This is a genomic window from Bordetella sp. H567, assembly GCF_001704295.1.
Taxonomy (GTDB): domain Bacteria; phylum Pseudomonadota; class Gammaproteobacteria; order Burkholderiales; family Burkholderiaceae_B; genus Bordetella_C.
The window spans coordinates 2,731,960-2,788,337 of the sequence record NZ_CP012334.1; the positions used below are offsets into that span (position 1 = coordinate 2,731,960).

Annotated in this window: 55 protein-coding genes (2 of these 55 only partly in view); 38 read left to right on the forward strand and 17 right to left on the reverse strand. The window is 66.2% G+C overall.

Features of this window, described 5'->3' with window-relative positions; genetic code table 11:
• Positions 1–42, reverse strand: the 5' end (the start) of a protein-coding gene (locus tag AKI39_RS12260; RefSeq protein WP_066636179.1) for a hypothetical protein. Its footprint begins 699 nt before the window's first position; 42 of the gene's 741 nt are visible here — the first part of the coding sequence; it begins with the start codon at positions 40–42; its stop codon lies off the left edge, out of view.
• Between the two features lie 390 nt (positions 43–432).
• Between AKI39_RS12260 and AKI39_RS12265 the strand changes: the two genes are divergently transcribed.
• Entirely contained in the window at positions 433–1,593 is a 1,161-nt protein-coding gene (locus AKI39_RS12265; RefSeq protein WP_235610800.1) for a glycosyltransferase, read from the forward strand.
• Positions 1,594–1,729: 136 nt separating this feature from the next.
• Here AKI39_RS12265 and AKI39_RS12270 read toward each other — a convergent pair whose 3' ends face one another.
• Both AKI39_RS12270 and AKI39_RS12275 read right to left on the reverse strand, forming a co-directional pair.
• A complete protein-coding gene (locus AKI39_RS12270) occupies positions 1,730–2,638 on the reverse strand; it encodes a hypothetical protein (RefSeq protein ID WP_066636182.1) in 909 nt (302 codons plus the stop codon).
• Positions 2,639–2,818: 180 nt separating this feature from the next.
• A complete protein-coding gene (locus AKI39_RS12275; protein ID WP_066636185.1) occupies positions 2,819–3,604 on the reverse strand; it encodes an SDR family oxidoreductase in 786 nt (261 codons plus the stop codon).
• A 116-nt stretch (positions 3,605–3,720) separates the two neighbouring features.
• Here AKI39_RS12275 and AKI39_RS12280 point away from each other — a divergent pair, with 116 nt between their 5' ends.
• Positions 3,721–4,644, forward strand: coding sequence for a LysR family transcriptional regulator (locus AKI39_RS12280; protein WP_066636188.1), 924 nt, complete (start codon positions 3,721–3,723; stop codon positions 4,642–4,644).
• Here AKI39_RS12280 and AKI39_RS12285 read toward each other — a convergent pair whose 3' ends face one another.
• A complete protein-coding gene (locus tag AKI39_RS12285) occupies positions 4,645–5,754 on the reverse strand; it encodes an amidohydrolase family protein (protein WP_066636191.1) in 1,110 nt (369 codons plus the stop codon). It lies immediately after the preceding gene.
• Between the two features lie 334 nt (positions 5,755–6,088).
• On the opposite strand from AKI39_RS12285, the gene AKI39_RS12290 reads away from it, so the two are divergent.
• The 7 genes from AKI39_RS12290 (at position 6,089) to AKI39_RS12320 (ending at position 12,110) form a co-directional block, all read left to right on the forward strand.
• Positions 6,089–6,814, forward strand: a complete 726-nt coding sequence (locus AKI39_RS12290) for an MgtC/SapB family protein (protein ID WP_066636194.1) — start codon at positions 6,089–6,091, stop codon at positions 6,812–6,814.
• Between the two features lie 141 nt (positions 6,815–6,955).
• Entirely contained in the window at positions 6,956–7,729 is a 774-nt protein-coding gene (locus tag AKI39_RS12295) for an ABC transporter ATP-binding protein (RefSeq protein ID WP_201258569.1), read from the forward strand.
• Positions 7,726–8,460 carry an ABC transporter ATP-binding protein gene (locus AKI39_RS12300; protein WP_066636198.1) on the forward strand — a complete coding sequence of 245 codons (735 nt, stop codon included), beginning with the start codon at positions 7,726–7,728 and terminating at the stop codon, positions 8,458–8,460. The genes AKI39_RS12295 and AKI39_RS12300 overlap by 4 nt, the downstream gene beginning before the upstream one ends.
• 119 nt (positions 8,461–8,579) lie before the next feature.
• Positions 8,580–9,791, forward strand: coding sequence for an ABC transporter substrate-binding protein (locus AKI39_RS12305; protein WP_066636200.1), 1,212 nt, complete (start codon positions 8,580–8,582; stop codon positions 9,789–9,791).
• A gap of 10 nt (positions 9,792–9,801) precedes the next feature.
• Positions 9,802–10,680 carry a branched-chain amino acid ABC transporter permease gene (locus tag AKI39_RS12310; protein WP_201258570.1) on the forward strand — a complete coding sequence of 293 codons (879 nt, stop codon included), beginning with the start codon at positions 9,802–9,804 and terminating at the stop codon, positions 10,678–10,680.
• Positions 10,681–10,682: 2 nt separating this feature from the next.
• Positions 10,683–11,597, forward strand: coding sequence for a branched-chain amino acid ABC transporter permease (locus AKI39_RS12315; RefSeq protein ID WP_066636204.1), 915 nt, complete (start codon positions 10,683–10,685; stop codon positions 11,595–11,597).
• Between the two features lie 9 nt (positions 11,598–11,606).
• Positions 11,607–12,110: a GAF domain-containing protein gene (locus AKI39_RS12320; RefSeq protein WP_145925259.1), complete on the forward strand. Its 504-nt coding sequence runs from the start codon at positions 11,607–11,609 to the stop codon at positions 12,108–12,110.
• Between the two features lie 56 nt (positions 12,111–12,166).
• Here AKI39_RS12320 and AKI39_RS12325 read toward each other — a convergent pair whose 3' ends face one another.
• Both AKI39_RS12325 and AKI39_RS12330 read right to left on the reverse strand, forming a co-directional pair.
• A complete protein-coding gene (locus AKI39_RS12325) occupies positions 12,167–12,643 on the reverse strand; it encodes a DUF2269 family protein (RefSeq protein WP_066636205.1) in 477 nt (158 codons plus the stop codon).
• Positions 12,631–13,929, reverse strand: coding sequence for an NAD(P)H-binding protein (locus tag AKI39_RS12330; RefSeq protein WP_066636207.1), 1,299 nt, complete (start codon positions 13,927–13,929; stop codon positions 12,631–12,633). The genes AKI39_RS12325 and AKI39_RS12330 overlap by 13 nt, the downstream gene beginning before the upstream one ends.
• Before the next feature lie 154 nt (positions 13,930–14,083).
• Between AKI39_RS12330 and AKI39_RS25895 the strand changes: the two genes are divergently transcribed.
• The 3 genes from AKI39_RS25895 to AKI39_RS12340 all read left to right on the forward strand — a co-directional run bounded on the left by AKI39_RS25895 (position 14,084) and on the right by AKI39_RS12340 (position 15,470).
• Complete coding sequence (locus tag AKI39_RS25895) at positions 14,084–14,257, forward strand: hypothetical protein (protein ID WP_201258571.1); 174 nt, start codon at positions 14,084–14,086, stop codon at positions 14,255–14,257.
• Positions 14,254–14,778 (forward strand): hypothetical protein, encoded by a 525-nt coding sequence (locus tag AKI39_RS12335; protein ID WP_066636210.1) that lies wholly within the window; start codon positions 14,254–14,256, stop codon positions 14,776–14,778. The genes AKI39_RS25895 and AKI39_RS12335 overlap by 4 nt, the downstream gene beginning before the upstream one ends.
• Before the next feature lie 101 nt (positions 14,779–14,879).
• Entirely contained in the window at positions 14,880–15,470 is a 591-nt protein-coding gene (locus AKI39_RS12340) for a BON domain-containing protein (RefSeq protein WP_066636213.1), read from the forward strand.
• Positions 15,471–15,507: 37 nt separating this feature from the next.
• Here the strand turns inward: AKI39_RS12340 and AKI39_RS12345 are convergent, their stop codons facing one another.
• The 4 genes from AKI39_RS12345 to AKI39_RS12360 form a co-directional block, all read right to left on the reverse strand.
• A complete protein-coding gene (locus AKI39_RS12345) occupies positions 15,508–17,283 on the reverse strand; it encodes an ABC transporter ATP-binding protein (RefSeq protein ID WP_066636216.1) in 1,776 nt (591 codons plus the stop codon).
• Positions 17,284–17,341: 58 nt separating this feature from the next.
• Entirely contained in the window at positions 17,342–18,490 is a 1,149-nt protein-coding gene (locus AKI39_RS12350) for a beta-glucosidase (protein WP_066636217.1), read from the reverse strand.
• Positions 18,491–18,502: 12 nt separating this feature from the next.
• On the reverse strand, positions 18,503–20,932 hold the full coding sequence (gene glf, locus AKI39_RS26235; RefSeq protein WP_066636219.1) for a UDP-galactopyranose mutase: 2,430 nt from the start codon (positions 20,930–20,932) through the stop codon (positions 18,503–18,505).
• Between the two features lie 326 nt (positions 20,933–21,258).
• Entirely contained in the window at positions 21,259–22,062 is an 804-nt protein-coding gene (locus tag AKI39_RS12360; protein ID WP_066636221.1) for a L,D-transpeptidase, read from the reverse strand.
• Between the two features lie 230 nt (positions 22,063–22,292).
• Between AKI39_RS12360 and AKI39_RS12365 the strand changes: the two genes are divergently transcribed.
• The 8 genes from AKI39_RS12365 to AKI39_RS12400 all read left to right on the forward strand — a co-directional run bounded on the left by AKI39_RS12365 (position 22,293) and on the right by AKI39_RS12400 (position 29,573).
• On the forward strand, positions 22,293–22,748 hold the full coding sequence (locus tag AKI39_RS12365) for a universal stress protein (protein ID WP_066636224.1): 456 nt from the start codon (positions 22,293–22,295) through the stop codon (positions 22,746–22,748).
• 279 nt (positions 22,749–23,027) lie between these two features.
• Entirely contained in the window at positions 23,028–23,807 is a 780-nt protein-coding gene (locus AKI39_RS12370) for an SDR family oxidoreductase (protein WP_066636226.1), read from the forward strand.
• A 119-nt stretch (positions 23,808–23,926) separates the two neighbouring features.
• The gene (locus AKI39_RS12375) at positions 23,927–24,931 is read left to right on the forward strand and encodes a LacI family DNA-binding transcriptional regulator (protein WP_066636228.1); all 1,005 of its coding nucleotides are present in this window, start codon (positions 23,927–23,929) and stop codon (positions 24,929–24,931) included.
• A gap of 37 nt (positions 24,932–24,968) precedes the next feature.
• Complete coding sequence (locus tag AKI39_RS12380) at positions 24,969–26,000, forward strand: ABC transporter substrate-binding protein (RefSeq protein WP_066636231.1); 1,032 nt, start codon at positions 24,969–24,971, stop codon at positions 25,998–26,000.
• 28 nt (positions 26,001–26,028) lie between these two features.
• Positions 26,029–26,853, forward strand: coding sequence for an ABC transporter permease (locus AKI39_RS12385; RefSeq protein ID WP_066636234.1), 825 nt, complete (start codon positions 26,029–26,031; stop codon positions 26,851–26,853).
• A gap of 28 nt (positions 26,854–26,881) precedes the next feature.
• Positions 26,882–27,673, forward strand: a complete 792-nt coding sequence (locus AKI39_RS12390; RefSeq protein WP_066636237.1) for an ABC transporter permease — start codon at positions 26,882–26,884, stop codon at positions 27,671–27,673.
• A gap of 25 nt (positions 27,674–27,698) precedes the next feature.
• The gene (locus AKI39_RS12395) at positions 27,699–28,742 is read left to right on the forward strand and encodes an ABC transporter ATP-binding protein (RefSeq protein WP_066636240.1); all 1,044 of its coding nucleotides are present in this window, start codon (positions 27,699–27,701) and stop codon (positions 28,740–28,742) included.
• A gap of 3 nt (positions 28,743–28,745) precedes the next feature.
• Positions 28,746–29,573, forward strand: coding sequence for a phosphodiesterase (locus AKI39_RS12400; RefSeq protein WP_066636241.1), 828 nt, complete (start codon positions 28,746–28,748; stop codon positions 29,571–29,573).
• A gap of 26 nt (positions 29,574–29,599) precedes the next feature.
• Here AKI39_RS12400 and AKI39_RS12405 read toward each other — a convergent pair whose 3' ends face one another.
• Entirely contained in the window at positions 29,600–30,475 is an 876-nt protein-coding gene (locus AKI39_RS12405; RefSeq protein ID WP_066636243.1) for a helix-turn-helix domain-containing protein, read from the reverse strand.
• A gap of 269 nt (positions 30,476–30,744) precedes the next feature.
• On the opposite strand from AKI39_RS12405, the gene AKI39_RS12410 reads away from it, so the two are divergent.
• Both AKI39_RS12410 and AKI39_RS12415 read left to right on the forward strand, forming a co-directional pair.
• A complete protein-coding gene (locus tag AKI39_RS12410) occupies positions 30,745–31,425 on the forward strand; it encodes an isochorismatase family protein (RefSeq protein ID WP_066636245.1) in 681 nt (226 codons plus the stop codon).
• A 248-nt stretch (positions 31,426–31,673) separates the two neighbouring features.
• On the forward strand, positions 31,674–31,889 hold the full coding sequence (locus tag AKI39_RS12415) for a hypothetical protein (protein ID WP_145925262.1): 216 nt from the start codon (positions 31,674–31,676) through the stop codon (positions 31,887–31,889).
• A 262-nt stretch (positions 31,890–32,151) separates the two neighbouring features.
• On the opposite strand, the gene AKI39_RS12420 is transcribed toward AKI39_RS12415, so the two are convergent.
• Positions 32,152–33,201, reverse strand: coding sequence for a LacI family DNA-binding transcriptional regulator (locus AKI39_RS12420; RefSeq protein WP_066636249.1), 1,050 nt, complete (start codon positions 33,199–33,201; stop codon positions 32,152–32,154).
• 220 nt (positions 33,202–33,421) lie between these two features.
• Here AKI39_RS12420 and AKI39_RS12425 point away from each other — a divergent pair, with 220 nt between their 5' ends.
• The 8 genes from AKI39_RS12425 to AKI39_RS12460 all read left to right on the forward strand — a co-directional run bounded on the left by AKI39_RS12425 (position 33,422) and on the right by AKI39_RS12460 (position 42,855).
• Positions 33,422–34,861, forward strand: a complete 1,440-nt coding sequence (locus AKI39_RS12425) for an ABC transporter substrate-binding protein (RefSeq protein WP_066636251.1) — start codon at positions 33,422–33,424, stop codon at positions 34,859–34,861.
• A 7-nt stretch (positions 34,862–34,868) separates the two neighbouring features.
• A complete protein-coding gene (locus AKI39_RS12430) occupies positions 34,869–35,807 on the forward strand; it encodes a carbohydrate ABC transporter permease (protein ID WP_083228802.1) in 939 nt (312 codons plus the stop codon).
• The gene (locus AKI39_RS12435) at positions 35,804–36,658 is read left to right on the forward strand and encodes a carbohydrate ABC transporter permease (RefSeq protein WP_083228803.1); all 855 of its coding nucleotides are present in this window, start codon (positions 35,804–35,806) and stop codon (positions 36,656–36,658) included. The genes AKI39_RS12430 and AKI39_RS12435 overlap by 4 nt, the downstream gene beginning before the upstream one ends.
• Positions 36,655–37,725: an ABC transporter ATP-binding protein gene (locus tag AKI39_RS12440; RefSeq protein ID WP_066636255.1), complete on the forward strand. Its 1,071-nt coding sequence runs from the start codon at positions 36,655–36,657 to the stop codon at positions 37,723–37,725. Before AKI39_RS12435 ends, AKI39_RS12440 begins: the two co-directional genes overlap by 4 nt.
• A 56-nt stretch (positions 37,726–37,781) precedes the next feature.
• The gene (locus AKI39_RS12445; protein ID WP_066636258.1) at positions 37,782–39,440 is read left to right on the forward strand and encodes an arylsulfatase; all 1,659 of its coding nucleotides are present in this window, start codon (positions 37,782–37,784) and stop codon (positions 39,438–39,440) included.
• Positions 39,441–39,636: 196 nt separating this feature from the next.
• Positions 39,637–40,473 (forward strand): formylglycine-generating enzyme family protein, encoded by an 837-nt coding sequence (locus tag AKI39_RS12450; protein WP_076879694.1) that lies wholly within the window; start codon positions 39,637–39,639, stop codon positions 40,471–40,473.
• A 237-nt stretch (positions 40,474–40,710) separates the two neighbouring features.
• Positions 40,711–41,853: an esterase gene (locus AKI39_RS12455; protein ID WP_201258501.1), complete on the forward strand. Its 1,143-nt coding sequence runs from the start codon at positions 40,711–40,713 to the stop codon at positions 41,851–41,853.
• A 66-nt stretch (positions 41,854–41,919) separates the two neighbouring features.
• Positions 41,920–42,855: an alpha/beta fold hydrolase gene (locus AKI39_RS12460; RefSeq protein ID WP_235610615.1), complete on the forward strand. Its 936-nt coding sequence runs from the start codon at positions 41,920–41,922 to the stop codon at positions 42,853–42,855.
• A gap of 327 nt (positions 42,856–43,182) precedes the next feature.
• On the opposite strand, the gene AKI39_RS25265 is transcribed toward AKI39_RS12460, so the two are convergent.
• On the reverse strand, positions 43,183–43,863 hold the full coding sequence (locus AKI39_RS25265) for an FAD-dependent oxidoreductase (protein ID WP_235610617.1): 681 nt from the start codon (positions 43,861–43,863) through the stop codon (positions 43,183–43,185).
• 64 nt (positions 43,864–43,927) lie between these two features.
• The gene (locus AKI39_RS12475; RefSeq protein ID WP_145925263.1) at positions 43,928–44,434 is read right to left on the reverse strand and encodes a DoxX family protein; all 507 of its coding nucleotides are present in this window, start codon (positions 44,432–44,434) and stop codon (positions 43,928–43,930) included.
• A gap of 259 nt (positions 44,435–44,693) precedes the next feature.
• Between AKI39_RS12475 and AKI39_RS12480 the strand changes: the two genes are divergently transcribed.
• The 7 genes from AKI39_RS12480 to AKI39_RS12510 all read left to right on the forward strand — a co-directional run bounded on the left by AKI39_RS12480 (position 44,694) and on the right by AKI39_RS12510 (position 51,018).
• A complete protein-coding gene (locus AKI39_RS12480; protein WP_066636265.1) occupies positions 44,694–45,929 on the forward strand; it encodes an NAD(P)/FAD-dependent oxidoreductase in 1,236 nt (411 codons plus the stop codon).
• Positions 45,926–46,180, forward strand: coding sequence for a 2Fe-2S iron-sulfur cluster-binding protein (locus AKI39_RS12485; protein WP_066636266.1), 255 nt, complete (start codon positions 45,926–45,928; stop codon positions 46,178–46,180). Before AKI39_RS12480 ends, AKI39_RS12485 begins: the two co-directional genes overlap by 4 nt.
• 32 nt (positions 46,181–46,212) lie before the next feature.
• A complete protein-coding gene (locus AKI39_RS12490; RefSeq protein ID WP_066636267.1) occupies positions 46,213–47,595 on the forward strand; it encodes an FAD-dependent oxidoreductase in 1,383 nt (460 codons plus the stop codon).
• A gap of 88 nt (positions 47,596–47,683) precedes the next feature.
• Complete coding sequence (locus AKI39_RS12495; protein ID WP_066636268.1) at positions 47,684–48,421, forward strand: aspartate/glutamate racemase family protein; 738 nt, start codon at positions 47,684–47,686, stop codon at positions 48,419–48,421.
• A gap of 231 nt (positions 48,422–48,652) precedes the next feature.
• Positions 48,653–49,489, forward strand: coding sequence for a transporter substrate-binding domain-containing protein (locus tag AKI39_RS12500; RefSeq protein ID WP_235610619.1), 837 nt, complete (start codon positions 48,653–48,655; stop codon positions 49,487–49,489).
• Between the two features lie 93 nt (positions 49,490–49,582).
• The gene (locus AKI39_RS12505; RefSeq protein WP_066636270.1) at positions 49,583–50,257 is read left to right on the forward strand and encodes an amino acid ABC transporter permease; all 675 of its coding nucleotides are present in this window, start codon (positions 49,583–49,585) and stop codon (positions 50,255–50,257) included.
• Positions 50,254–51,018 (forward strand): amino acid ABC transporter ATP-binding protein, encoded by a 765-nt coding sequence (locus AKI39_RS12510; RefSeq protein ID WP_066636272.1) that lies wholly within the window; start codon positions 50,254–50,256, stop codon positions 51,016–51,018. Before AKI39_RS12505 ends, AKI39_RS12510 begins: the two co-directional genes overlap by 4 nt.
• A gap of 117 nt (positions 51,019–51,135) precedes the next feature.
• Here AKI39_RS12510 and AKI39_RS12515 read toward each other — a convergent pair whose 3' ends face one another.
• A complete protein-coding gene (locus tag AKI39_RS12515) occupies positions 51,136–52,104 on the reverse strand; it encodes a Bug family tripartite tricarboxylate transporter substrate binding protein (RefSeq protein WP_066636276.1) in 969 nt (322 codons plus the stop codon).
• Positions 52,105–52,139: 35 nt separating this feature from the next.
• Entirely contained in the window at positions 52,140–54,785 is a 2,646-nt protein-coding gene (gene acnA / locus AKI39_RS12520) for an aconitate hydratase AcnA (protein WP_066636278.1), read from the reverse strand.
• A 155-nt stretch (positions 54,786–54,940) separates the two neighbouring features.
• On the opposite strand from acnA, the gene AKI39_RS12525 reads away from it, so the two are divergent.
• Positions 54,941–55,858, forward strand: coding sequence for a LysR family transcriptional regulator (locus AKI39_RS12525; RefSeq protein ID WP_066636280.1), 918 nt, complete (start codon positions 54,941–54,943; stop codon positions 55,856–55,858).
• A gap of 48 nt (positions 55,859–55,906) precedes the next feature.
• Here AKI39_RS12525 and AKI39_RS12530 read toward each other — a convergent pair whose 3' ends face one another.
• Positions 55,907–56,378 carry the end of an ATP-grasp domain-containing protein gene (locus tag AKI39_RS12530; protein WP_066636282.1) on the reverse strand. The gene runs 494 nt beyond the window's last position, so the window shows 472 of its 966 coding nt (coding positions 495–966); its start codon lies beyond the right edge, outside the window — the gene reads right to left on this strand; the stop codon is at positions 55,907–55,909.

The window sequence follows — 56,378 nt, forward strand, 5'->3', positions numbered from 1 at the left end:
GCCCGGCACCGGGCTGGGCGCCGGGTCTACCGCGTTCAGCAAAGTCCCGATTTCCTTGGCGGTGCCATTGGCAGTACCGAATGACGCGGTAGTGCAGGTGCCGGCGAGCCCAGGCGGTTCGAGGGGGGCGACTGAGAATGAATAGGACAGCGTAGTAGCAGTGGTCATGGATGGAACGATAGGTAACGGTGAAGTAGGGTCATGGAGCGCGAAGGCGGTTCGTTACGTCCATGATTACCGGGGTTCCGTGCGAATTCCGATCTTTCACTACGCCATTACGCGCAAGCGCCGGGCATCATTCCTACACGATACGAAACGGGCGGACATGCCACGGCACGTCCACGGCACACGCGGCCTTTAACATAAGCGTCATCCAAACGGACTAGGATCAAAGCACGGTGGCGCGTAAGGCGTCGCGGCAGCGACAGGCCCATGACGATGAAAATCCTCTATACGAATTTCCATTGCGCAAACGGGGTAGGCGGTCATACCTCGTATATTGCGCGCCTGGCCACCGCACTGGCACAACGCCATTGCGTCCACATCGCGGCGCCGGCCTCCAGCGCGCTGCGGCGCATAGGTAGCGAGCTGCCGGGCGTGCGGACACACGCACAGGAATTTCCCAGTCGTCTCTACCGGCTGCCTGCCGCGGTCCGGCAGTTGAACCATTTGCTCAGCACGCAGCGGTACGACATCGTGCACGTCAACGGCTCCAGCGATCACCGTCTCGTGCTGCTCGCTTCCCTGACGCTGCGCAAGCGGCCGAAGATCGTCCTGACCAAGCACAACGATCATCGCATCAAGGGGACCAGCGCGTGGTTGCGCATCCTGGCGGGCACCGACCATGTGATCGCCGTATGCGATCACGTCAAGCGCAAACTTGCCAGGAGTCCCTATGCCAGGAAAGGCGTGACGCGGGTCTTCAACGGGATCGACACGCGCCGGTTCACGCCGGCCGCCCAAGCGTCGCGGGCGGCCATGCGAGAGAAGTATTTCCAGACCGCTATGCCGGATCGCATCGTGCTGGGCAGCAACGCCGGCACATCGGACTACAAAGGCTGGATGTACATGGTCAGGGCGGTGGCCGAACTGCCTCGTCCGCTGCGCGACAGGTTCCACGTTGCCGTGGCGGGCGGCCCTCCCTCGGCGGCCGACCTGGAAGAGGTGCGCGCATTGAGCATGCACGAGCATTTCACCTATGTCGGGGACCTGGACGACGTGCGGCCTTTTCTGGCGGCCATCGACGTGGGCTTCGTGCTGTCGCATCGCACGGAGACCATTTCGTTTGCCTGCCGCGAGATGATGGCCACCGGCAAGCCGGTGATCGTCACCGCGCATTCCGGCCTGCCGGAAAATATCACCCCCGGCATCGACGGCTGGATCGTGCCGCCGTGCTCGGCGACCGCGCTCTCTGCGCTGCTGAAGGCGCTGGAGTCCGGCGCGCATGACATCGCACGCATGGGGGCGGCCGCGCGCACGAAGGCCGTGCGCGAATTCGGCATCGAGCCTTTCATCGACGGTACCGAGCACGTCTACCTGGGCCTGATGAATCCTCTGCCCGGCATCCTGGAACTCTACGACCCGCGCGTGTAGACGCCGGCAAGAACGACGGCCCGCATCACCGAGGTGTTGCGGGCCGTCGTGCGTACTGCGCCTTGCCGGGCGCCGGCAAGGCCTCTGGCCGCCAGCCGCGCGCATCTTCCATCGGATGAAGCGCCGGCGGCCCGGATCACAGTACGGCGTCGCGCGTGCGGCCGCCGCGGGTGGCGGCGTAGCTGGACGAGAACGCGCCGATCAGCATCGAGATAAAGGCCCACAGCGCAAAGCCGACCGCGGCCTTGCGGGCCTCGTCGGCCGCCTCGCGCGCCTTTTGCTTGGCATCGTCCGCCGCTTGCTTGGCGCGGTTGATCGTGTCGTCGATGCGCTTTTCCGCGGTGGCCTGGTCCACGCCGGCCTGGGTGGAAATGACGCGGGCGACGTAGGTCTTGTCCTCGGGCGTGATGGATCCTCGCGCCAGGCTGGCGGCGACGATACGTCCGACCTCCGCCTTCGCGGCGTCGCCTTGCGTCGCATCGGGGCGATCCGAACGGAACAGGCTGTCGACGAAGTACTGTGCCGACGGCCCCGGCGTGGCGCTCGCGCCCGCGCCACTGCCCGCCGCCGCGGCCGTTGCCGCGGTGGCTGCGCCGGACACCGCGCTCGCGCCCACCTTGGCCGCGCCGCTGACCGCTGAGCTAACGCCGGACCCCAACATGAATGCGCTGACCACTGCGGCCACCGCCCATACCAGGAATCCATGCGCGGTATCGCGGAAATACACTTCGTCGGAATGCACGTCCACCCATTTGGTGCGCATGCGCCCCGCGATATAGCCGCCTAGTCCGGCCGATACGATCTGGATGACGACCAGCCAGATGATGAGGCCTATGCCGATGGTCTTGGCCGAGGCACCCTCGTCACCCCACGGCGACATGGAGGCGAAGCCGAACCCCGCCCCGGCTAACAGCAGCATCAGGTAAGTGGCGGCCGCCACGAAGGCCCCCGCCAGGACGGCGCCCCAGGAGACGGCCGAGCCGAAGGACTCGCGCTTGCCCAGTGACGCCGGCGAAACGCCGGTCTGCAAAGTGGTGCTTTCCATGGAATAACCTCGCTCAGATAGGGTGACGAACCGCCGCCCTGAGCAATTGGCATACCTGGAGCACCGCCGCGCATCGCGACGCGGCACGGGGCGTATCGCATCGGCACCCCCCTGGCGCGGCACATTGTCGGGTGCGCCAGGGGCGTCCGGCACGGCAAGGCCGGCCGCAGATCAGGGTGCTCAGGCGCCGAAGCCGCCGTCGATCGTCAGGCTCGCCCCGGTAACGAAGCCCGCCTCGGGACCGGCAAGATAAGCCACCATGCCGGCGATCTCTTCGGGGCGCGCGTGGCGCGGCAATGCCATCAGGCCGTGCAGCATCTCGGCGAACTCGCCGCTTTCCGGGTTCATGTCGGTGTTGGTCGGTCCCGGCTGGACGTTGTTGACCGTGATGCCGCGCGGGCCGAGATCGCGCGCCATGCCGCGCACCAGGCCTTGCAGCGCGGACTTGCTCATCGCATAGGCGGCGCCGCCGGGAAACGGCATGCGGTCGGCGTTGACGCTGCCGATATTGATGATGCGGCCACCGTCGGGCATATGCGGCAGCACCGCCTTCGATGCGACGAATACCGCGCGCACGTTCAAGTCCAGCGTGCGGTCGAAATCGTCCAGCGAAAAGGTCTCGATCGGCCCCAGGAACAGCGCGCCCGCGTTGTTGACCAGGATATCGACGCCGCCGAACTCGAGCGCCGCGGCATCGACCGCCTGGGCGACGGCTTGCGGGTCCGCGACATCGGCCTGCAGGGCCAGCGCGCGGGCGCCGCCGGCCTCCAATTCGGCCGCCAAGGCGCGAGCCTGCTGGGCCGAGCCGCGATAGGTGAAGGCGACATGGGCGCCGTCCCGCGCCAGGCGGCGGACGATGGATGCGCCGATCCCGCGTGCGCCCCCGGTGACGAAGGCGGTCTTGCCGGCCAGGGGCGCGCCGCGCGTGGCGTCATCGCGGCTTGCGGAAAGGACTGGAGAGTTCATGATCGAGTACCTCGTGGGTGGTTTGAAAGTGCTGCCAGTATTCCCTTTCCGATCTGCTCGCGGTAGCCGATAATCGGTTGATGCATCTTCAACCTTGACTATCAAGTGGTTCGGACATGGAAGCCTTGAACCTGCTGGAATCTTTCATCCGCAGCGCGCAGCTGGGCAGTTTCTCGGCCGCGGCGCGGCGGCTGGGCATGACGCCGGCAGCGGTCAGCAAGAACGTCGCGCGGCTGGAGGCGCAGCTGGGCTTGCGGCTGTTCCATCGAAGCACGCGCACCCTGTCGCTGACCGAAGGCGGCGAGCGTTTCCTGGCCGACGTGTCAGCCCACTTCGCCGGCCTGCAGGACGCGTTCGCGCATGCCGCGCAGCACGAGGGGCAGCCGTCGGGCGTGCTGCGCTTGAGCGTTGCGCTGGCCTTCGGGCGCGAATATCTGGTGCCGATGCTGGGCGACTTCCTGGCCCGCTATCCCGCCATCGTTCCTGACTGGCATTTCGACAATCGAGCGGCGGACCTGGTGCGCGAAGGCTACGACGCGGCCATCGGCGGGGGCATCGAACTGACCGAAGGCGTGGTGGCGCGGCAGTTGGCGGTGACGCACGTGGTGGCGGTGGCGTCGCCCGCCTACATGGCGGGCCGCCGCATGCCCGGGCATCCGGACGACCTGGCGGAGCTGGATGGCATCGTCCGGCGGTCGAGCCCCACCGGACGGGTGCGGACATGGACGCTGCGCCACGCCAACGGCCAGGAGGCCAGCGCCGAATGCCGCACGCGCATGATATTCGATGATCCCGAAGCGATGGCCGCCGCGGCGAAGCTGGGCTATGGGGTGGCGCTGGTGCCTACGCCGCATGCCGCGCCATGGCTGGCCACCGGCGAACTCATCCGGCTGCTGCCGGGCTGGTGCGCCGTATGGGGGCCCATCTCCATCTACTATCCCAACAAGAAGCTGATGCCGCCCAAGACACGGGTCTTCGTGGACTTCGTCATCGCGTACTTCCGCGAAAAGCGCCTGGCCGCGCTTTTCGACCCGCGCTGACTATAAATCCAGCCCCAGCAGGTGCTGCGCATTGCCGCCCAGAATGGCGATACGCTGCGCGTCGGTCAGCGTCCGGGTCGCGAACACCTGGTCCACCGGGTGTTCTTCCCACGGAATCGGATGATCGGTGCCCAGCACGACCTGGCTGGCGCCTACCTGGGCGACGAGGTGCCGCAGCGCCTCCGGGGTGAACACCAGGTTATCGAAGTACAGCTGGTTCAGGTATTCCGTCGGTTTTTTCTTCAGGACGATATCCGGATTGCAGTTCTGCGGCGATACGAAGCAGGAGTGATCCATGCGCGGCGCATACGATCCCAGATAGCCTCCGCCATGCGCGGCCAGTATCTTCAGGCGCGGAAACTTGTCCAGCACGCCCTCGAAAATCAGGTGTTGCAGCGCCAGCGTGGTGTCCAGCGGGTTGCCCGTCACATTCGATAGCCAGCCGTTGCCCTTCAAGCGTTTGGCCAGTTCCGGGGTGCTTTGCGGATGGATGAACAGGACGGCGCCTAGTTCTTCGGCCTTGGCCCATACCGGATGGAATTTCGGATCGGCGAACTCCTCGCCGTTCACGCTGCCACCGATGGCGGCGCCGCGCAGTCCTTGCGTCCGGATCGCCGTCTCCAGCTCTTGCACGGCCAGGTCGGGATACTGCAGGCTAAGCGATGCGAAGGCGGCGAAGCGCTTGGGGTAGGCCGCGCACAGTTCGGCGAAGCGGGCGTTATGGATCTTCACGATGGCGGCCGCGGTGTCGTGGTCCTTGCGATACCAGAAGGGATTGATGGACAACACTTCCATGTCGATGCCCATCGCGTCCATCGCCGCCAGGCGCTTCTGCACGGCCTCCTTGTTGTCTGCCGCGATGAAGTGTTCCGGTACGCCCTTGACCGGCGGCAGCACGCTCTTCGCATCGGCGCCCATCAGGTCGATGGCGTCCTGGAAGTAGCAATGCGAATGCGTGTCGACGGTGCGGACGCGCTTGCCATCGACGGTAACCGGTAGGTGCCATGACGTCTGGGGCGCCTGCGCACGGGCGGCATCCAGCAAGCCACAGGAGCAAAAGCCGATGCCCAGGCCGGTGGCGGATTTCAAGAAAGCTCGACGGGATTTCATTCTGTCTCCATGGGTCTTGTCGTTATGAGGTATGTCGACGCGACGACCACGCGGCGGTCGTTCGCGCTGGGAAGCGGGCCGATCCCTCTCCTCCGCATTGGCCGCATGGCGGCCAATGGCATTTGATCGATCGCTAACCAAAGGGCAGCATACAGATAAAAGGGCCTGCGCCAAGGCAAGCCGTTTCCTCATGAGACTACCTTCTGCGACGGAAACAACAGGACGAAGCGCACACAGGCCGTTGAAAGCCGGAAGGCGCTAGCGGCGTGATGTCTGGAATGCGAGTTGCTGGGCGCGTACGGCCTTCCGCACTTGTGCACAAGGACCCGCCGTCATGAACATGCCGCTATCACCCACATGGCCCGACATCGCGCTGCGCCTGGCGCTTACCATGGTTGCCGGCGCGGTGATCGGCTTCAATCGCGAAGCGCGCGGCCATGCCGCCGGATTGCGCACCACCATCCTGGTGTGCCTGGCCGCCTCGGTGGCCATGGTGCAGGCCAACATACTGCTTACGCTTTCCGGCAAGACGCTGTCCTCGTTCGTCGTCATGGACCTGATGCGGCTGCCGCTGGGCGTGCTGACGGGCGTGGGCTTCATCGGGGGCGGCGCGATACTGCGCAAGGGCGACCTGCTTACCGGCGTCACCACCGCGGCCACCCTCTGGCTCGTCACCATCATCGGGCTTTGCCTGGGCGGCGGACAACTGGCGCTGGGCATCTGTGCCACGGTCCTCGGCGTGTTCACGCTCTGGGTGCTCAAACGTGTGGACCTGGCGATCCCGCACGAACATTGGGCCCGCGTAGTGGTCCTGGATGACCCCGGCGCCGACACGCTGCGCGATTTGCCCGCGCTGGTCGCGGCGAAGGGGAGGGCAACGCATTGCCAGGCCTATTTCGAAAGCCGCCAGGAAACCGGCGAGCGCGCACAGGCTGAATACGCGTTCCGGCTTGCGTGGCGGTGCCGCCCAGGCACCGACATGTCGCTCCACGTGCTGACGTGGATCCAGTCCCGCTATCAGGTCAAGTGCTTCGACATGGCCAGCCAGGACAAGGGCTGAAGGACGGAAGGGCAGTGAAATCCCTAATGGCCGAGCGATTGCACATCAGCGGATATCGCGACTAGTATGTCCAGGATATTGGATCCAATTCCATTCCGGACGGCGTGAATACGCGCCGCCCGCCTGTGCAGGAACCGGCCGGTGCTGAATATCAGGCAGTTGAATGTCCGCTTCGGCGGCCTGCGGGTGTTGAACGATGCCACGTTCACCGTGCGCGACAAAGCGATCACGGGACTCATCGGTCCCAATGGGGCCGGCAAGACCACGCTGTTCAATTGCGTGACCGGTCTGCTGCCGGCGGCGCGCGGCTCGGTGGAATTCCAGGGCAGCGCGATCCTTGGCTGGCGGGCCGATCGCATCGCCCGGGCCGGCCTGGTCCGCACCTTCCAGCTGGCGCGCGGTTTTCCCCGCATGTCGGTATTCGAACACCTGATGCTGTACGGCAGGCAGCAGCCCGGCGAAGGCTTGCTGGCCGCCTGCCTGCGCAGCGCGGCGGCGCGCGAGCGCGAACAGGCCTTGCGTGAACAGGCTTTCCAGGTGGCGCGGCGCCTGAAGCTCGCGCAGGTGCTGGACCATCTGGTGGTCGATATATCGGGCGGACAAAAGAAGCTGCTGGAGATCGGCCGCGCCCTGATGGCCGAACCACGCATGCTGCTCCTGGACGAGCCCATGGCGGGCGTCAATCCCACCCTGGCGCGGGAAATCGCCGAACAGCTTGCGCGGCTGCGCGAAGACGGACTGACGGTGCTGTTGATCGAACACGATCTGGAACTGGTGCGCCTGCTGTGCGATGACGTGGTGGTGATGGCCGAAGGCGCCTTCCTGACCCGTGGCGGCTATGACGAGGTCATCGCGAATGCCGCGGTCCAGGATGCCTATCTTGGCCGGCGCCATCCGGCGAGGGCGGCCTCATGAATGCGCCGCTGCTCCGCGTGCACGGGCTGGCGGGCGGTTATGCGCCGTCGGATCGCGTGGTCAAGGGCGTGGACCTGGACATCCAGGCGGGGGAACTCGTCGTGGTCGTCGGCCCCAACGGCGCCGGCAAGTCCACCTTGCTCAAGCTCATCGCCGGCCTGCATCACCTGGCCGAAGGCCGCATCGAACTGGAAGGCCGCGCACTGGCCACGCACACGCCGCTGGCGCGCGCCCGTGCCGGCATCGGCTTCGTGCCGCAGGAAAGCAATGTGTTCGGCGCAATGACGGTACGCGAGAACCTGGAAATGGGCGCCTACCTGCACGGGTGCGGCGAAGAGGCGCGCATCGAATCCATGTACGAGCGCTTTCCCGTGCTGCGCGAAAAACGGCGCGCGCCGGCGGGCACGCTATCCGGCGGGCAGCGCCAGGTGGTCGCCATGGCGATGGCCCTGATGGGCGAACCCCGCATGCTGCTGCTGGACGAGCCGTCCGCGGGCCTGTCGCCCGCGGCCTGCGAGGTGCTGTTCGATACGGTCCGCGAACTGGCCGACGGCGGACTGACCATCCTGATGATCGAACAGAACGCGCTGGCGGCGCTGGATATCGCCGATCGCGGCATCGTCATGGTCAGCGGCACCAAGCGCGCCGACCGCGACGCCCGCGACCTGGCCAACGATCCGGAAACGCGCCGCATGTTCCTGGGCGGCGCCGCCGAGACCACGGCCTGTTGACGCGCGAAGGAGCCCCGCATGGATTAACCGGCCCTGGCCGCTCATTGTCGACCTTGAATCCTTCGAATTTCCTTCCAGGACGATCCACCGTCCCCACCATCCGACCGAGGACCTCCGCCATGTCGAACCTCCCGCACCGCCGCCGTTTCCTCAAGCTGGCCGCCGCCGGCGCCGCGCTGGGCGCGCAGCCCTATCTCGTGCGCGGCGCCTACGCGCAGGGCGGGGACCCGATCATGCTGGGGGCGCTATCGCCGCTGTCGGGTTCCGGCGCCCAATATGGCCCACCGATGCAGCAGGCCATCGCGGCGGTGGTGGACGAGGTCAATGCGGCGGGCGGCGTGCTGGGCCGGCAGATCAAGCTGTTGCGCGAGGACTGCCAGACCAGCCCGGAAGCCGCCGTGCGGGCGGCGCGCAAGCTGATCGACGTCGATAAAGTGGTGGCGATCATCGGCGTATGGTCGTCGCCGGTCACGCAGGCAGTGGCGCCGCTGTGCTGGGAAAGCAAGACGGTGATCGCGTGCGCCTCGGGCGCCGACAACCTGACGCACCTGCCGCACCAGGGCTATCTGTTCCGCACGCAGCCCACCACCACGCTGCAGGGCCGCAAGTTCGGCGAATTCGCGCTGGCGCAAGGTGCGCGCAAGGTGGTCTATCTGTCGCCACAAACGCCGTTCGTGCAGTCCATGACGGAAAACATGGCCAAGGCCATGGCGGCGGCCGGCGGCTCGGTCACCACGCTGGTCTACGAAGACAAGAAGGCGAGTTACCGCACGGAAATCGACAAGGCGCTCGCCGGCAAGCCCGACATGCTCGTGCTGGGCGGCTACGTCGCCGATACCTCGGTGCTGGTGAAGGACATCTACCGGGCCGGCTACCAGGGCAAGATGCTGTCGTATGCCTATACCATCAACAAGCAGCTGATCGACTCGGTGCCCAAGGCGACGGTCGAAGGCATCTTCACCATCGCGCCTTCGCCGGCTGCCGACGGCACCGCCTATGCGCGCCTGAAGAAAATCGTCAATTCGGACAGCCCCGATCCCTATACCGCCCAGGCCTATGACCATGCGGACCTGGTCATCATGGCCATGGCGCAGGCCCGCGCCGCTTCCGGCGCGGCGATCAAGGACGCCATTCGCAAGTTGTCGGCGAATGGTGGAGAACGCGTGGACAACGCGGCGGCGGGCGTGAAAATCCTGGCCGGCGGCGGCAGCGTGGACTACGTCGGCGCCAGCGGCCCATGCCGCTTCACCGACATCGGCGATGTCGCCGAAGCCAGCTTCCGCTACGAACAGGTCAAGGATGGCAAGGCCGTCCTGCTCAAAATCGCTTGAAGGATCGCCCGTGACGGAGCTGTTGCAAGCGCTGGCGAACGGGATCATCGCCGGGGCCACGATCGCCTTGCCCGCGGTGGGGCTGTCCATGATGTACGCGGTGCTGCGCTTTCCCAATTTCGCCGTGGCGGGGGTGGCCAGCGTGGGCGCCTACCTGGCCTATATCGCCAACGTGCGCTGGGGCCTGCCTCCGCTGGCCACCATCCCGGTGGCCTTCTTGGGGGCGGGGCTGGTGGGGCTGGCCTGCGACTGGGTAGGGATGCGCCGCCTTCGCCGCGTATCCTCATCCGACGGCGGGCTGACCGTCGCGATCGTATCCATCGCCATCATGCTCGCGCTGGAAGCCATCCTGCGCTTCGCCTTCGGCAATGACCTGCGCAGCTTCGACGTACCCATCATGCGCGACGTCAGCGTCGGCGGCATACGGGTCAGTCCGCAGCAGTTCGGCAACCTGGGTATCGCCGTCGCCGTAACGGCCTGCCTGTTCCTGTACTTTCGCCGCACGCGCATGGGCAAGGCGATGCGGGCGGTGGCCGACAACCCGACGCTGGCGCGCCTGAAGGGCATCGATCCGGACATCATCGCGGCGCTGACCATTTTCCTGGGCATGGGCCTGGCCGGCGTGGGCGGCACCTTGCTGGGCATCGACACCAGCATCGACCCGCTGACCGGCAGCCGCTTCCTGTTGACCTTTTTCGCGGCCAGCGTGCTGGGCGGATTGGCCAGCCCGGCCGGTGCGGTGATCGGGGCCGTGGCCATCGGCGTGGCCGAGGAAGTGGCGCTGATCTGGCTGCCGCCGACGTATCGCAGCGCGGTCGGCTTCGTGGCGATCTTCCTGTTCCTGACCTTCCGTCCGCAGGGCCTGATGGGCCGGCGGCAAGGGGCATAGCCATGCTTTCCTATCTGGCCTTCTCGCTTACCCTGGCCGCGGTGTACTGCCTGATGGCCCTGGGGCTGACGGTGATCTGGGGCTACACCGGCATGGTGAACCTGGGCATCGTGGGCTTTTTCGCGGTGGGCGCGTATGGATCCGCGATCGCCACCACGCAGTTCGGCCTGCCTGTCCTGGCCGGCTGGATCATCGGGACGCTGGCCGCCGGCGCGGCCGGGGTGGTGCTGACCTACGCGACCCGCGGCTTGCGCGGCGATTACCTGGCCATCGTCACCCTGGGCTTCGCGGAAACCATCCGGCTGGTGGTCTTGAACGAAAGCTGGCTCACGAAAGGCGCGGAGGGCATATCCGGCATCCCCGGCCCGCTGAAGGCGGAAATGGGCCCCTGGTTCAACACCGCCTATCTGCTGGCCGCGTGGCTGGTGGCGGCGGCGGCCGCCTGGATGCTGGCCCGGCTGGCCGCCAGTCCCTACGGGCGTGTATTGCGCGCCATCCGCGACGACGACGTGGTGGCGCTGGTGGCCGGCAAGAATGTGCCGCGCTACAAGGTGGCGGCCTTCGCCATGGGCACGGCGCTGGCCGGCCTGGCGGGCGCGCTTTACGCCCATTTCACCTCGTATATCGCTCCCGACCTGGTGGTCCCGCTGCTGACCATCTACGTCTTTCTGGCCGCCACCGCGGGCGGCAACAGCCGGCCGCTGGGCGCCGTCGTCGGCGCGGTGCTGGTCATGGCCTTGCTGGAAGGCACCCGCATGCTGGCGGAATGGACGTCCGCGCTGTCGGCGGTGCAGGCGGCGGCCTTGCGCGATTTCATCATCGCGGCCGCGCTGGTCGCCCTCCTGCAAGTCCGCCCGCAGGGCATCCTGCCGGAACGGATCCGTCCGGCCGGCTTCGATCCGCAAGACCACGCATAGGAAAGCCACATGGAATCGAGAACATTGCAGTTGCTTCATCACTGCTGCACCGCGGCCGCGGTGCCCGGCGGACGGGAAGGGTTGTTCGGCGCCACTGACCAGGCCCTGGGCGAACTGGTCGGCCACAAGCTGTTCACCATCCTGTACACGTCCGCCGATGCGCAGCAGGTGATCCGCTTGTACAGCAACCAACCGGGCGCGTATCCCGTCAGCGGCGCGAAGAAAATGGGGCCCACGCCCTGGGGCGATCTGGTGATCAAGCGCGGCCAGCCCTATATCGGCAACACGGCGGACGACATCAAGTGGGCGTTCTTCGACCATGCGCTGATCGCATCGCTCGGCTGCGATTCGGTGCTGAATATCCCGGTGGTGATCGAGGGCCAGACCCTCGGAACGCTGAACCTGCTGCATCAGGCGGGATGGTATGAGGACCGTCATGTGGCCATCGCCACACCCTTTGCCTACCTGCTGGCGCCGCTGTTCAACGCGGTCCGACGGGAAGGGGCCGCCTAGCGCCCGCGCCGGCGCCGCACCGGGGGCGGTGCCCGGGGGGAGTACCAGCGCGAAGTCTAGGGCGTCTTGGCGGTCATCAGGTAGAAGATACACACGAAAGCGAGAAAGGCGGGTATCCCCAGCAGGAACCAGACGCGGAAATACCGGAGATAGGACGGCGGCAGCGGGACTGGCCCGGCGCCCTCGGCCGGTGCAACAGACTGCGCGGCATCGCGCAGCTTGAGCTGCAGCCACACCACGGGCAGCCAGCACGCGATGGCCACCCCATAGAGGACGACGGAGATACGTATCCAGGTGGCCTCCATGCCCAAGCCATAACGCCACGCCAGCCACGCGCCGGATACCGGCTGGATGACCGCCGTCGTCGCCGTGAACATCCAGTCCGCCCGCACGACGAAGCGCGCCACGGGGGCCACCACGCGCGCGTCGCCATGCAAGGTCGCGGCCAGCAGATAGAACGCGCTGCCGATGCCCGTGCCGAACAGCAGGGTCGACGAGAGGATGTGTATCCACTTCACGATCACGATGTCCACGGCTTGTCTTCCATTTCATAAAGAAGCCATAGCACCGCCAAAAACGGCAGATTCTTGCTGAGCGGGCCGTAGGGATGCAGCCAGAATTCCGGCAGGCGCAGTGAGATGATGAAGGTGTAGCCAATGACCAGCGCGGCCTGCGCCGGCCAGATCCAGCGCGGTCGCCGGGGTATCAGCACGGAGAGGCCCAGCAGCAGGTCCATGGCGATCGCGCCATACAGGGCCAGCGGCTGCCATGCGGCTGGCACACCCGTGCGGGCCAACAGCGCGTAGCTGTCGGCCAGTGGATAGCCGAAGGCCGATACGGCGGCGGTAAACAGCCACACGAAGGCGATACTCCAGCGCAGCAGTGGCAATAGCCAGGCGGCGCGGGCACGTGTCGCCATGGGAGACGCGCAGGATGGCTCGATGAAGCGCGCCGCCCGACGGGGAGCCCGACCGATTACGCGCGCCAAGGGCGCCGGATCGGCCGTGTTGCCGCGCGCCAGCATGGCTATCGCCTCACGGCTCAGCAAGCCGCTTCCGAACCAATCCGCGACGCGCGCGGCGGCTGACACGAGCGGGTAGGGGACGGCGACATATCGTGCGGGCCGTATCACCCCCAGGCCGCTGCGCAAGGTCGCGTAGTAGTCCCGCAGCGTCATGGGCTCGGGCCCGACCACCTTCAGCACTGGCGGCATCCGGTCTCGCGGCAATTCCAACAGGGCCAGCACGGCACGCACCAGGTCGTCGACATGCACCGGCTGGATTCGGCTGTCGCCGCGTCCGGGTAGCGGTATGAGCGGCAGGGTGGCCATCATCATGAAAAAGCGGGCGCTGGCCCCATCCGGCCCGAAGACCAGCGAAGGCTGGACGATGGTGCAAGGCAGGCCCGACCGCCGCAAACTGTCGTCGCCCACCTTCTTGGTCCGATGGTAGGCAGACGCCGCATGGTCATCCGCGCCCAATGCGGACAACTGGATGACGCGGCGGACGCCTTGCTGGCGCGCTGCCTCGAACAGCGCACGCGGCGCCTCGGCGTGCACGCGCTCCAGCGTGTTGGCCCCCTGCGAACGAAAGAGACCGGCGGCGTTGATGACGGCGTCGCAGCTGTCCAGCGCGGCCATCCACTGGGTGGGGGCCAAGGACCGCCCATAATCCATGGCGATCCAGGCGGTGCGTGCCGAGTCGTCGCGCGCGGGCGGTGGCCTGCGGCTGACACAGCGCAGGTCATGCCCCTGTTCCGCCAGGGCGGTGACCAGCCTCGCGCCGATGAAACCGGTGGCGCCCGTCAATAGAATCCTCATCGAGATCTCCGTATAAGCGCGTCGCGAACGTGCCCCGCAGTGGTCGTGCCCGTTCGTGGCGGCCGGTACGCCTCTTGCGCGACCGCCTGTGCGAGGCGCCAGAGGATGACATCCTTCGCGGGCGCCAAGGCCGGACACCACAGGAGACGCCATCATGGCCAATACGCCAGACTCATCGATGAACCCCGGGGACCAGGCGCCGCCGGGTACGCCTGGCACGGGCGAAGCGCCGTGCCCCGATTGCGGCGGGACCGGCCGCAAGGACGGGGTGGAATGCACGCAGTGCGGCGGGACCGGCAAGGTCATCAAAGCGGTCGGTGGCGCATGAGCAGCCACTACAAAACACGGCGCGGAACGGACCGGCTCAACGCGCTCGCCCGCGCGGCCGCATGGTCCGGTAGCGTGGCCAGCGCCGCCTCGATGGCGGTGCTGGCCTATTTCGGACGTCGGGAACGCAAGGGCATGGCGCCCATGAACGCCCCCAGCCATTGGCTCTGGCGCGAGGAATCGCTGCGCGAGCGCGGCTTTACCGTGCGGCATACCGTGGCCGGCTATCTCATCCATCACGGCTCGTCGGTGTTCTGGGCGGTGCCGTTCGAATACTTGCTGCTGGAGGGGCCGCATCGGCCCCGGCGTATCGCCGTACTGGGACTGACATTGGCCGCCGTCGCGGCCGGCGTGGACTTGAAATTGACGCCGAAGCGCTTGACGCCCGGTTTTGAGCGGCACCTGGACGGTTCATCGCTCGCCATCGTGTACGGCGTCTTCGGCCTCGCCCTCGGGGCCGCGCATGCGCTGCGGTGCGAGCAGTGCCGTTCCCTGCGCAAGGGCAGGCATCCGGGTTGCTGAAATTCCGCGCTTCGATCACCGAAAACGCGAGACTTTTTTCCATGACCGCACATGCAGGCGAACAGGCCATTGATCACTCACGCGATATTGCAGGAGACGCCATGAAAAACCATCTCGTTGATACGCTGGTCGCGGCCGCGCTGGGGGCGGCGGCCATGTACTACTTCGATCCGGAAACGGGGCGCCGCCGGCGCGCGGTGCTGCGCGACCAGGCGGCTGGGCGGGCCAGGGAGGCACGGCAATACGTGCGCCGCCAGGCTCGCTGGACCGGCGACCGCCTGCAGGGCATGGCGGCGCAGGTGCGTCATGCGGCATCGGCCGGCGTCCCGGCCAGCGACCGCAAGGTCCACGAACGCGTGCGCACGGCGATCGGCCGCGCCATCAGTACGCCGGGCGCCATCGATGTGAATGTATCGGCCGGCAACGTGCTGCTCACCGGCCATGTCCTTGCCGCGGATCGCGAAAAACTGGTGCAGGCCGTGTCATCCGTCGACGGCGTGGAACGCGTTTCCGACCAGTTGGCGGAATACGGCGCGGCGGGCAACGTGCCGGAATTGCAGGGCGCGCAAGACGCCGGATCCAAGCCGGCGTCCGCATCGAAGACTATGTCCCAGTCCGCGCCGGAGGGTCTATCCGAACCGATGTCGGACACGGGCGCCGAACCCGCGCCAACGCCCACGACCGGCAGTTGACCACGCGGCGGGGCCGCGGGTGCCCCGGCTCCGCCGGTCATTGCGCCGAGAGGGTCTCTTCCAGCGGCTCCTGCTGGCTTTGCATGCGCCACAGCGCGGCGAACAGGCCGCCGCGCTCGCGTAGCGCACCGGGGGCGCCGTCTTCGATGATCCGCCCCTCGTCCAGTACCAGGATGCGGTCGAAGGACGACAGCGTGGATAGCCGGTGCGCGACCGCGATCACGGTCCGGTTGCGCATCAGCTCCGCCAGGGCTTGCTGTACCCGTTCCTCCGAGCGGCTGTCCAGCGCCGACGTGGCCTCGTCCAGCAGCAGGATGGGGGCGTTCTTCAGGAAGGCGCGCGCCATGGAAAGGCGCTGCCGCTGGCCTCCGGACAAGGAGGCGCCGCGCTCCACCAGCAGGGTCTGGTAGCCGTCCGGCAGCCGCGCGATGAATTCCTCGCAGTGGGCCAGGCGCGCGGCCTCGTAGACTTCCTCGTCCGAGGCATCCGGACGGCCGTAGCGGATGTTCTCCATGATCGTGCGCCGGAACAGCGGCGCATCCTGGGGCACGACCGCGATGGCGCGGCGCAGGCTGTCCCGCGTAAGCGTCGGCAGCGGCTGCCCATCCAGGAGGATGCTGCCACCGCCCACGTCGTCCAGGCGTTGCAGCAGATTCAACAGCGTGGATTTGCCCGCCCCCGAGGGGCCGACGATACCGACTTTCTGCCCGCCCGGGATGCGCAGGCCCAAGCCCCGAAAGATCACGTGGCCGTCGGGATAGGCGTAGTGGACATTGTTGAATTCGATGTCGCCGCCGCGCGGCCGGTAGGGCAGTGCATCGGGATGGTCGCGCATGCCGTGGGGCTGCGCCACCACGCCCAGCATTTCCGCGATCACGCCGAACTGCTGGGCGGTGCTTACCAGCGCCAGGGCCAGGTCGCGCGAGCCGTGCAGGATGCGAAACGCCAGCGCGCTGACCACGACCACGTCGCCGGTCGTCATATTGCCGCCGCGCCAGGCGTACAGCGCCCAGAACAGCATCGATCCCGCCATCAGCCAAAGGCAGACGTCGTGCAGCACGCGCGCTTTCTCCAGGTACATCCAGCTGCGCCGCTGCGCCTGCGCTTCCTGGTCTACCTGGGACCGCAGCCGCTCGTGCTCCAGGCGGCGCGCGGCGAAGGCCTGCACGGTCCAGATGTTGGACACGGTATCGATGATTTCGCCGCCGACGCGCGAGGCATGCATGCCGTAGGTCTCGTGGAGCTTGCGTCCGCGGATACCGAAGCGCACGATCGCCGCGGCGACCACCCCCACGAAGATGCTCAGGGCAAGCGCAAGTTTCCAGTCTATCGTCAACAGCACCACCGTCGCCCCGATGAACTCCACGCAGGGCGGCATGACGTTCCAGGTCAGCGTGCCGTAAATGGCGGCGCTTGCCGCCGACGTGGCCGAGATGCGGTTGCCCAATGCACCGCTCAGATGGCGCTTGAAGAAAGGCAGCGAATGCCCGGTCAGATGGTCGAACAGGTCGATGCGCATGTCGGCGCAGGACGCGACGATGGTCCGGCAACCCAGCCATCCCGCCGACCGCCACAAGGCGCTTTCGCAGCCGATCAGGACAAGGAAGAAGGCCAGCGCGTGCCAGATATCGGCGCGGGCACGGTCCGGTTCCGCCATGGCGTCGACGATCAGCTTCATGCCGTACTGGACGACGACGGCGCAGGTGGCCGCGCTGACGATCAACAGGGCCAGGCAGGAAAAGCTGACTGGCTTGGCCCGGACATAGCTGAACAGGAAGGCCAGCGGGCGCGAAGGAATGGCAAGGACGGACATGGCGCGTGCGGAATGATCGGGTCGATGCGCAGGTCAGAAGCGCCCGTCTGGAGACAGGTCAGCGCGCGCGCGCGGCTGCCCCGGGTTGCGCTGGGACCTCCGGCCGCTGGCGAAACCGGCGCTGCTGGCGCACCAGTTCCGCGGCGGTTGCCATATCGACGGCGCGTCGCCCCTGGGCGTCGGGCACACCAAGCAGGCCCGTTGGGCAGTGACGGTCGTCCTCCCATCCCGGATAGTCGGTGACCGGGTACAGGCATATTCCAAGGATGGGCACGCCGCACGACATCGCGGCCGCGACTTCGTCGCACACATATCGCAGCCAAGGCGCGCGAAGCGCGCCCTCCGCACCGGTTTCGGCCACGACGATGGGCCGTTCATAGCGAGCATATACCTCGCCGAGCAGTTCGCGCATCGGGGTATAGGCGCTTTCTCCGCGAAAGATGGTGGGACCGTCCAGGTACCACTGGTTGTGGGGGTAGAAATTCACGCCGATGATGTCCAGGTACCCGGGCGCGCCGCCCAGTTCGGGCGCCAGGCTGCCGCGAATCATGTCCCAGGCCTGATACTGCGCGGACGTCGCCTCGTCGGCCGCCGCCTGGTCCGCCGGCACCAGGGGCGCCACGCGGATCATGGGCTCGGCCAGGACGAAACGCGCGCGCGCATCCACCTGGCGGATCGCATCCATGGCCGCCAGGGTGCAGGCCGCCAGTTGCCGCTTCAGCGCATGGCCGCGTCCGACGGTACTCGGGCCGAAGTGGGCCATTTCGCCGCCGGCCCAGGCCCAGAACGATATCTCGTTGACCGGGCAATAGAAGGGTACCTGGGCGGAGCGCTGCCGTATCTGGGCCGCTGCCGCGCCGGCGAACCTGGCGAAGCGTTGCGGAAAGCCCGGATCCCAGATGTCGAGGTGATCGGGCCAACCGTAGTGGCAGAGATCCCAGATGACCTGCGTCCCGCTCTGCATGGCCGCCTCGATCTGCGGGATCGCGCTGGCCCAATCGTATTGGCCGTCCCGCTGTTCGATCAGGTGCCAGCGCAGGCCGTCGCGCACCGTACGGACGCCGTACTCGGCCAAGGCGCGAAAATCGGCGAGCGCATGCAAGGCATGCCCGGTGCTTTCCAGCAGATCCAGCCGCCTGCCGCCCGGGAACAGCGATGTGGAGCACTCGAACCCGCCTTGCAGGAAACTGTGAAACAGTGTCTGCATCGCCACCCCCGCCTACGCGACCGCCGGTTCGGCCGCCACCGCAGGCCCGGTGCGGTGCTCCGCTTCGATGCGCGCATACGTGGCCAGCGCCTGGCCCACTACCTGGTCCATGTTGTAGTAGCGGTAGGTCGCCAGGCGCCCGACGAACAGCACATGGGGGCGCTCGTCCGCCAAGGCCTGGTAGCGGCGATAGAGCGCGGCGTTTTCCGCGCGCGGCACGGGATAATACGGATCGCCTTCGGCGCTGGGATACTCGTACGTGACGCTGGTCTTGGGATGCCGCTGGCCGGTCAGATGCTTGTATTCCGTGATGCGCGTGTAGGGTGTGTCCTCGGCGGGGTAATTGACGACGCCGACCGGCTGGAATTGCTCCTTGTCGAACGTCACATGGCGGAAGATGAGCGAGCGGTAGGGCAGCGGTCCATAGCAGTGATCGAAGTACTCGTCGATGGGGCCGGTGTAGACCAGCCGGCGCGCCGGCACGGCACCGCGCAACTCGCGGTAGTCCGTACCTACACACACGTCGATATTCGGATGATCCAGCATCCTTTCGAACATGCGCGTATAGCCCTGGTCCGGCATCGCCTGGAAGCGATCCGTGAAATAGCGGTCATCGTCCGATGTCCGGGCCGGCACGCGCGCCGTCACGCTCTTGTCCAGCTGGGAGGGATCCAGCCCCCATTGCTTGCGGGTATAGCCCCGGAAGAACCGTTCATACAGGTCCCTGCCGACCTGCGACAGCACCATGTCCTCGGCGGTGCGGATCGGCCGGTCCGTTTCGGCGCGCGCGGCCAGGAAGGTCTGCGCGCTTTCGCTGCTGAAATCCTGTCCGTACAACATGGAGAGGGTGGTGAGGTTGATGGGCATCGGCACCAGCATGCCGCCCACGTCCGACAGCACCCGGTGCTCATACGGCCGCCAGTTCGTGAACCGGGACAGATACTTGACGACCGGGTCCGCGTTGGTATGGAAGATGTGCGGCCCGTAGCGGTGCACGAGCAGTCCCGCGTTGTCGAAATAGTCGTAGGCATTGCCGCCGATATGAGGCCGCCGGTCTATCACCAGCACCCGCTGGTCCAGGCCGGCGGCCAGCCGTTCCGCCAGGACACAGCCTGCGAATCCCGCACCGACCACCAGATAGTCGTATCGTGCCGTGGGCGAGCGCGACGGCCGCGTGGCCGGCGCTGCGTCCTTGGCGGCCGCCGTGCCGGGCGTCGCGCCGCGGGCACGCATCGGTACCACGGGCGCCACGCCCTGAGGCGAGGCGAGGGCCAGTTGCGCGGACATCGCGGCCCATGTGTGGTCCCACGACATGCCGGCCAGCGCGCGGTTGGCCTCCACCAGCAAGGCCTCGGGCTTCTTCGCATCGGCCAGCGCCGCTTCCGCGGCCTGGACGAACGCCGCCGCGCCGTCGGCGATGCGCACCAGCGGACAGGCGCCATAACTGCGTTCCACGTCGACGATGCGTGTGCTGACGACGGGCCGTCCAGCGGCGATGAATTCCGGTGTCTTGGTCGGGCTGATGTAGCGCGTGGACTCGTTCAGGGCAAAAGGCATCAGCGCCACATCCCAACCGGATAGGTAGGCAGGCAGCTCGCCGTAGTCCTTCGGCCCCAGGTAATGGATGTTGGCCGCACGCGGCAGCGTCGCGGGATCGATCTTCACGACCGGCCCGATGAAGATCAATTGCCAGTCGGGCCGCGCGGCCGCCACGCGTGCCACGAGTTCCGTATCGAAGCGTTCGTCGAGCACGCCATAGAAGCCCAGCTTCGGACCGGCTATCCGCGCCTGGTCCGCGGGTTCGCGATCCATCGCGCGCGCCTGCTTGAAGTGCTCGACGTCCACGCTGCTGGGGAAGGCATGAACGTTGGGATGACGGCCACGCTTGGCCTCGTACAGGCTGTACCCGCCGGTGAACACCACGTGCGCGCGGCGCAGCAGCTCCGCCTCGCGGGCCGTCAGTTGCGGCGGTGCCCCGCGGAAGGCGGAAAGCTCGTCCATGCAGTCGTAGACGATCACCCCGGATGTGAGGTGGCCGGAAAAACCCAAGGCCATAGGCGTGTAGTACCAGAGCACCGCGGGCTCGATGCGATCGCGCGCGATCAACTGGTCGAGCAGGCTGCGCAGCATGGCCTCCGCTCGGTCTGCCGGCAAGCCCGCCGGCAGACGCGGCACCACCACCGTGACGCCGCCATCCACGGCATGCCGCTCCAGCCGTGCGCTACCGTCGTCGATCGCGATCGGTTCCTCGATGTAGTAGACGCGATGCGAGCGCGCGAATCGCGACAGCAAATGTTGAGGACGCTGATATACGAAGCTCCAGCGCAGGTGGGAGAAGCAGAGCATGTCGGGACGAGCGGCATGGACGGCATGGGAGGCACGAGTATGCGAGATCGGCCGCGCGGCATCGGTGTCTATGCGCTGGGGAGCTTGGGGAACCATAAGGGCCTCGGAATCTTGGGGGGATGAAGTGACGCTGCGAGATGCGGCGTGCCCCCAAAAGCAGCTTCCATGCCCAGATACGGCGCCACGCGTGTGTCTACATCGTGCGGATACCTTTGGATGGATGGCGCAGTAAGACGTGCTCAAGCTCGTGCCTTCATGGCTTGCGAGGGCGGTGGCTCTTTCCGCAAGCCATCCGGCACAAGCGACATGTCGCCGCAGGGACGATCATTCTCGGTCGTCGTCTTCGAAGGGAATGACGATGTGGATGGTTGCTCGGATGATGGCTGAGCAAGCTCGGGATAGACGAAGCGGGAAGGGCAGCATCAGCGCGCGGCGGATGCCCATGAAGGACGGGCAACGCGCTCGCTATCCAATATCACCAGCCAGCGGCCGGCGCCCGACGCCGGATTGCGTGCCGAGGACAGCACCCACATGGGTTCTCCTGCTTGTTCCGCTGCCTCGTAATCCGCGTCCAGGACACCGAATCGATCCAGGAACGCATTCAAGGTTGCCGGAATGCGCACACAGCCTTTGGAATCCACCCGGCCAAGGCGGGGCTCCAGGAAGTCCGGATCGGTGGCATGCATCTGCAGCCGCATCGGGCTTTGTCCGCCCCGGCCCCATCCGCGTAGCGCCACCTGCCAGCCGAAATCGTAGACCCGCATGCCCTTCCTGCCATAGCCGCGTATGCCGAACTCGTTCTTGGTACCTTCGGCGCGGAAATCGCCGTCCGACACCGAATGCTCGAATACGCCGATGGGCGTCTCGAAATGGTCGTACCGGCCCGTGCTGCCGGTCGATACCGGAGAGGCGCCGATCAGCCTGGGTTCATCCGCAAGGCTGATCCAATACACCAGTATCATCTGCACGCGCCGGCTGCGGTCGACGACCAGAAGATACTGCGGCTCCTGCAGCTCGATACCGGCGCCTTGCAGCATAAGCAGCGCATGCGCCGCGTAGTATCGGACCTCGTCGGGCGGTGGATGCAACTGCGGGCGTACCGTCAGACGATAAGCGGCGGCGAGGTCCTCCGCCGTCGGCGAGGCCAGCGCGGCGGCATCCGGCAGCAGGACGAACGCCAGGCATGCCAGCAAGCGCCCAATACCCATCTGCACCTGGACTTTCATGTCATCCTGCCTTCCGTGATCGCCGGTTCGTCGTTTTTTCCAGTGTGGCACTCTCCGGCAGAGACACGTTGACCCGGATCAATATGCCGGCGACCCGGGCCAGCACGATGACACGCCGGCGGCATGGCCGGGCCATCCGGCTGCCCCTCGCTGCGCGGACTTGATGCAGATCACGGCGCCGCGGTGCGCCGTGATACATGATGACGCCGAGTGGCAACCCGGAGATCACCATGTACCGAAAAATCATGGTCGCACTGGACGGAAGCGAAACGGCGCAGGCCGCGCTGCGCAATGCGATCCAGCTTGCGGCGCAAGAACACGCCACGGTCTACGCCGTATCCGTGGCCGAATACCCCACCGACTATTACATGTCCCTGGCGTACGATCCAAATGCCCTGCGCAGCAGCGTCGATACCGAGGCCGGTAAAGTGCTGCAGGCGGCCGGCGAGGCGGCCGCGGGCGCGGGCGTCACGGTCGTGTCGCACCTGGTGCACGGCAGCGAGATCCAGGACACCGTGGCAGAGCAGCTGCGGCGCGCCGCCTCCGCGCTGGACGTGGATCTCGTGGTTCTCGGTACGCACGGACGGCGCGGTTTCAAGCGCCTGCTGCTGGGCAGCGTCGTGGAGACCTTCATCCGTATCAGCGATCGTCCGGTGCTGCTTTATCCAGGCGGTGCGACGCGCTGATTGCCGGCGGTCACCCGGCCACGCCTACAGGCGCGGGTCCATCCGCATCCTGGGCGCGGCCGGCGAGGGCGGCCGCGCACAATGCGACGCCGTGCGGCCATGCGGAGCCCTGTGGCAGGACGTCGGCTTAATCACGCGGCGGTCCCTCAAGGCCAGACGGTCGATCCCCGGGCTGGATTGCGTGCCGGCGGGCGACACAAAGGCGAGAGCGGTGGCTACTTCCAAAAGGAGAGTCATGGACGTAATCTGCGCTGGTACTCTCTTCGAAGGAAGGTCATCATGCAAACCAAGGGAAACACCATCCTGATCACCGGCGGCGGAACGGGCATCGGCCGGGGCCTGGCCGATGCACTGCACCGCGCGGGCAACAAAGTCATCATCGCGGGCCGCCGCCAGGCGCCGTTGGATGAAGTCGCGGCCGCCCATCCTGGCATGGCCACCGCCACGGTTGACGTGGCGGATGCCGCCGACACCGCGCGTTTCGCCGCGCATATCGTCAAGCAGTATCCGACGCTGAACGTCGTCATCAACGGCGCCGGCATCATGAAACCGGAACAGTGGACGGCCGACGACATCGACCTGTCGGTGGCCGAGGCGACCATCCAGACCAATCTGCTCGCGCCGCTACGCTTGACGGCCGCCTTGCTGCCCACGCTGAAAAAGCAGGCGCAGGCCACGGTAATCAACGTATCGTCCGGCCTGGCCTTCCTGCCGCTGGCCGTCACACCCACCTACTGCGCCAGCAAGGCGGCCATCCATTCGTTCAGCGAATCGCTGCGTCATCAATTGCGCGATACCTCCGTGAAAGTCATGGAACTGGCGCCGCCCTATGTGCAGACAACCTTGCTGGGCGCGCACCAGGCCAGCGATCCCAACGCCATGCCGCTGCAGGCCTTCGTCGACGAAGTCATGCAGATCATCGACACGCAGCCGGATGCCGAGGAGATCCTGGTCAAGCGTGTGTACCCGCTACGTTTCGCGGCCGAGCAAGGGCAGGCGAAATACCGCGAGCAGTTCGCCGCACTGAACGCGCAATCGGCTTCGCACGTGGGCAAGTAGGCCGCCGCGGCACAATCGCCGCAGTGCAGCATCGATATTCCCGCATCGCCCCGTTGTAAACGTTTTCGAAAACGTTTACATTTGCCGAAATCGACAATACGTCCCAGGCACGAGGGGCCATGCCCGACATTCGCGACGTCGCCCAATATGCAGGCTGTTCCATCGCGACCGTATCGCGGGCCATCAACGCGCCCGAGCAGGTACGGCCGCAGATGCGGGCGCGTGTCGAAGCCGCCATCGCGGCCCTGAAGTTCCGGCCCAATTCCTTGGGCCGCCAATTGCGCGGCGAACGAACCGGCTTGATCGGCGTCATGCTGCCCACACTCTCGAATCCGGTATTCGCCGATTGCGTCGAAGGCATCGAAGCGGCGCTGGCGGGGACCGACAGCCGGGTGCTGCTGGTCACCACGCAATACGACCCGGACCGCGAACGCAACGCCATCGAGACGCTCTTGCGCCAACGCGTCGACGGCCTGTTGCTGACCCTGGCCGATGCCGGCCGCAACTCCCTGCTTGCCGACTTTGCCGCCGAAGGCGTTCCGTATCAATTGCTCTATAACGACACGCCGAACCAGCCTTGCGTTTCGGTGGATAACCGCCGCGCCGCCGCCGATGGGGTGGCCATGCTGATCGCACAGGGCCATCGCGATATCGCGATGGTCACCGGCGCCCTGCATGCGTCCGACCGTGCGCAGCGGCGCTACGAAGGCTACCGCGATGCCATGCAGGCCGCCGGCCTGACACCCTGGCCGGCGGTGGAAGTGGACTTCAACGTCGGCGCGCATGCCGAATCCATGCGGGAAGCATTGACGCGCGGCACCGATTCGCGCTGGCATCCCACGGCGCTGTTCTGCAGCAACGACCTGCTGGCGCTGGGCGTCATGCGCGCACTGCGCCAGACCGGCATGCGGATCCCCGAGGACATATCCATATTGGGTTTCGACGGCTTGGTGTTCGGCGAGCTGACCGCGCCGACCCTCGCGACCGTGCGGCAGCCCAGCGCGGAAATCGGGCGCCGTGCCGCGCAAAGGCTGCTCGCGCATATCGGCGGTCAGGATGCGGCCGGCCAGGCCCTGATCCTGGCACACGAGGTCCGGATGGGCGGGACCGTCCGCCCCTGTTAAGCACCGCTTCGACAGCGTTCACCAAAGGAGAGCAAAGATGAGCTTCAAGACGAGAATCAGGCAGGTGCTGTCCGCGGGCGCGGGCGCCCTGGCCTTGCTGGCCACGCTGGCCTCGACACCCGCGCAGGCGGATCCGACCGTAATTTGCTACAACTGTCCGCCCGAATGGGCGGACTGGGCGGGCCAGGTCAAGGCCATCGAAAGCGATCTCGGCATCCGCGTGCCCCTGGACAACAAGAATTCCGGGCAGGCGGTGGCGCAACTGATCGCCGAACGCAATTCACCGGTGGCCGATGTCGTGTACCTGGGCATCACCTCGGCGATCGAAGCCGCCAAGAAAGGCTTGCTCGCGCCCTACAAGCCGGCGCACTGGGACCAGATCCCCACCGACTTGAAGGACCCCGACGGCTTCTGGTTTTCCATCCATTCCGGCACCATCGGGTTTTTCGTCAATCGCGATGCGCTGGAAGGCAAGCCCGTGCCCAAGTCGTGGGCCGACCTGCTCAAGCCCGAATATCGCGGGATGGTGGGCTACCTGGATCCCAGCAGCGCCTTCGTGGGCTATGCATCGGCCGTGGCGGTCAACCAGGCCTTGGGTGGGACCATCGATGACTTCCGTCCGGCCCTGGAGTACTTCAAGCAGCTGAAGAAAAACGACCCCATCGTCCCCAAGCAGACCTCGTATGCGCGCGTGCTGTCCGGCGAAATCCCTATCCTGCTGGACTTCGATTTCAATGCCTACCGCGCCATCTACAAGGACCACGCCAACGTCCAGTTCGTCATTCCGACCGAAGGGACGGTGGCGTTGCCGTACGTGATGGCGCTGGTCAAGGGCGCCCCGCACGCGGCCGACGCGAAGAAAGTGCTGGACTACACGCTATCCGACAAAGGACAGGCGCATTGGGCACAGGCCTACCTGCGGCCGGTGCGACAGGGCGCGATGGATCCCGAACTCGCCAAGAAGTTCCTGCCCGCCAGCGACTACGAGCGGGTGCGGCCCGTGAACCTGGAGCAACTTGCCGCCAAGCAATCCGCCTTCGGCCAGGACTACCTGAAAAACGTTCGTTGATCGCGCCGCCGGCAGCCAAGAGACAACCATGCAAGACCTGACCCTGCCGCGCGGTTGGCGCGTGGCCATGCTGCTGCCCGCCCTGGTGGTGTTCCTGGCGTTCTGGCTGATACCGATCGCCGTGCTGGTACGCATTTCCGGCAACGGCGACGCGATCCAGGCATACCGGGCCGTCCTGACCAATCCCCGCTATCTGGACAGCCTGTGGCAGACGGTGCTGCTGTCGCTGCTGGTCACCCTGGTGACCCTGGTGCTCTCGGTGCTGGCCGGCCTGTTCCTGACGCGGCATGAATTCCGCGGCAAGTCCATGCTGATTTCCATGTTGACCCTGCCGCTGGCCTTTCCCGGCGTGGTGGTGGGTTTCATGGTCATCATGCTGGCCGGGCGCCAGGGTCTGATCGGGGACCTAACGCTCAGGCTGTTCGGTTTCAAGGCCGTGTTCGCGTATTCCCTGGCGGGACTGTTCCTGGGCTACCTGTATTTTTCCATCCCGCGCGTGATCCTGGCCGTGATGGCGGCGGCCGAATCGCTGGATGCTTCCCTGTACGAAGCGGCCGCGTCGCTGGGCGCCCGTTCGTGGGCGCTGATGCGCGACATTACGCTGCCCGCGCTCGCGCCCGCGCTCATCGCGTCGGGGGCCATGTGCTTTGCGACGTCGGTGGGTGCCTTCGGCACGGCATTCACCCTGGCCACGGACATCGATGTGCTTCCGATGACCATCTATACCGAGTTCACGCTGAACGCGAACGTTGCCACCGCGGCCGCGCTGTCCGTCGTGCTGGGCGTGGTCACCTGGGGCGTGCTGATGCTGGCGCGCAACTTCTCCGGCCCCTCGGTCGGCGCCGCGGGCTAGGGCCTGAGGCCCCGTGTAGGAGCAAACCATGAAGCGTGTCCTTTTCACCCTGCAGCTGGCGCTGACGCTGCTGATGTGCGCATTCCTGCTGGTGCCGGTCGGCATGTCCATCATGGCCGGCCTGACGCAGAACTACTTTCGCGGCATTTCGTCCGGGCTGACGCTGAAGTGGGTCATCCAGGTCTGGCACGACTACCAGGGCGCCATCCTCAATTCCCTGTACGTCGCGTTGGCCACCCTGGCCATCGTCGCCGTGCTGGGCGTGCCGGCCGGATACATCCTGGCCCGCTGGCGCAGCCGCTTCGCCCGCTGGATCGAGGAGCTCCTGACGCTGCCCATTGCACTGCCTGGCCTGGCCAGCGCCCTGGCGCTGATCAGCGTCTACGGCGGCGTCCGGGTTTTCCGCGAAAGCCTGGCATTCATCGTGGCCGGTCACGTCATCTTCACCTTGCCGTTCATGGTGCGCGCCGTGTCGGCCGCCTGCGCCGACGGAAGGATCAAGGTGCTGGAGGAGGGCGCGGCCAGCCTGGGTGCCCGTTTCCTGCGGCGCTTCTTTACCGTGGTGCTGCCGAACATCCGCTCGGAAATCGTGGCGGGGGCGCTGATCGTCGTGACGCTCTCGCTGGGCGAGTTCAACCTGACCTGGATGTTGCATACCCCGGAAACCAAGACCCTGCCGGTGGGGCTTGCCGATGCCTATGCATCGCTGCGCCTGGAGATCGGCAGCGCCTATACCGCCGTTTTCTTCCTGATCATCGTGCCGCTGCTGGTGCTGCTGCAGATCACCGGACGCGGTACGCCGCGCGCCGCCAAGCGCTAGCGCCGCCTCCCACGCATTCCCATCCATGAAACTCACATCCATACCCATCCGCCTGGAGCAGTGCAGTAAGACGTTCAGCGGCAACACCGTCCTGCAACCGCTGGATCTCCAGATCGGCGCGGGCGAAACCTTGGTGCTGCTGGGGCCGTCGGGATGCGGCAAGACGACCACGCTGCGCCTGATCGCCGGGCTGGAACGTCCCGATGCCGGCGGCCGCGTGCTGTTCGGCGACGACGACGTGACACGGCTGGCCATCGAGGATAGGCGCGTCGGCATGGTCTTCCAGAGCTATGCGCTGTTTCCCAACTTCACCGTGCGCGGCAACGTGGCCTATGGCTTGAAACTGCGGCGGCTTCCTGCCGCCCAGGTCGCGCGCCGCGTCGACGAATTGCTGGACATGGTCCAGTTGACGGCCCTGGCCGACAGGCCGATCGCCCAGCTGTCCGGCGGGCAGAAGCAACGCGTGGCGCTGGCCCGGGCGCTGGCCCCCGAGCCGCGCGTGCTGCTGCTGGACGAGCCGCTTACCGCCCTGGACGCCAAGCTGCGCGAGACGGTTCGCGCCGACATGGACAAGCTGCTGCGCAACCTGGGCGTGACGACGGTCTATGTCACGCATGACCAGGACGAAGCCATGGCCCTGGGCGACCGCATCGTGGTGATGAGCGCCGGCCGCATCGAGCAGATCGGCACGCCGCGCGACATCTATTACCACCCGCGCAGCCGGCACGTCGCGAATTTCGTCGGTACGCTGAACCGGCTCAGCGGGAACTGGCGCGACGGCGCCTTCCACATGGACGGTGGCGCGCTGGACTACCCCGGCGGCGACGCGGCAACGCGCGAACTGTTCTTTCGGCCGGAAGACGCGATGGTGGGCGCGGCCGACGGCGCGGCGCTGGCCGGCACCGTCGACGCGGTGCAGTTCCTGGGGGACCGCACGCGCCTGTCGCTGACCGGCATATCCGGCGCCGGCCCGGTCCTGGTGGAAGTCTCCAGCCGGACTTCGTATGAACCCGGTCAGCGCGTTGGCCTGGCGCTGGCCTCCCAGGCGGTATTTCCCCTGAACGGATGAATCATGCTGTTCGCACAAATCAGCGATCTACACATCAAGCGGCCTGGACGGCTGGCCTACAGGAAAGTGGACACGGCGGCGTACCTCGCGCGCTGCGTGGACAAGCTCAATCGCCTGCATCCCCGGCCCGACGCCGTCGTGCTGACCGGTGACCTGGTCGACTTCGGCGCGCGCGAGGAATACGAACATTTGCGCGCGCTGCTGGCGCCGCTGCGGATTCCCTACTACCTGGTCATGGGCAACCATGATGGGCGCGACGCCTTGCGCCAGGCCTTCCCCGACCACGCGTACCTGCGGCAGCACCCGGATTTCGTCCAATACGAGGTGGCGCTGGGTCCGCTGCGCCTGCTGGCGCTGGACACGCAGGATCCGCCCAAGGGCGGGGGGCGCTTGTGCGGCGAGCGTCTGCAGTGGCTGGCGGACAAGCTCGCGGCGGATCGCACCACGCCCACCGTCGTGGCCCTGCATCATCCGCCATTCCATTGCGGCATACGCCATATGGATATCCAGTCGCTGGACCTGGGCGACGCGGCGGCGCTGGCCGGGATCATCGCCCAGGCGCCGAACGTCGAGCGGCTGATCTGCGGCCACGTGCATCGCGCGGTACAGGCGCGATTCGCGGGCACGATCGCCAGCATCTGCCCGTCGCCGGCCCACCAGGTCGCGCTGGACCTGGATCCCCAAGGCCCGTCGGCCTTCGTCATGGAGCCGCCGGCGTTCCAGCTGCACCGCCATACCCCCGAAACCGGTTTGGTGACCCACCTGGCCTACGTGGACGACTTCGGCGGCGCATCGCCGTTCTACGACGCGAACGGCAACTTGATCGATTGACGCCGGTCGAATCGGCCGGCAGCCCGTCAGCTGGCGTGCTGCCGCCGGTACTCCGTCGGTGTCGTCCCGATCATCCGGCGAAACGCCGTCGCCATATGCTGCGACGAGGCGAACCCGCAGGCGTGCGCCACATGCGCGACGCTCAAGGGCCCCGCCACCAGCAGCGACTGGGCCTGCTGCACCCGCAGCAGCATCACATACCGATGCGGTGGAAGCCCCATGCTGGTCTTGAATGCCCGCGCGAAATGATAGGGCGACCGGGAGACGAGCCCCGCAAGATCGGCCAGCGACAAGTCCGTCGCAAGGTGGGCCTTCATGTAGTCCGTAAGGCGCTTCAGCTCCTTGGGCGCCAGGCCGCCCTTCAGCGGCTTGATGCCAGGCGCGGGCTGCGCGGCGCGGGCGAGCAGGGTGGCCAGCGCCATGGCCAGGCTATCGGCTTCCAGCTGGGTCAGGCCATGCGCGCTCAGCTCCCAGATTTTCTCGGCCAGCTTGATTGGCAAGGGGTCATAGCGCGCGCCGTGATGAAGCGATGCCTGGTCCTGCAGGCGCCAGGGATGTCCCCAGAAGGCCTTGGAAGAAAACTCAACGACAAGGAGGTCGATGTCGGCCCCAAGCTCGTACGTGCAGGCATGGTCGGGAGGCGCGACCAGGTAATTCGCGGCGGACAGGTCGGCGTTGAAGCGGCCCGCCCCCAGATCGATGCGGGACCATCCGCCCGCCCGCGGCGCGCAGCTGATCTGAAGCGATATGCCGTGCGCGGATTCCACGTAGTCGCCGGCGACATGACACGGCGCGCGAAACAGCTTCAGCCCGCCGGCGGACCTGTGCTCCTGCGTGAACGGATATATCGAGCGGTAATAGTCGGCGTAGCTCTGCGTGTGACTCGTTGGCGCACTATTCACGTGGCTCTCTTCCGCTTGCGGTGAATACGATGGGGGATCGCGGTGCGGATCATACGCGCAATCGCGTGACGGTTTTGCCAACATACACGAGGCGAACCAGGGCGGCGCAAGATGGTGAACACCCGCGTCAAGCCCATGAACGACGCACCGCGCCGGCTCCCTCAAAGTGATGGGCGGGGCAGGACTCCAGATGGACTCCGTGAGCACACCCCGGCAAGCCAGGGGAGTCGACCCTGGCGGCCTACCACTTACTGCAATGAAGGGAAATCATGGCAAATACAGCGAAATCCAAGTCGAGTGTCCTGCCCTCGGGCGGCGGGCAGGCCCTGCTCGATCCGAGCGATACGCTCATTCTTTTGCTCGATCACCAGGCGGGTCTGTTCCAGACCGTGAAAGACATTCCCGTCGCCGATCTGCGGCGCAATGTCGAAATGATCGCGAAGCTGGCCACGCTGCTGAAGATCCCGGTCCTGACCACCGCTTCGGAGCCCAACGGACCGAACGGTCCGCTGATGCCGGAAATCCACCAGTATGCGCCGCATGCGGTCTACGTCCCGCGCAAGGGCGAAGTGAATGCGTGGGACAACGAGGCCTTCGTCGAACATGTGCGCGCCAGCGGACGCAAGACGCTGGTCATGGCCGGCGTCTGGACCAGTGTCTGTGTCATGTTTCCGGCCCTGGACGCGCGGGCGGCGGGCTTCGATGTGTATGCCGTGATCGACGCTTCCGGCGACCCCAGCGACCTGGCCTCGCGCACGACGCTGGTTCGATTGGTGCAGGGCGGCGTTATCCCGACGTCCACCAATGCGCTGCTGTCCGAGCTTCATCGCACATGGGCCCGTCCGGAGGCGGCTGAACTGGCGAAGCTGTACGGGCTGGCCGCGCCGAACTACGCCGCTGTGGCGGAAAGCTACCAGAAGGCCCAGGAAGCCGCCAAGCTGGCGAAATAAGGGCCACGGCGGGGCGCCGCGTACGGCATCTGAGTGCCGGCGCATGGCGCTCTGCCGCCCATGCGGATGCGGAATACGCCGTTCCCTCGGAGGTGATCCCCAAAGCGGGCGAGGGCGCGGCACCCGTAGACAGGCGCGCGGAATCGCGGTAAATTTATATCGCACTACGATATATTATGGACAGTTTGGCTGTCCGCACGCGTCCTCCGCGATACATCACCGGGGCCGCGTGGAACCTGGAGGTCGCCATGAATGAATTGCTGAAAGGGCTCATCGGTGCGGAGTTGACCCTGCTGGGCATCCCGAGCCAGCCGGGCGCATCCTCCGCGACCGAAGATTCTTCCGCAGCGAAAGCGGACCACGGCGGTACGTCCGGCGCATCCAGCGATACGGCACACAAACCCGATGAAGCCGGTTCCCGGATAAATTTCACTCAACGTGATTACCGTACGGCCGGCGGTTGAGCATGAACGGACGTCGCATGGCCGGGCGCCGAGAGCGCGCACCGGCCAGCCGGGCACCTTCGGCTGCCGCAACCGCCTTTGGCGTTACAAGCAACTAGCAAAATCCGCTTCCGACAACGCCAGCCAACGGAACCCCGCACGCTGAGCGTGTTGTTCCAACGCATCCAGAAGCGACTGCCTGAGGCCTTCGGCCAGAGATAATCCGGGCCCCGGGGGCGTATCGGAAATACTTCGCCGCTTGCTGAAGCCGCCCCCCGCCGCTTCATCGGCGCGGCGGCGCGGTGCTGCCGCGGTGCACGACCTCGATGGGGAAGGACTGGAAGGCTTCGTAGGGCTGGCCGTTCAGGCGGGCCACGAGCTGCGCGGCGGCCGCATGGCCGATTTCGGTGATGGGCGTACGGATGCTGGTCAGTCCCGGCGTCTGCGTGGCACCCAGGTCCGTGTTGTCCACGCCGGTAATCGAGATATCTTCCGGTATGCGTACGCCGGCATGGCGGCAGGCCATCATGCCGCCGACGGCGAACACGTCGTTGGTCGCGACCACCGCGGTCGGTGGATCGGGCAGGGCCAGCAGGCGCGCCATCGCGTCTTCCGCGGCCTTCAAGGAAATCGGCGCGTACTGCACGCAGGCTTCGTCCAGCGCCAGTCCATTTTCGGCCAGTGCCTGCTGGAAGCCGGCGCCGCGCGTCAAGGCGCGATCGTTGCCGGGCAGCGGTGCACTGAGCAGTCCGAATCGGCGATGGCCCAGGCCGATCAGATGGCGGGTGATGGCATAGGTCGCGGCCTGGTTATCGAAGCCTATGCTCGGATGGCGCCGCAGCGGGTCCACGCCCCAGGTCAGCACATAGGGGCGCCCATAGTCCTCCAGCAGCGCGAAGAGCGCGGGATCGTGATCCAGCCCGACGAAGACGAAGGCGTCGACGCCGTGCTGGATCAGCTGGCTGGCGACCCGTACTTCGGCGGACAGATCGTAGTGCTGTTCGGCCAGGACCAGCGAATACCCGCGTTCGTCCAGATATTGATGAATCGCGCTGGTGGTGCGCGCGTAAAGCGCGTAGTCGAAGGAGGGGACCACGGCGCCGATCATCTTGCTGCGGTGACTGCGCAGCGAGCGCGCCGCGCCATGCGGCACGTAGCGTAGCTTGGCGGCGGCTTCCAGGACCCGCCGGCGCGTGTCGGGATCGACCTGCTCCGGATTGTTCAGCGCGCGCGAGACCGTTGCGGTGGATACGCCGGCCAGCCGCGCCACATCCCGAGCCGCGGATCGGCCTTTGGGTTCTTCGCGCAAGGGGTCTGGGGGTGGCAAGCGCATGGGGCGGGATTATAGCCAATTTCGCTATGCAATCGATTGCATCATAGCGGGAAGTCAGTATGCCGGCTGAGGGAAACTACCAAGGTTTTGACTATTGTGATGCGGTTCTCGCGCTGATACATTGCCAGTGTAATCGATTACATAAAGACCCGGCGCATCCTACCTATGACGCCGTGCAGCCGCGACACCGGCGTCGCGGGTGATTCATGAGGAGACACTCTTGAAGACACCTCCAGCTTCCATCCATTCCGCGGACCAGGTCACCGATCCCGCGCGGCGCACGGTCCTGAAACAAGCCGCCACGCTGGGGGCCCTCGCCCTGGGGGGCTCGTCCATGCTGCCCCTGGCCAGCGCGCGGGCCCAGCAGGCAGCCGACGACCTGGGGCCGTACAAGCAAGCCAAGATCAACTGGCGGCAGGCGGAGGGCGAATCCATTACCGTCGCCGTCATTCCGGCAAGCTACTTCGACAACCTTGTCGAGCTGATACCGCAGTTCGAGGCATTGACAGGGGTGAAGGTACGGGTCGAAAAAGTGCCGCCAGGACAGATCCGCCAGAAGGCCATGCTGGATCTTTCGTCGCGTACGGCAACCTATGCCACCCATGCCGCCGACCCGATGTACTACCCGCTCTACGTGGCGAACAAATGGGTCGAGCCCCTGGACCGCTACCTGAACGATCCCGCGCTGACCGACAAGGCCTGGTTCGACTACGAAGACATCTTCCAGGCCTGGCGGGACGCCGACTCGATCGACGGCAAGCCCTATGGCATCCCATACGACGGCGAAGTCACCGTACAGGTCTATCGCAAGGACTTGTACGACGCCAAGGGCCTGAAGGCCGCGGAAACCTACGATCAGCTGCTCGCTAACGCCAAGGCGCTGACCGACCCTTCCACGCGCATGTATGGGCTCGCGCTGCGGGGTTTCGCCGGGGCCGGGCAGAACATGTATATCTATCCGTCGATCTTCCGGGGCTTCGGCGGCAGTTGGTTCCAGGGCTCCACCCTGAAGGTGGACAGCCCGCAGGCGATCGAAGCGCTGCAATGGTATGTCGATGCCCTGGCCAAGTACGCGCCGCCGGCGGTGCGCAACTGGAACTGGCCCGATATCGCCGATGCGTTCTCGCAAGGCACGCTGGGCTGCTATATCGACGCGCATTCGTCCGCCGCGGTGATCACCAATCCGGAGAAATCGCGGGTGGTCGGCAAGATCGCCTATGCGCGCTGGCCCAAGGGGCCGGACGGCAAGCGCGTGACGTCGATCTGGAACTGGGGTTTTCCCATCAACGCGGCGCTCAAGCCGCGCGCCCGCACGGCGACCTGGCTCTTCATTACCTGGGCCGCCTCGGCGGAGACCCAGGCACGCACCTCCTGGAAGTTCAAGGGACCGGCCAAGCGTTCCGGGCTGAACAGGCTGTCCAGCTGGAAGTCGCAAGAGTTCGCCACGGCCATGGCCGGCGCGGGGGACAACTTCATTCCGGCCGCGCTGGAATCCCTGGAGCACGACACCGACGTCGACTGGCGTCCGCGCGTGCCGCAATGGCCGGCCATCGGTGAAACCATGGCCACCGCGATCCAATCGGCGCTGGTCGGCCAGAAAACGTCCAAGGAAGCCCTGGCCGAGGCGCAGAACCGCATCGCCCAAATCGTGAAGAGCTGAGCGCCGCATGAAGAACGCCGAACAGCTTGCGCCGGTCGCCAGGACCGCCGCCCTGGCCGTGCAGCGCGCGCCGCGCACGCTGGCCGCCCAGGAGTGCCGCTTCGCGCTGGCGCTGTTGGCGCCGGCGCTGCTGTTGCTGCTGCTGATCACCACGGCGCCCCTCATCTACCTGCTGTGGAACAGCCTGCAGCGCATCGATATGAGCATGCCGTGGCTGTCGGGCTTCGCCGGCCTGGACAACTACGCCAAGATGGGCAGCGATCCGCGCTTCTGGAACTCCCTGTGGCTTACCTTCATCTACACCGGCAGTACGGTTGTGCTGCAGATCGTCGTGGGCCTGTCGCTCGCGCTGCTGGTGTTGCGTATTCCGAAAGGGCAGGGCGTGCTCCGGGTGGCGGCCATCCTGCCGATCGTGCTGGCGCCGGTTGTGGTCGGCCTGTTCTGGCGCACCCTGGTGCTGGCGCCGGACGTCGGGCTGATCGACCTGGTCACGCAGGCATTGGGCCTGGGCACCTACAACTGGCTGGGCGATCCGCGGATGGCGCTGATTTCCGTGATCGCCATCCATACCTGGCAATGGACGCCGTTCGCCTTCCTCGTGCTGCTGGCCACGCTCAGCACGCTGCCGGAGGATGTCTACGAGGCTGCGCGGCTGGACCGCGCGGGGCCGTGGCAGCGTTTCGTGTACATCACGCTGCCCTTGATACGCCCCGCCATCGTGGTGGTGATGATCATGCGCATGATGACCGCGCTATCGGCCTTCGCGGCGATTTTCGCGGCGACGGGCGGCGGCCCCGGCTCGGCCACCGAGATACTGAACCTGTATGCCTATCGCACATCGTTCTCGGAACTGAACATCGGCTACGGCTCCGCCCTGGCGGTGGTGCTGATGGGCATTACCTTGCTGATCTCGTATTTCATGTTCCGCCTGCGGAGGCCGCGATGAGCGCACCGAGCGCGATGAAGGCGCGCACGGGCAGGGTGGCGGCGTGGCTGGGCGCGGCGCTGCTCCTGGCGGTATGGGCGTTTCCCGTGCTGTGGGGGCTGCTGACATCCTTCAAGACCGAGCGCGATGTCCTGGCCTATCCGCCCAAGCTGTTGTTCACGCCTACGCTGGACAACTACCGCGCCGTCATCTTCGGCTCGTCTTCCATCGTTCCCAACCTATGGTCCAGCGTGGTGTTGTCCACCTGGGCCACGGTGCTGACCATGCTGGTGGCGGTGCCCGCCGCCTATGCGCTGGCGCGGCTGCGCTATCCGGGCAAGCGCGTGTCCGGGTTCTATCTGCTGGCCACCCAAATGCTGCCGCCGGTGGGGCTGATCATTCCTTTCTATCTGGTGCTGCAGCGCATAGGCGGACTGGACACGTACAGCGGCCTGACGGCCCTGTACCTGACTTTCTCGCTGCCCTTCGCCATCTGGCTGATGGTGTCCTATTTCGAGGATATCCCCTTCGAAATGGAGGAGGCCGCACTGCTGGACCGCGCCGGCCGCCTGCGCACCTTCTGGTACGTCATCCTGCCGCAGGTCAAGGGCGGCATCGCGGTGACCACGATATTCGTGTTCCTGAACGCGTGGAACGAATTCCTGTTCGCGGTCGTACTGGGCGGCAACAACGTGCGTCCGGTGACGGTGGCGATGTTCAATTTCATTTCGGTGGAGCAGACGCAATGGGCGCGGCTGGCCGCGGGCGCGATGCTGGCGATGGCGCCGGTCATCCTCATCGGCCTGGCCGCGCAGCGCCATATCGTCAAGGGGCTTACCGTGGGTGCGGTCAAGGGCGGAGGACGGCGATGAGCCAGGTGGGACGAGTGCGCATGCAAGGCGTGGTGAAGCGGCATGGGGCCTTCACCGCCTTGCACGGCGTCGATCTTGACATCCAGCCGGGCGAGTTCTTCGCGCTGCTGGGCCCGTCCGGTTCGGGCAAGACGACCACGCTGCGCATCCTGGCCGGGCTGGAAGCCGTCAATGCCGGGCACGTGCTGCTGGACGAGGCCGACATGACGCACGCGCCTCCGGGTGAGCGCGATGTGGCGATGGTGTTCCAGAGCTATGCGCTGTATCCCCACATGACGGTGGCCGAGAATATCGGCTTTCCCCTGAAGATGGTGCGCACCCCGGCCGGGGAGATCGCCCGTGCCGTGCGCGAGGCCGCGGGCAAAGTCGATATCGCGCATTTGCTCGCGCGCCGCCCCGGGCAGTTGTCCGGCGGCCAGCAGCAGCGGTGCGCGCTCGCGCGTGCCATCGTGCGCAAACCCAAGCTGTTCCTGCTGGACGAACCGCTGTCGAACCTGGACGCCAAGCTGCGCGTCGAAACGCGCGCGGAGCTGCGGCGCTTGCAGCGTTCGCTGGGCGTGACGACGGTCTACGTCACCCATGACCAGGAAGAAGCGATGACGGTCGCGGACCGCATGGCGGTATTCATGGAAGGACGGATAGTGCAGGTGGGCACCCCCAAGGAAATCTATGCGCGGCCGGCGGACGTCCGCGTGGCAGCCTTCATTGGTACGCCGCCGATGAATCTGCTGCCTGCCCGCCTGCAAGCGGGGCAGCTGGAAGTCGCGGGCGCGCGTTTTCCCAGTTCGATCCCGTCCGGCGCGACGGCCGGTGATATCACGGTGGGCGTGCGGCCCGGCGATTTGCGCATCGACGCCGAAGGCGTCGGCGCGGAGGGCATCGCGGCGACCGTGGAGTTCGTGGAAGACCTGGGCGACAGCGCCATCGTCAACCTGAAGGCGGGCGAGCAGCGTCTGAAGGCCCGTCGGGAGAACGCCGCCGGCCTGGCAGAGGGGCAGGCGGTGCGGCTGTCCTTCGCTCCCGGCGCGGTACATATGTTCGATGGCACATCGGGACTGAGAATCTGAGATGAAGCGGCGGCGCGGGCGCGCCGCGGGCAATCACATTGCGAGCGAGGGCAAGGATGAACAGCGATACGCAGCGCAAACCCAATATCGTGCTGATATTGAACGACGATATGGGCTATTCCGATATCGGCTGCTACGGCGGCGAGATCGACACGCCCAACCTGGACCGCCTGGCGACCGGAGGACTGCGGTTCTCCCAGTTCTACAACACCGCGCGCTGCAGCCCCTCGCGCGCGTCCTTGATGACCGGGTTGCATCCCCACCAGACCGGCGTTGGCATCCTGACCTACGACTTCGGTCCCGAGGGCTACGCGGGCAATTTGAACAAGCGCTGCGTGACCATTCCCCAGGTGCTCAAGGCCAGCGGCTACCGTTCGTACATGAGCGGCAAGTGGCATGTGGCCAGCAGCCTGGTCAAGCCTACCGATACCTGGCCGATGCAGCGCGGTTTCGATGCGTTCTACGGCACCATCATCGGCGCGGGCAGCTTCTACGATCCGAATACGCTGACGCGCGGCAACGACAACATCGAGCATGAAGCATCGCAGGACAAGGAATTCTTCTACACGGACGCCATCAGCGACCAGGCCGCGGCCTATATCCGCGAGCACTGCCGCCAGCATCCCGACCGGCCGTTCTTCGAATACGTGGCCTACACCGCGCCGCACTGGCCGCTGCACGCGCATGACGAGGACATCGCCAAGTACAAGGGCCGCTTCGATGCGGGCTGGGACGATCTGCGGGCCGAGCGCCTGCGCCGGCTGGTGAAAAGCGGCATCCTGAAGGACATCTGGAAGTTGAGCGACCGCGATCCGACCCAGCCGCCCTGGGACGAGGCGCAGGAAAAAGCCTGGCTGTTGCGCTGCATGGAGGTCTACGCGGCGCAGATCGACCGCATGGACCAGGGCATCGGCCGCATCCTGCGCGCGCTGGAGGAAACCGGACAGCTGGACAATACGCTGGTCATCTTCCTGGCGGACAACGGCGCCTGCGCCGAGGACATCCCGGAGAACGTGACGGTCGACGAGCTGGTCAACAAGCTGATGATCGCCAAATCCCATACGCGCGACGGCAAGCCGGTGCGCTTCGGCAACGATCCTTCCATCATGCCGGGGCCGGAAGATACCTACCAGAGCTACGGCACCGCGTGGGCCAACCTCTCGAACACGCCGTTCCGGCTGTACAAGCACTGGATCCACGAAGGCGGCATCTCGACGCCCTTGATATGCCACTGGCCGCAAGGGATCGCGGAAAAGGGCGGCATACGCCATACGCCGGGTTATCTGCCGGACATCATGGCCACCATTATCGACATCACGGGCGCCACCTATCCGGCGGACTGGGAAGGCAACCCCATTGCGCCGCTGGAGGGCACGAGCCTGCGGCCGGCCTTTGATGGCGACACCGGCGGCGGCACCGGCCGCGGCGTCGAGCGGCCTCCCATGTTCTGGGAGCATGAAGGCAACGCGGCGGTACGCATCGGCAAATGGAAGCTGGTGCGCAAGTATCCGGGCCCCTGGGAGCTCTACGATATGGACGCGGATCGCACCGAAATGCACGATCTTGCGGCCACGCATCCCGAACGCGTCCAGGACATGGCGGCACGCTACGAGGAATGGGCGCGCCGGTGTGGGGTGATCCCACGCGAGAAGATCCTGGAGTTGATGAAGCAACAGACTTCGCCGGCGTTCTGGGAAGAAGACTACGAGCACTGAGGCGCGGCGGGTATCGTCCATGAGTCATTCCACGGTCAAGTCTTGCTGCGTGCCTTCAGGGGAGGCGGGCGCGGGGCATTCCCCGCATGAAGGCTGTCGGGGTCATGAGGGCCATCGCGCCGATGAAGGCCATCACGCTCTTCACGGCCATCACGCCCATGAAGGCGGTTCCGCGCCATCGAGCCAGGCCGGTCTCGTGGCGTTGCCGGGCGGCACGTTCATGATGGGCGGCGATGACCAGGATGGCTTTCCGGCCGACGGCGAGGGGCCGGCCCGCGAAGTGCGCATCGGCGCCTTTCGTATCGCGCCGGCCGCGGTCACCAATCGCGAGTTCGGCGACTTCGTGCGTGCCACGCAATACGTCACGGACGCCGAACGCACGGGCGCGTCCTTCGTGTTCTATTTGCAGGTCGCGGAGACGGTGCGCGACGCGATTCGGCGCGTGCCCGCGGGCCTGCCGTGGTGGTTGCCGGTGGATGCCGCGTGCTGGCAGCGCCCGGAAGGTCCTGGCTCGCATATCCACGACCGCCTCGATCACCCGGTCGTGCATATGTCCTGGTTCGATGCGCAGGCGTATTGCGCCTGGACCGGCACGCGCCTGCCTACCGAGGCGCAGTGGGAATACGCAGCGCGCGGCGGACTGCATGGGCGCAAGTATCCATGGGGCGACGAACTGCAGCCCGATGGCCGGCCGCGCTGCAATATCTGGCGCGGAGATTTCCCCGGCAAGCCCGCGCCGGGATGGCGTCCGGGGACCATGCCGGTCACGGCCTTCGAACCGAACGGCCATGGCTTGTACAACATGGCCGGCAATGTGTGGGAGTGGTGCGAAGACTGGTTCACGCCCGGCTACCACACCGAAACGGCCGCGGCCGATCCGGTCCATCTCCATCCCACCGGCCGACGGTCCATGCGAGGCGGCTCCTTTCTTTGCCACGCGTCGTATTGCAACCGCTACCGCGTCGCGGCCCGCAACTCCAACACGCCGGGCAGCACGTCCGGCAATTGCGGCTTCAGGGTCGTCGCGGTTTGAAAGCGGCAGGAAAGCCGCCGGCCTTTCCAACAAGCTCGCCGCCACGCCGCATTTGGGTCGGCGCGCCACGGGTCCGGCATATGGACGTTGGCCGCCAAGACGCCTTGCGGTAATCGAAAAGAAACATTAATGTCTCCGGGCGAAATTTGTCCGCGGGGGCTTTTCGCGACAAGACCGGCCGCCAGCAGCCGGACAGCGCGTCCCCTTCGTATCGTCAAATTTCGTGGAGCAATCCGTATGTTGATGCATCGGTTATATGCCGGGCTGGCCGCCTGCCTGCTCGTGGTCACCGCGTTCTGCGCTGCCCCAGCGTCCGCCGCCGGGCCGTCCCACCAAGGAAAGACCGCCGCGCCAGCCAGCCGTGCCGGCACGTCTTCCGTGCAGCACAAGCCGCTGGTCCTTGCCGACGAAGGCAGCTTTTTTGTCGGCGGCCGCGAGGTCGCCTCCGAAACCCTGTCCTTGACGCCCAAGTACGATCCGCACGGCACGGTCACCGTCGACCAGATGTACGTGCAGTACCAGATTCCGGAGCATGCGAAGCGCTACGGCATCACCCTTATCCATGGCTGCTGCCTGACGGGCAAGACCTGGGAGACGACCCCCGACGGCAGGATGGGCTGGAGCCAATACTTCGTGCGCAACGGCTACGCCACCTACACCATCGACCAGGCCGGGCGTGGCCGTTCCGCGACGGACATCTCCGCCATCAACGCCGTTCACCTGGGCAAGACGGCCTCCGACACACTGCCCGCGGTGTTCGCCGCCGGCCACGAGGCCGCCTGGACCATCTTCCGGTTCGGACCCAAGTATCCGGAGGCCTACAAGGACTCGCAGTTTCCCGTACAGGCGCAGGCCGCCCTATGGCAGCAGATGGTGCCGGACTGGCTGACCTCCTTGCCCACGCCCAACCCGACGGTGGCCGACCTGTCGCAATTGGCCATCAAGCTGAAAGGCACGGTGCTGATGAGCCATTCGCAATCGGGCATCTACCCCTTCCAGACGGCCGCGCTGAACAAGCTGGGCGTGGCCGGCATCGTCGCGGTGGAACCGGGCGAATGCCCCAAGGTCGATGAAGCGCGCGCGCTTGTGGGCATTCCGATCCTTGTCGTCTACGGGGACCACGTCCAAGAATCCAGCCGCTGGGCGCCGCGTTTCAAGGCTTGCCAGGATTTCATCACGGCCTTCAAGACTGCCGGCGGGACCGGTGAATTCCTGAGCCTGCCGGCGATCGGTATTCATGGCAACTCGCACATGATGATGCAGGACAAGAACAACCTTCAGATCGCCGACCTGATCCTGGACTGGATAGACCGCAACGTAGAGCGGACAGGCGGCACCGCGGCTTCGGCGTCCCATTTACGCAAGAGCGCGGCCAAGTAGCGATCGGCGCGCGTATCCCATCGAGATCTCCGGGGAGGCCTCGATGAAGACCAAGGAGAAAAAACCATGAAGAAGACCATCGCGGCATTCGCCGTGGGCGCGGCGTGCGCGTTTTCGAGCGTTCCCGCGGCGCACGCCGCCAATGCCAATGCCAACGCCGGTGCAAGCGCAAATGCGCAGCCGATTCCGGGTGCGGCCCCAGGCGCGCTCCCGGATACCGATGCAGCACGCCACCACGTGCTGGTCCAGGCCGCCCCCGACGTCCGTATCGACGTGATCGAGGAGGGCGCGGGCAGGCCGCTCGTGCTGCTGCCCTCGCGCGGCCGCGGCGCGGAGGATTTCGACGACGTCGCCCGGCGCCTGGCGGCCGCGGGCTATCGTGTGCTGCGCCCCCAGCCCCGAGGCATATTCCAGAGCACCGGCCCCATGCAGAACATCACGCTGCATGACCTGGGCAATGACGTCGCGGCCGTCATCCGCGACCAGGCCAAACAGCCGGTGGTCATCATCGGCCACGCCTTCGGCAACTGGGTCGCGCGGACCACCAGCGTCGATCATCCCGAGCTCGCGCGCGGCGTCGTGATCGTGGCGGCCGCCGCGAAGAAATATCCCCCGGGCTTGAGCGAACACGTGGACCGCAGCGCGGACTTGTCCCTGCCCGACGCGGAGCGGCTGAAATCGCTGCAGTTCGCCTTCTTCGCGCCTGGACACGACGCCAGCGCATGGCTGCGCGGCTGGTATCCGGCCGTCAATGAAAGCCAGCGCCTGGCCGGCAAGGCAACCAAGCAGTCGGACTGGTGGTCGGGCGGCAAGGTGCCCATGCTGGACCTGCAGGCCGGCAACGACCCCTTCAAGCCCGATTCCACCCGCAGCGAAGTGAAGGACGAGTTCGGCGATCGCGTGACGATGGTGGTCATCCCGGACGCCGGCCATGCCCTGGTCCCGGAGCAGCCCGCCGCCGTGGTCGACGCGATCGTGAAATGGGAAAAATCGCTGCCGTGAGGTGTGAGCGCGTTTTCATCCGTACGCCCGCACAGGCAAGCCGGGGCATGACCGCCGATTTGGCCGGATTCTCGGCCGCTATGCACGCGCGGCCCGTGGCCCTGCACCACGCAAGCATGAGCTCTTCGAGCAGCTTGTTGAGCCGTATGGTCCTTACCGCCGGGAGAGGACGAAGATACAGTTGACCCATGGCTTTCCACTGCTGCTCATTGGATAGGTATTGCGATGAAACGTCTGGGTCTACTGCTGGTGTTCTTTGCCTTGATGGGGCTCGATACGACGAGGCATGCGACCGCGGCGGACCGGCAAGCGGCAACGCACGCAACCTCATCGACGAATCACACCAGTGTGGTGGCAGCGCCTTTGAAGAAGCACGGGCGGGAATTTCACCGTCTGGCCGGCCGTGGCGCCAGGCGATGCGACGACCCCCTCATCGAACAGGATAAGGGAGCCTGCAGCGAATAGGATAGGGGCGAGGCGCCCCGATGATGGCGCCTGGCCCCCGCTCCCAAGTACGCCGCGGCGACGGCGGCACCCCGTTTCTACGCTGAACGCGCGGGAACCCCAGCCAGCAGAGGGCCGACTCCCTCGGCCACGGACACGCAAGCCTTGCCGCTGCGCGTCGCCTTCGCTCGGGCCCACACGTGCGAGCGGCGGATCGTTGAACATGCAGTAGGGAATCAGCCTGGCGGTGGTACTACGCGTACCGCCGGCAAGATTGTCCAGCACGATGCGGAAATCGTCGGCCGAGACATGCGTGAATTGCGGACTTCCCGCGCATTCTCCAACAGCCCAGATCGCCGGCGCGGTGGTCGCCAAGTGGGCGTCGACCCGGATATAGCCGCGCTCGTCTACTTCCACGCCAGCGGCTTCCAGGCCGATGCCGCTGGTGTTGGGGACACGTCCGGCCGCGACCAGCAGATCGCTGCCTTCCACGGTTTGCGCGCCGAGCGGCGTTTGCACCATCACTCTGACGACGTCGCCGGAACGGCCTTGTACTTCCTTCACGTCGGCGCCTGTGATATCAGCTTCTTCTTTTGGATGCGCAAGAAGGCACCCATAGGGCGGTTGCTTACTCGTGGGTAAGTGCGGCCGGCTTGCGCAGCAGCTTACCCAGCGCATAGGGCCCGGGACCGCCCAGCACCAGCGCGATCAGGCAGGCGCCGTACAGCAGGTTCGTTTCGATCCCCGGCGGACCGAACTTGATGCCATCCGGCGTCACCGAGACCAGCTTCACCGCCGAGAAGCCGTAGGGGCCATGCACGGTAACCATCGCGACGATCAGCACCGCCAGCATGGGTATGCTCGCCCAACGGATTCCGATTCCCAGCAGGACGGCCAGTCCGCCGCCGACCTCCGCGAGTATGGTCAGCCAGGCCATCAGATGCGGCTGTGGGACGCCAAGGTTATGCAGTACGTTGGCGAAACCCGCGGGATTGCCGAGCTTGGCGTAGCCGTGCCAAATGAAGCCGTAGCCCACCATCAGCCGTAGCGCCAATTGGGACCAGGACGCGTAGGCCGATGTGTTGGCGGAAGTATTGGACGGGGACAAACCAAAAAGCTGAAAAGCGCTGCGCATGATGCGGAGAACTCCCATGACGTGGTGTGCGAGTGGAATACGAAGGCCGTTGCAGGCGGCCTCCTGGGTATGTATTTCGTCCGGTCACGTCAAAAAGTTACAGCCGCTCGCCTGCAATGGATGACTTTGTTCCCGCACACCGGCCAAGCGCCGTGCCGCGGCGCCTGGCGCCAAGGCCAAGGCAGGTATGGCCCAGCGGCCTATCGGGCGCCGGATTTTGCGGTTTAATGTGAGCCGTCACAAGCAAGGTTTTGCAGTCATGGACGCAGGGCAAGCAGGCGCGAACGGGCACATAGTCGTCGTCGGCGCGGGGATCGTCGGCGCATCGGCCGCGTATTTTTTGCGGCAGGCAGGGTGTGCCGTCACGGTGCTGGATGCCAGTACGCCGGCCGCCGGCGCATCGGGGGCCTCCGATGGCCTGGTGTCGGTGGGCAGCAAGAAGCCCGGTTTCTTGATGAACATCGCCCGCAATGCGCGCGATTTCTACGTCGAGCTCGAGCGCGACGGCGTCCTGGGCGGGCTGTTCCACCAACGTCCAACGTACCTGTTTGCCCGCGATGAAACCGAAGCGCAACTCATGGCGCTGCACGGCCGCGACCTGGAAAGCGCCGGGGTGCGGGTGGAAAGCCTGAGCGGCGCGGACTTTGCCCGGCACGTGCCCGGCATATCGCCCGCGATCGTTGCCGCCCTGGCGGTACCGGATGACGGACACGCACTGGGGTACCAGATCGTCGATCGGATGCTCAAGCGCTCGGACGCACGGGTCGTTCGCGGCGCGACGGTGCGCCGCATCCAGCTCCGGCATGGCCGCGCGGTGGGCGTCGCGACCGACGCCGGCGACTTCGCCGGCGATGCCGTCCTGATCGCCGCCGGCCTGGGGTCGACGGCCCTGGCCGGACTCGGCGATATCCTGCTGCCGCGGAAAGGACAGATCATCATCACCGACCGCGCCAGCGACAACCAGCCGGCATTCCGCGGGCCATTGATGTCCGCGGCCTATCTGGCCGCGAAGCGCAATGCCGACGCATCCCGCCGCAATCCTGTGAGCCTGGTCATCGATCCGCTGCATACGGGACAATTGCTCATCGGCGGAACGCGCGAGGACGGGCTGGCCGACCGGGAAACGACCGTCGACCACGTCTCCAGGATCCTGCGGGAAGCCCTTGCCGTCTATCCGCCCATGGAGCGCCGCCGAGTCATACGCACGTTTGCCGGCGTGCGCACCGCCAGCGTGGACGGCCTGCCTATCGTGGGCAGGCACCCGTCCGTCGATGCGCTGGCCATCGCCACGGGGTTCGAGGGCGACGGCATCTGCCTGGGACCGCTGATGGGCCGCCTCGCCGCCCGGATCGTGCTGGACGTGCCCTGCGACCTGGATATCGGCCCCTTATCGCCGGCGCGCTTCGCCGGACAGCAGCCCGCCGTATCGCCGGTACTACCGCACGACGCCGGCAACACCGCCATGCCGGCTGCTACTTTTGGAGTCGGGCCATGAACGTTTCCCAGCGGCATTTCTTCTGGAAGGAACAGGCCATTCCCTACCGCGAAGGCGAAACACTGGCGCTGGCGCTGCGACGGGCTCAGGTGCGGGACTTCGGCCCCGCGGCCGGCGGCCAGCAAGGCCGTTATTTCTGCGGCATCGGCCAATGCCAGGCCTGCCTGGTGTCGGTGAACGGCGGCGCGGCGGTCGAGTCCTGCCTGACCCCCGCCCAGCCCCTGGCCGTGGTTATGCCCGGCGCATTCTGAGACCGCACGCATGCATACTGAGAGGGGCGCGCATGCCTACTTCTCCCGACATCCTGGTGGTCGGCGCTGGGCCGGCCGGCGTCAGCGCGGCAATCGAGGCCGCCACGCGCGGCGCGCGCGTGCTGCTGGTCGAACAGCGGCCGCACGCCGGCGGCGCCATTCATCGCGCCGCTTACGACGGCAGCCCCAGCGCCGTGCCGATGCCGTCACGGCACAAGAACAACTGGGCCCGGTTGCAGCGCGATCTGGCGCGGTTCTCCGACCGCATCCGCCTGCTGACCTCCGCGGTATTCCTGGGCATCGACGGCCACGGCATCTGCATGATCGACAGCCGTGGCGCCGGCCAGGTGAAGCTGGTCCGGCCCCGGGCCGTCATCTTCGCCACGGGTGCCACCGAGCGCGTGCCGCAGATACCGGGCTGGGAACTGCCCGGCGTCGTCACGGCCGGCGGGCTGCAGGTCCAGATGAAGGAAAGCGGCCAGGCCCCGGCCGGCCGTATCCTGGTCGCCGGCAATGGCCCGCTGCCGCTGGCCCTGGGCGCGCAACTGGCCGCGCTGGGCAACGCGCCGGTTGCCGTCCTGGAAGCCGCGGATCCTTATCGGAACATCTGGTCCCGGCCCGCCGCGATGCTGGGCCTGGCGGCAGGCCCAAGGCAACTGCTGGAGGCCGCCACGTATTTCCGTGCGCTGCGGTCGGCCCGCGTGCCGTATCGCACCGCCACGGCCGTCGCCGCGATCAGCCGGGACGACGACGGCCTGCAAGTGCAGACCCGCGACCGGCATGGACTCATGCGCGACTACCGGGTGGACCTGCTGGTGCTGCATGGCGGCCTGGCCTGTAACGACCGCGGCATTCCGCCGGGCGATACGCACGGCCTCGTTATCGCACGTGCCGGCGATTGCAACCGCGTGCTGGGCGCCGACGCCGCGCCGGGCGAAGGCCGGCGTGTGGCCGCCGCCGTCATGGCGAAGCTGGATCGCGCCCCGGCGGCGCCGGGAAGGGCCGCGCCCCAGCGCCGCGACGCGCAAGCACCAGGAAGCGCGGCGCCCCTGGGCCGCCGCGCGGAAGCGCCAGGAAGGCCCGAACCCTTGGCCACCGCCTTCCAGAACTCAATCGGCCGCCTGTTCCACCACGCCGGCGCGCCGACGGATACGGACGTCGTCATTTGCCGCTGCGAAGGCGTTACCCGGCAGGCCCTTGCCCAGCAGGAGCTGCACTCCGCGCGCGAAACCCGCCTGGTGGGCCGCATCGGCATGGGCCTGTGCCAGGGCCGTTACTGCGCGCACGCGGCCACCATGGGTATGGCAGCGAAGGAGGGCAGCGCCCTGACCTTGGCCGAGATCGATGGCCCCATACCCCGCTGGCCCATCCGGCCGGTGTCCGTCAAGGCACTGGCCGATGCGCAAGATCTTTGATGCTCCGTCCACGGCTTAAGCGCGGGCAGCCCGAAGCGCATCCACGCCTGATCCAAGGGCTCCCGAGCGGGATCCCAAGGCTCTTCAAATGCTTGCAACGCTGACCACCATGAACCGCCTCAACATCGCTACCCGCCCCGTCGTCCACGGCCTTACCCTGGGCGTGCTCATGCTCGATACCGAATTCACGCGCTTTCCCGGCGAGATCGGCAATGCCGCGACCTGGTCCGTGCCGCTGCAATTCAAGATCGTACGCGGCGCGACGCCGGAACGCGTCATCGAAGACCAGGGCCGCGGCCTGCTCGATCCGTTCGTGGAAGCGGCACAGGAACTCATAGACCTGGGCGTACGGGGCATCACGACCAGTTGCGGCTTCCTGGCCCTGTTCCAGCGCGAACTGAGCGCCAGGCTTTCCGTGCCGGTCGCGACCAGCTCGCTGTTGCAGGTGCCCATGGTCGAGCGCATGCTGCCGGCGGGCAAGCGTGTCGCCATACTCACGATCAACCGGGCTGCCTTGACGGATGCGCATCTGGCCGCCGTCGGCGTGGACCGCACGACCCCGATCGCGGGCATGCCGCCGGATAGCCTCTTCCGGCGCGTCTTCACCGACCAGGCGCAACCGGAGGAGGCCGATTTCGCGATCCTCGAACGCGAAATGGTGGAAGCGTCCCGCGCGCTGGCGGCCGCGCATCCCGAAGTGGGCGCCATCGTGTTCGAATGCACCAACATGCCGCCTTTCGCCGCGGCGGTCCGCAAGGCGACGGGTTTGCCGGTATTCGACATGGTCAATATGCTGCGGTGGTTTATCGACGCCATAGCGGACTAGGCACGACCATGCCCGGGTTTGCCCGTATTGATCCGCACCGCGGAATCGGCGTGCCCCGCCATCGGTGGATGTCGCGGCCGGCTATGCACAAAAATATGGCGCGATCGTGAATATCGCGCTTCTGGCAGGGGGTAGGGGCGATTAGAATGCCTGCCGGTACGCAAGTCCGGCGCCGCGCGCGGCTTTCCAAAGCGCCTGCCGGCCATGTTTTGACGCATTCAGGAGAATCCCGTGATCACACGCAGAAGTTTTGTTTCCGCCACGTGCGCGTTCGGCCTCGGGTCGATGATTTCCATGCCGGCGCTGGCCCAGCAAGCCGAATCCACCATGGAACGCATCAAGCGGACCAAGGTCTTGCGCACCGGCTTCGTCGCGGGCGCGGCGCCGTATTTCGTCAAGTCGGTCGCGACCGGGCAATGGCAGGGCTTCTGCGTCGATTTCTCCAATCAGCTGGCCGAGTCCCTCGGCGTCAAGCTGCAGGCCATCGATACCACCTGGGGCAATGCGGTGCTCGACCTGCAATCGAACAAGATCGACTGCATGTTCGGCCTGGCGCCCACCGAGCAGCGCAAGAAGACCGTCGCCTTCACCGATCCCCTGTTCCAGAACACCTTCACGCTGGTCGCGAAGAAGAGCCTGGATCCCAAGACCTGGGACGAGGTCAACCGGCCGGAAGTGCGCCTGTCGGTCGACCAGGGTTCCAACCAGGACACCTTCGCCACCCAGACGCTGACCAAGGCCTCGCTGCATCGTTTCGAGACCTCCGGCGATGCGACCCTCGCGCTGCAGACCGGCCGGGTGGACGCGCAGGTGCTGGTGATCCTGCTGGCCGTGACCGTGCTGTCGAAGTCCCCGCAATTGGGCCACCTGGTGATCCCGACACCGGCCGCGACGGCGCCCACCGCCATCGGCGTGCAGAAGGAGGCCGACCAGGCCTTCACCGAATACGTCAACCAGTGGCTGGCCACCGAGCGCTCCAAGGGCCTGATCAAGCAGACCATCGTCGACAACATGCAGAAGCTGGCCGGCGTGGATCCCAAGCTGTTCCCCAAGGAAGCCACGTTCTGATTCATCGCCGGGGACGTCCGCCGTCCCCACGCGACGCGCCGGTGTCCCGACGTGGACGCCGGCTGGATAGCGCGGGACATACAAGGAGGTGTCGTGTACCGCTGGGACTTTGGTGCCGTCTGGGTCTACCACAAGTTATTGTTGAGCGGCCTGGCCTATACCGTCGTGTATACGGTCATCGTGGTGGTGGCCGGCCTGGTCGTGGGCCTGGTCGTCGGCATCGGGCGGGTGCGTGCGCCCGTGTTCATCGCGGGCATCCTGCGCGCCTATGTGGAGATCTTCCGCTGCACGCCTGTACTGGTGCAGCTGATCTGGTTCTACTACGCGCTGCCCATCCTGACGAATATCGAGATGTCGCCCACGATGGCCGCGGCGCTTTCGCTGACGCTGTACGGCGGCGCCTTTTATTCGGAAATCGTGCGCGCCGGCATCCTGGGCGTGGACTGGGGGCAGACGGAGGCGGGGCTGGCCATGGGCATGCGCAACAAGCAGGTCATGCGCCGCATCATCCTGCCCCAGGCGTTCCGGCGCATGGTGCCGCCGCTGATGAGCCAGTCTATCATGCAGTTGAAGAACACCTCGCTGCTGTCGGTCATCGCCGTGCCGGACCTGCTGTACCAGGCGCAATCGGCGGCGCACGACTCCTACCGCCCGCTGGAGCTCTATACGATCGCGGCCCTGTGCTATTTCGCGGTACTGTTTCCCGCGACGCTGTGGTCCAAGCGCATTGAAAACCGTCTCGCGAAGCAGGACAGGAACGCATCATGAGCGGCCCGATGATAGAAATCAGCAAGCTCAGCAAGCGATTCGGCGACCACGTGGTGCTGAAGGACATCACACTGCAGGTCGAGAAGGGCACCGTGGTGGCGATGATCGGTCCGTCTGGATCGGGCAAGTCCACCTTGCTACGCTGCATCAATCTGCTGACCATCCCCGACGGCGGCACGATAAGGGTAGGCGAGCGCAGCATGGATTTCACCAGCGGCCACGGCAGGCGGATGCACGAGAAGGACCTGGCCAGCTATCGCGCCACCACCGGCATGGTGTTCCAGCACTTCAACCTGTTCCCCCACATGACGGTCCTCCAGAACGTGATGGAAGGCCCCGTGACGGTGAAGAAAACGCCGAAGACGCAGGCTCGCGAACAGGCGATGGTACTGTTGACGCGTGTCGGCCTGGCCGACAAGGCGGACGCCTATCCGGACATGCTGTCGGGGGGGCAGAAGCAGCGCGTGGCGATCGCGCGCGCCCTGGCGCTGCGGCCGGACGTCATGCTGTTCGACGAGGCAACGTCCGCGCTGGACCCGGAACTGGTGGGCGAAGTGCTCGCCGTCATCAAGGGGCTGGCCGAGGACGGCATGACCATGATCCTGGTCACCCATGAAATCGCCTTCGCCCGTGAGGTCGCCGACCAGGTGATCTTCATGCGCGACGGCGTCGTGGTGGAGGCAGGCCCCGCCACGCAGGTCATCGACGCGCCCGCGCAGGCCGCCACGCAATCCTTCCTGGCGCGCTTCAATCGGGGCTGAAAGCCTGTGAACGGGTCTTCCGGGCGTGGCGTGGAAGCTCCGCCCGTGAACGCCAGGCTTCCGGTGGGCGGCCAGCCTGGCGATAAACCGCTAGCGCGCCCACAACGGCACGCAGGCTCAGCCCTTCAATCCCAGCCGCTTGATGATCTGGGTCCACTTATCCAGATCCGCATTGAAGACCTTCAGGAACTCCTGGCGCGGCATCGGGGAAACTTCGATGCCATTGAGTTCGAGCTTCTTCTCGATGTCCGGCTGCTTTGCTGCCGCGACGATGCTGGCGCTGAGTCCATCAAGCACGGTTTCGGGGGTGCCACTGGGGGCCAGGAAACCGTACCACGGCAGGTATTCGAATCCTTTGACGCCGCTTTCGTCGATGGTCGGCAGCTCCGGCAATACGGAAGAACGCTTCAGTCCCGACGTGGCCAGCGCCCGTACCCGGCCGCTGCGGATAAACGGCAGGGCCGCCGGTATGGTCGTCAGCACGGCCTGGATCTGGCCGCTGGCCACGTCCGACACGGCCTGCGGCATGCCCTTGTAGGGTACGTGCGTAAGCTTGATGCCGGCCTCGGATTGCAGCATTTCCATGGCCAGGTGGCCATTGCTGCCCACGCCCGCGGAGCCGAAATTCAGCCTGCCCGGATGCGCCTTGGCCTGGGCCAGGAAATCCGCCATGGTTTTTATGTCGGATGTCGCGGGCACCACCAGCACGTTCGGCGTGACGCCCACCACGGCGACCGGCGTCAGGTCCTTGCGCGTATCGAAGCTGAGATTGTCGTACAGCGCCGAGTTGTAGACCACGCCCTGATGGTGCGCCAGCAGGGTCATGCCATCAGGCTTGGCCCGGGCCACCAGCGCGGTCGCGATGGTGCCCCCTGCGCCAGGACGGTTCTCCACCACCACCGATATGCCGCGCTCCGTTCCCAGCTGCAAGCCGATCAAGCGGGCGACGATGTCGACCGAACCGCCCGCCGAAAAGGGCACGTATACCGTCATTGTCTTGGTGTTCACCTGGGCCTGCGCATGCGCGCTAGCCAGCGCAACGCAGAGTGCGGCAACGAGGCGGGCCGTAGTCTTGATGATGCTCATGAGTGTTGTCTCCTTTTTATATATTCAAAACGCCGCTACGCGGCGGCGGCCGCGTTGCAGACACGATCCGCCAGGTAGGGCAGGATGCCGCCGCGCGTAAAGTACACGCGCTCATCGACGCGCAAGGCACTGCGCAATGCGATGTGTTCAGACCGGCCGTCGCGTCGGGTGATGACGCATTCGACGGTTTCGCCGCGCAGGGCTGGGGTCTCGCCCCACACGATCGAAAACGTCTCGCTGCCGTCCAGGCCCAAGGATTTGCGTGACACGCCTTCCGGAAACAGCAGCGGCATCACGCCCAGCGCGGCCAGATTCGACCGATGGATGCGCTCGAAGCTTTCCGCGATGACCGCGCCCACGCCCAACAGGCGGGTACTGCGCGCGGCATCGTCGCGTGACGAACCCGTGCCATAGTTTTTCCCCGCCACGATGACCGTGGCGATGCCGGCCGCCTGATAGTGACGCGCGGCATCCAGCACGCTGCTGTCGGTACCCTGGGGCATCACGCGCGTATGGCCGCCCTTGTATTCAGGCGCCATCTCGTTGACCAGGTTGGGATTGGTAAAGGCGCCCCGCAGCATCACTTCCCAATGGCCGCGCCGCGCGCCGAAGGTGTGCATGCGATCCGCCGCTACCCCCAGCGCCGACAGATATTCGCCGGCGGCGGATTTCGGTACGATCTTGCCCGCCGGGGAAATATCGTCCGTGGTGACGCCATCGCCCAGCAGCAGCAATACGCGTGCGTCGCGAATGCCGGCGCCGGGCGCGCGCGACGCCGTTCCGGCCGCGAAAAACGGCGGCCTGGCCACATAGCCGGAGGTGTCCGCCCAGTCGTAGACGGTGGTGCGGGCAGGTCGCAAGGCATCCCACTGGGGCGAACCGGCCGTCAGCGCCGCCCGCCGCAGCGAGAACAGCTCGCGGTCCACATGGCGGTCGACGATGGCTTGAACCTCTTCCGGGGCGGGCCAGATGTCGGCCAGGAACACGTCCCGGCCTTCGACGTGCCCAATGGGTTCCCGGGTCAGGTCGGCGGTGACACGTCCGGCCAGCGCGTAGGCAACGACCAAGGGCGGCGACGCCAGGTAATTGTGGCTGAGCTGCGCCTGCACCCGCCCGCTGAAATTGCGGTTACCCGACAGCACGCCGCAGCCCACCAGGCCATGCTGCTCGATCGCCCGCATGGCGTCGGGCAGCAGCGCGCCGGAGTTGCCGATACAGGTGGTGCAGCCATAGCCGCAAATCTGGAATCCCAGTGCGTCCATGTACTGTTGCAGGCCGCTATCCTGCAAATAGCGGCTTACCACCAGGCTGCCCGGCGTGAACGACGTCTTCACCCAGGCAGGCACCGTCAAGCCGGCTTGCACCGCGTTCCGGGCCAGCAGGCCTGCCGCCACCACCAGCGCAGGGTTCGCCGTATTGGTGCAACTCGTAATGGCGGCAAGCAGCACCGCGCCATGCGGAATACCGCCCGGCGTCGCCGGGGCAGCGGCGGCAGGCTGCAGCTTGAGGAACGAGTCCGGCACGTCGCGCAAGACACGCCGCTCTTCCGGCCGCTTGGGGCCGGCCACCACCGGCTCCACGCTGCCCAGGTCCAGTTCCAATACATGCGTATAGGCCGCCGCGGACGCATCCGCGGCGTGCCACAGGCCGGCATGCCGCGCGTAGGCCTGCAGCAAGCCGCTTTCGCGGCCCGTACCGTCCAGGTAGCTGACCGTCTGTTCGTCCCACGGGAAGTAGGAACAGGTTGCGCCATACTCTGGCGCCATGTTCGCAATGGTGGCGCGGTCCGGCACGGCCAGGTCCCGCATCCCAGGACCGAAGAACTCGACGAACTTGTTCACCACGCCGAATTTGCGAAGCAGGGCGGTCACGGTCAGCACGCAGTCCGTGGCGGTCACGCCGGGCCGCAGCCGGCCCGTCAGCTTCACGCCGACCACTTCGGGCATCGGCATCTGCAACGCGTCGCCCAGCAGCGCGCTGAGCGCCTCGATGCCGCCGACACCCCAGCCCAGCACGCCGAGCGCATTGATCGTGGGCGTATGGCTGTCCGCGCCGATGACCAGCTCGGGATGCACGGACCGGCGGCCTTTCTCGGCCACCACCACGCATCCGGTCGCCAGCGATTCCAGATTCACTTGATGGCAAATGCCCGAGTCCGGCGGAATCACGCGCAGGTTATCGAAGGCCTGCGCCATCCATTTCAGGAAATTGAAGCGCGCCCCGTTGCGCGCATGCTGATTCGCGGAATTCTTACGCTCGGCATCGGCGTTGCCCGACTCGTCGACGACGATCGAGTGATCCACCACCAGGTCCACCGGCACCCGCGGATTCACCGTGGCGGGATCCAGCCCGCGGTCCACCGCCGCCTGTCGCAGCGAGCAAAGGTCCACCAGCACGGGAATGCCCGTGTAGTCCTGCAACAGGACGCGGCTGGTATGCACATTGACGTTTTCGCCTTCCCGCGCCGCCCGCGGCCAGTCCGCGAAGCGCCGTAATATCGCCTGGGCGTCGTCCGCGCTCGCGGCATGGCGCAGATTGTTTTCCAGCAGGACCTTCAAGGAGTAAGGCAGCGTCTTCAGGCCCGCGTAGCCGGTGTCGCCCTTGCCGGGCGCCAGGTCCAGGCAATCGTAGCGCTCGCCGTTATAAGTGAAGGAAGTCCAAAGATCGGAATTGCGGGTCATCCAATGTCTCCGTGCCTTTACCCAAGGCCGCGCGCGATGCCATATCGCGCCGCTGCCCGTAAGGCATGCCGTCGTTTTTCGTGTGTGCGATTCTAAGGCGCTCCCCTTACAATAAAAAACGCTAATTTCCGCTCAGCCTGATCGATTTCCCAGCTATGTCGATACGATTCTCCCTGCGGCAGCTTTCCGTCTTCGTCGCCGTCGCCCGCCAAGGCAGTACCCGCAGCGCGGCCGAAACGCTGTCCATGTCGCAGTCCGCGGTCAGCGCGGCCCTGGGCGAGCTGGAAGCGGTGGCCAATGAACTGCTGTTTGACCGCCATGGCCGTAAGCTGGTCCTGAACGACGCCGGCCGTGCGCTGCTCTCGCGCGCGGCGCCGCTGGTCGAAGGCGCCGAATCGCTATCGCGCAGCTTCGACTCCACCTCGGTATCGCTGCGCATCGCCGCCAGCAGCACCATCGGCAACTACGTGCTGCCGGCGATCCTGGTGCGCTTCCTGTCCGAATATCCCACGGCCAAGCTGGACGTCAGCATCGATAACACACAAGGCGTGCAGGATGCGGTCAGCAACTTCAACGCCGATATCGGCTTGGTCGAGGGCGGCTCGCACGGCCCCGATGTCACGGTGCAGCCTTGGATAGAGGATGAAATGGTCGTGGTCGCCGCGCCGCACAGCCCCACCGCGCGCTGCGCGCGCCGGCGCAACAACCTGGCCGCCGCGGATTGGATACTGCGGGAACCGGGATCAGGTACGCGCGAATTCGTCGAACAGCAGATCGGCAAGGCCCTGGGCACCTTGAACATCGCCTTCGAACTAGGCGACTCCGAGGCCATACGCCGCACGCTTATCGGTGGCTACGGCGTCAGCTGCCTGTCGCGCTACGTCGTGGCGGAAGACCTGGAAGCAGGGCGCCTGGTCGAGATCAACGAGGGCTTGCCGCTGCTGACCCGGCCTTTCCTGATCGTTATGCACCGCAATAAATCGCAGTCGCGCGGCCTGGCCGCATTCCGCGGCATCCTAGATTTTCATGCGGACATCCTGGCCGCGACGCCGGCCAACCCTGCCGTGCACTGACGCCACGAGCGATACGGTCCTGCGGTTGGCCAGGTTCTACATGGGGCGCTAGGCCGCCGCCCGCGCGGGCTCGCGGCCTTCCTTCAGCCGCGCCAGCTCGTCGCCCAGATAGGCCGCGATCGTGCGCATGCCGTACAGGCCGGCCTGCGCCTCGGCCTCGCTGTTGTAGTTGGTATTCGTGTTGACGTCATAGGTATAGATCTCGCCGCGCTCGTCGGTGATGAATTCGATACCGGAAATACCGATGCCGTTGGCGGCGATGAAGCGGCGGTACTTGTCGATGATCGGGTGGGCGAAGTCCTCGATGATCTGGAAGCGGGGCGCGGCCGGCGCCGTCTCGCCCACGGGGCAGAACGCGTCGCCGATCTGGCAAACGTCGGCCGGGCACAGCTCGAAGCCCAGCGAGGTATCCACGCACACCGCATACAGGAATTGCCCGCCCACGAACTCCACGCGCGTGATATACGGCTCGGGCGCGCGTATGTATTCCTGGATCAGCGTAATGCCGTCGATCGAGTCC

What these genes read in the sequence shown, in the direction of transcription:
- AKI39_RS12445 (WP_066636258.1), top strand. Translation starts at nt 37,782, where the DNA reads ATGAACAGCGATACGCAGCGCAAACCCAATATCGTGCTGATATTGAAC.
- AKI39_RS25895 (WP_201258571.1), top strand. Translation starts at nt 14,084, where the DNA reads ATGGCCAATACGCCAGACTCATCGATGAACCCCGGGGACCAGGCGCCG.
- AKI39_RS12390 (WP_066636237.1), top strand. Translation starts at nt 26,882, where the DNA reads ATGAAGCGTGTCCTTTTCACCCTGCAGCTGGCGCTGACGCTGCTGATG.
- AKI39_RS12400 (WP_066636241.1), top strand. Translation starts at nt 28,746, where the DNA reads ATGCTGTTCGCACAAATCAGCGATCTACACATCAAGCGGCCTGGACGG.
- AKI39_RS12360 (WP_066636221.1), bottom strand. Translation starts at nt 22,062, where the DNA reads ATGAAAGTCCAGGTGCAGATGGGTATTGGGCGCTTGCTGGCATGCCTG.
- AKI39_RS12495 (WP_066636268.1), top strand. Translation starts at nt 47,684, where the DNA reads ATGCTTGCAACGCTGACCACCATGAACCGCCTCAACATCGCTACCCGC.
- AKI39_RS12490 (WP_066636267.1), top strand. Translation starts at nt 46,213, where the DNA reads ATGCCTACTTCTCCCGACATCCTGGTGGTCGGCGCTGGGCCGGCCGGC.
- AKI39_RS12340 (WP_066636213.1), top strand. Translation starts at nt 14,880, where the DNA reads ATGAAAAACCATCTCGTTGATACGCTGGTCGCGGCCGCGCTGGGGGCG.
- AKI39_RS12370 (WP_066636226.1), top strand. Translation starts at nt 23,028, where the DNA reads ATGCAAACCAAGGGAAACACCATCCTGATCACCGGCGGCGGAACGGGC.
- AKI39_RS12485 (WP_066636266.1), top strand. Translation starts at nt 45,926, where the DNA reads ATGAACGTTTCCCAGCGGCATTTCTTCTGGAAGGAACAGGCCATTCCC.
- AKI39_RS12395 (WP_066636240.1), top strand. Translation starts at nt 27,699, where the DNA reads ATGAAACTCACATCCATACCCATCCGCCTGGAGCAGTGCAGTAAGACG.
- AKI39_RS12480 (WP_066636265.1), top strand. Translation starts at nt 44,694, where the DNA reads ATGGACGCAGGGCAAGCAGGCGCGAACGGGCACATAGTCGTCGTCGGC.
- AKI39_RS12455 (WP_201258501.1), top strand. Translation starts at nt 40,711, where the DNA reads ATGTTGATGCATCGGTTATATGCCGGGCTGGCCGCCTGCCTGCTCGTG.
- AKI39_RS12440 (WP_066636255.1), top strand. Translation starts at nt 36,655, where the DNA reads ATGAGCCAGGTGGGACGAGTGCGCATGCAAGGCGTGGTGAAGCGGCAT.
- AKI39_RS12475 (WP_145925263.1), bottom strand. Translation starts at nt 44,434, where the DNA reads ATGCGCAGCGCTTTTCAGCTTTTTGGTTTGTCCCCGTCCAATACTTCC.
- AKI39_RS12335 (WP_066636210.1), top strand. Translation starts at nt 14,254, where the DNA reads ATGAGCAGCCACTACAAAACACGGCGCGGAACGGACCGGCTCAACGCG.
- AKI39_RS12510 (WP_066636272.1), top strand. Translation starts at nt 50,254, where the DNA reads ATGAGCGGCCCGATGATAGAAATCAGCAAGCTCAGCAAGCGATTCGGC.
- AKI39_RS12365 (WP_066636224.1), top strand. Translation starts at nt 22,293, where the DNA reads ATGTACCGAAAAATCATGGTCGCACTGGACGGAAGCGAAACGGCGCAG.
- AKI39_RS12430 (WP_083228802.1), top strand. Translation starts at nt 34,869, where the DNA reads ATGAAGAACGCCGAACAGCTTGCGCCGGTCGCCAGGACCGCCGCCCTG.
- AKI39_RS12410 (WP_066636245.1), top strand. Translation starts at nt 30,745, where the DNA reads ATGGCAAATACAGCGAAATCCAAGTCGAGTGTCCTGCCCTCGGGCGGC.
- AKI39_RS12300 (WP_066636198.1), top strand. Translation starts at nt 7,726, where the DNA reads ATGAATGCGCCGCTGCTCCGCGTGCACGGGCTGGCGGGCGGTTATGCG.
- AKI39_RS12330 (WP_066636207.1), bottom strand. Translation starts at nt 13,929, where the DNA reads ATGAGGATTCTATTGACGGGCGCCACCGGTTTCATCGGCGCGAGGCTG.
- acnA (WP_066636278.1), bottom strand. Translation starts at nt 54,785, where the DNA reads ATGACCCGCAATTCCGATCTTTGGACTTCCTTCACTTATAACGGCGAG.
- AKI39_RS12435 (WP_083228803.1), top strand. Translation starts at nt 35,804, where the DNA reads ATGAGCGCACCGAGCGCGATGAAGGCGCGCACGGGCAGGGTGGCGGCG.
- AKI39_RS12285 (WP_066636191.1), bottom strand. Translation starts at nt 5,754, where the DNA reads ATGAAATCCCGTCGAGCTTTCTTGAAATCCGCCACCGGCCTGGGCATC.
- AKI39_RS12315 (WP_066636204.1), top strand. Translation starts at nt 10,683, where the DNA reads ATGCTTTCCTATCTGGCCTTCTCGCTTACCCTGGCCGCGGTGTACTGC.
- AKI39_RS12385 (WP_066636234.1), top strand. Translation starts at nt 26,029, where the DNA reads ATGCAAGACCTGACCCTGCCGCGCGGTTGGCGCGTGGCCATGCTGCTG.
- AKI39_RS12525 (WP_066636280.1), top strand. Translation starts at nt 54,941, where the DNA reads ATGTCGATACGATTCTCCCTGCGGCAGCTTTCCGTCTTCGTCGCCGTC.
- AKI39_RS12280 (WP_066636188.1), top strand. Translation starts at nt 3,721, where the DNA reads ATGGAAGCCTTGAACCTGCTGGAATCTTTCATCCGCAGCGCGCAGCTG.
- AKI39_RS12420 (WP_066636249.1), bottom strand. Translation starts at nt 33,201, where the DNA reads ATGCGCTTGCCACCCCCAGACCCCTTGCGCGAAGAACCCAAAGGCCGA.
- glf (WP_066636219.1), bottom strand. Translation starts at nt 20,932, where the DNA reads ATGGTTCCCCAAGCTCCCCAGCGCATAGACACCGATGCCGCGCGGCCG.
- AKI39_RS12380 (WP_066636231.1), top strand. Translation starts at nt 24,969, where the DNA reads ATGAGCTTCAAGACGAGAATCAGGCAGGTGCTGTCCGCGGGCGCGGGC.
- AKI39_RS12345 (WP_066636216.1), bottom strand. Translation starts at nt 17,283, where the DNA reads ATGTCCGTCCTTGCCATTCCTTCGCGCCCGCTGGCCTTCCTGTTCAGC.
- AKI39_RS12515 (WP_066636276.1), bottom strand. Translation starts at nt 52,104, where the DNA reads ATGAGCATCATCAAGACTACGGCCCGCCTCGTTGCCGCACTCTGCGTT.
- AKI39_RS12290 (WP_066636194.1), top strand. Translation starts at nt 6,089, where the DNA reads ATGAACATGCCGCTATCACCCACATGGCCCGACATCGCGCTGCGCCTG.
- AKI39_RS12270 (WP_066636182.1), bottom strand. Translation starts at nt 2,638, where the DNA reads ATGGAAAGCACCACTTTGCAGACCGGCGTTTCGCCGGCGTCACTGGGC.
- AKI39_RS12460 (WP_235610615.1), top strand. Translation starts at nt 41,920, where the DNA reads ATGAAGAAGACCATCGCGGCATTCGCCGTGGGCGCGGCGTGCGCGTTT.
- AKI39_RS12305 (WP_066636200.1), top strand. Translation starts at nt 8,580, where the DNA reads ATGTCGAACCTCCCGCACCGCCGCCGTTTCCTCAAGCTGGCCGCCGCC.
- AKI39_RS12275 (WP_066636185.1), bottom strand. Translation starts at nt 3,604, where the DNA reads ATGAACTCTCCAGTCCTTTCCGCAAGCCGCGATGACGCCACGCGCGGC.
- AKI39_RS12415 (WP_145925262.1), top strand. Translation starts at nt 31,674, where the DNA reads ATGAATGAATTGCTGAAAGGGCTCATCGGTGCGGAGTTGACCCTGCTG.
- AKI39_RS12320 (WP_145925259.1), top strand. Translation starts at nt 11,607, where the DNA reads ATGGAATCGAGAACATTGCAGTTGCTTCATCACTGCTGCACCGCGGCC.
- AKI39_RS12350 (WP_066636217.1), bottom strand. Translation starts at nt 18,490, where the DNA reads ATGCAGACACTGTTTCACAGTTTCCTGCAAGGCGGGTTCGAGTGCTCC.
- AKI39_RS12375 (WP_066636228.1), top strand. Translation starts at nt 23,927, where the DNA reads ATGCCCGACATTCGCGACGTCGCCCAATATGCAGGCTGTTCCATCGCG.
- AKI39_RS12265 (WP_235610800.1), top strand. Translation starts at nt 433, where the DNA reads ATGACGATGAAAATCCTCTATACGAATTTCCATTGCGCAAACGGGGTA.